43 protein-coding genes and 1 pseudogene (1 of these 44 running past the window's edge) are annotated in these 57,671 nt (G+C 41.1%); 14 read left to right on the forward strand and 30 right to left on the reverse strand.

Annotated features, from left to right (window positions below; translation table 11 throughout):
• Nucleotides 1-250: 250 nt before the first annotated feature.
• The 4 genes from ACKWB9_RS13555 to ACKWB9_RS13570 form a co-directional block, all read right to left on the reverse strand.
• Nucleotides 251-916, reverse strand: a complete 666-nt coding sequence (locus ACKWB9_RS13555; protein WP_414003561.1) for a hypothetical protein — start codon at nt 914-916, stop codon at nt 251-253.
• A 142-nt stretch (nt 917-1,058) separates the two neighbouring features.
• Nucleotides 1,059-1,874 (reverse strand): reverse transcriptase family protein, encoded by an 816-nt coding sequence (locus tag ACKWB9_RS13560; protein WP_414003562.1) that lies wholly within the window; start codon nt 1,872-1,874, stop codon nt 1,059-1,061.
• A gap of 26 nt (nt 1,875-1,900) precedes the next feature.
• On the reverse strand, nt 1,901-2,194 hold the full coding sequence (locus tag ACKWB9_RS13565) for a helix-turn-helix domain-containing protein (protein ID WP_414003563.1): 294 nt from the start codon (nt 2,192-2,194) through the stop codon (nt 1,901-1,903).
• A 37-nt stretch (nt 2,195-2,231) separates the two neighbouring features.
• A complete protein-coding gene (locus ACKWB9_RS13570; RefSeq protein ID WP_414003564.1) occupies nt 2,232-2,474 on the reverse strand; it encodes a hypothetical protein in 243 nt (80 codons plus the stop codon).
• A gap of 524 nt (nt 2,475-2,998) precedes the next feature.
• Between ACKWB9_RS13570 and xerA the strand changes: the two genes are divergently transcribed.
• The 3 genes from xerA (at nt 2,999) to fsa (ending at nt 6,997) form a co-directional block, all read left to right on the forward strand.
• The gene (xerA, locus tag ACKWB9_RS13575; protein WP_414003565.1) at nt 2,999-3,817 is read left to right on the forward strand and encodes a site-specific tyrosine recombinase/integron integrase; all 819 of its coding nucleotides are present in this window, start codon (nt 2,999-3,001) and stop codon (nt 3,815-3,817) included.
• 470 nt (nt 3,818-4,287) lie between these two features.
• Nucleotides 4,288-6,318 carry a transketolase family protein gene (locus ACKWB9_RS13580; protein WP_414003566.1) on the forward strand — a complete coding sequence of 677 codons (2,031 nt, stop codon included), beginning with the start codon at nt 4,288-4,290 and terminating at the stop codon, nt 6,316-6,318.
• A 25-nt stretch (nt 6,319-6,343) separates the two neighbouring features.
• On the forward strand, nt 6,344-6,997 hold the full coding sequence (gene fsa / locus ACKWB9_RS13585; protein WP_414003567.1) for a fructose-6-phosphate aldolase: 654 nt from the start codon (nt 6,344-6,346) through the stop codon (nt 6,995-6,997).
• 68 nt (nt 6,998-7,065) lie between these two features.
• On the opposite strand, the gene ACKWB9_RS13590 is transcribed toward fsa, so the two are convergent.
• On the reverse strand, nt 7,066-9,240 hold the full coding sequence (locus tag ACKWB9_RS13590; protein WP_414003568.1) for a thioredoxin domain-containing protein: 2,175 nt from the start codon (nt 9,238-9,240) through the stop codon (nt 7,066-7,068).
• 190 nt (nt 9,241-9,430) lie between these two features.
• Here ACKWB9_RS13590 and ACKWB9_RS13595 point away from each other — a divergent pair, with 190 nt between their 5' ends.
• Nucleotides 9,431-10,567 (forward strand): formylglycine-generating enzyme family protein, encoded by a 1,137-nt coding sequence (locus tag ACKWB9_RS13595; RefSeq protein WP_414003569.1) that lies wholly within the window; start codon nt 9,431-9,433, stop codon nt 10,565-10,567.
• 113 nt (nt 10,568-10,680) lie between these two features.
• A complete protein-coding gene (gene trxB, locus ACKWB9_RS13600; protein WP_414003570.1) occupies nt 10,681-11,649 on the forward strand; it encodes a thioredoxin-disulfide reductase in 969 nt (322 codons plus the stop codon).
• Between the two features lie 67 nt (nt 11,650-11,716).
• On the opposite strand, the gene ACKWB9_RS13605 is transcribed toward trxB, so the two are convergent.
• The 6 genes from ACKWB9_RS13605 to ACKWB9_RS13630 all read right to left on the reverse strand — a co-directional run bounded on the left by ACKWB9_RS13605 (nt 11,717) and on the right by ACKWB9_RS13630 (nt 17,283).
• Nucleotides 11,717-12,163, reverse strand: a complete 447-nt coding sequence (locus ACKWB9_RS13605; protein ID WP_414003571.1) for a hypothetical protein — start codon at nt 12,161-12,163, stop codon at nt 11,717-11,719.
• A 167-nt stretch (nt 12,164-12,330) separates the two neighbouring features.
• The gene (locus ACKWB9_RS13610) at nt 12,331-13,341 is read right to left on the reverse strand and encodes a dipeptide epimerase (RefSeq protein ID WP_414003572.1); all 1,011 of its coding nucleotides are present in this window, start codon (nt 13,339-13,341) and stop codon (nt 12,331-12,333) included.
• A gap of 100 nt (nt 13,342-13,441) precedes the next feature.
• Entirely contained in the window at nt 13,442-14,173 is a 732-nt protein-coding gene (locus ACKWB9_RS13615) for a head GIN domain-containing protein (protein ID WP_414003573.1), read from the reverse strand.
• Nucleotides 14,174-14,386: 213 nt separating this feature from the next.
• Complete coding sequence (locus tag ACKWB9_RS13620; protein WP_414003574.1) at nt 14,387-16,162, reverse strand: PspC domain-containing protein; 1,776 nt, start codon at nt 16,160-16,162, stop codon at nt 14,387-14,389.
• A 1-nt stretch (nt 16,163) separates the two neighbouring features.
• Nucleotides 16,164-16,499 (reverse strand): PadR family transcriptional regulator, encoded by a 336-nt coding sequence (locus ACKWB9_RS13625; RefSeq protein WP_414003575.1) that lies wholly within the window; start codon nt 16,497-16,499, stop codon nt 16,164-16,166.
• Between the two features lie 301 nt (nt 16,500-16,800).
• Nucleotides 16,801-17,283 carry a DUF4870 domain-containing protein gene (locus ACKWB9_RS13630; protein ID WP_414003576.1) on the reverse strand — a complete coding sequence of 161 codons (483 nt, stop codon included), beginning with the start codon at nt 17,281-17,283 and terminating at the stop codon, nt 16,801-16,803.
• Nucleotides 17,284-17,474: 191 nt separating this feature from the next.
• Between ACKWB9_RS13630 and ACKWB9_RS13635 the strand changes: the two genes are divergently transcribed.
• Entirely contained in the window at nt 17,475-17,930 is a 456-nt protein-coding gene (locus ACKWB9_RS13635) for a DUF4442 domain-containing protein (protein WP_414003577.1), read from the forward strand.
• 148 nt (nt 17,931-18,078) lie between these two features.
• Here the strand turns inward: ACKWB9_RS13635 and ACKWB9_RS13640 are convergent, their stop codons facing one another.
• The 5 genes from ACKWB9_RS13640 to ACKWB9_RS13660 all read right to left on the reverse strand — a co-directional run bounded on the left by ACKWB9_RS13640 (nt 18,079) and on the right by ACKWB9_RS13660 (nt 22,922).
• Nucleotides 18,079-18,633 carry a type 1 periplasmic binding fold superfamily protein gene (locus ACKWB9_RS13640; protein ID WP_414003578.1) on the reverse strand — a complete coding sequence of 185 codons (555 nt, stop codon included), beginning with the start codon at nt 18,631-18,633 and terminating at the stop codon, nt 18,079-18,081.
• A gap of 18 nt (nt 18,634-18,651) precedes the next feature.
• Nucleotides 18,652-21,054 (reverse strand): TonB-dependent receptor, encoded by a 2,403-nt coding sequence (locus ACKWB9_RS13645; protein ID WP_414003579.1) that lies wholly within the window; start codon nt 21,052-21,054, stop codon nt 18,652-18,654.
• Nucleotides 21,055-21,094: 40 nt separating this feature from the next.
• A complete protein-coding gene (locus ACKWB9_RS13650) occupies nt 21,095-21,424 on the reverse strand; it encodes a hypothetical protein (protein WP_414003580.1) in 330 nt (109 codons plus the stop codon).
• A gap of 283 nt (nt 21,425-21,707) precedes the next feature.
• Nucleotides 21,708-22,274: a hypothetical protein gene (locus ACKWB9_RS13655; protein ID WP_414003581.1), complete on the reverse strand. Its 567-nt coding sequence runs from the start codon at nt 22,272-22,274 to the stop codon at nt 21,708-21,710.
• 30 nt (nt 22,275-22,304) lie between these two features.
• A complete protein-coding gene (locus tag ACKWB9_RS13660; protein WP_414003582.1) occupies nt 22,305-22,922 on the reverse strand; it encodes a GrpB family protein in 618 nt (205 codons plus the stop codon).
• A gap of 560 nt (nt 22,923-23,482) precedes the next feature.
• On the opposite strand from ACKWB9_RS13660, the gene ACKWB9_RS13665 reads away from it, so the two are divergent.
• Together ACKWB9_RS13665 and tnpA are read left to right on the forward strand one after the other, a co-directional pair.
• Entirely contained in the window at nt 23,483-25,912 is a 2,430-nt protein-coding gene (locus ACKWB9_RS13665) for a TonB-dependent receptor plug domain-containing protein (RefSeq protein ID WP_414003583.1), read from the forward strand.
• Nucleotides 25,913-26,473: 561 nt separating this feature from the next.
• Nucleotides 26,474-26,915: pseudogene (gene tnpA / locus ACKWB9_RS13670) on the forward strand (IS200/IS605 family transposase).
• Between the two features lie 491 nt (nt 26,916-27,406).
• Here the strand turns inward: tnpA and acs are convergent.
• The 8 genes from acs to nagB form a co-directional block, all read right to left on the reverse strand.
• The gene (gene acs, locus ACKWB9_RS13675) at nt 27,407-29,314 is read right to left on the reverse strand and encodes an acetate--CoA ligase (protein ID WP_414003584.1); all 1,908 of its coding nucleotides are present in this window, start codon (nt 29,312-29,314) and stop codon (nt 27,407-27,409) included.
• 74 nt (nt 29,315-29,388) lie between these two features.
• Entirely contained in the window at nt 29,389-31,083 is a 1,695-nt protein-coding gene (locus ACKWB9_RS13680; protein ID WP_414003585.1) for a sodium:solute symporter family protein, read from the reverse strand.
• 138 nt (nt 31,084-31,221) lie between these two features.
• Nucleotides 31,222-31,482, reverse strand: coding sequence for a DUF4212 domain-containing protein (locus ACKWB9_RS13685; protein WP_414003586.1), 261 nt, complete (start codon nt 31,480-31,482; stop codon nt 31,222-31,224).
• Nucleotides 31,483-31,524: 42 nt separating this feature from the next.
• A complete protein-coding gene (locus ACKWB9_RS13690; RefSeq protein WP_414003587.1) occupies nt 31,525-32,601 on the reverse strand; it encodes an anhydro-N-acetylmuramic acid kinase in 1,077 nt (358 codons plus the stop codon).
• A gap of 57 nt (nt 32,602-32,658) precedes the next feature.
• A complete protein-coding gene (locus tag ACKWB9_RS13695) occupies nt 32,659-34,239 on the reverse strand; it encodes a glycoside hydrolase family 3 protein (RefSeq protein ID WP_414003588.1) in 1,581 nt (526 codons plus the stop codon).
• Complete coding sequence (locus ACKWB9_RS13700) at nt 34,232-35,506, reverse strand: MFS transporter (RefSeq protein WP_414003589.1); 1,275 nt, start codon at nt 35,504-35,506, stop codon at nt 34,232-34,234. Before ACKWB9_RS13700 ends, ACKWB9_RS13695 begins: the two co-directional genes overlap by 8 nt.
• Entirely contained in the window at nt 35,507-37,111 is a 1,605-nt protein-coding gene (locus tag ACKWB9_RS13705) for a glycoside hydrolase family 10 protein (protein WP_414003590.1), read from the reverse strand.
• Nucleotides 37,112-37,168: 57 nt separating this feature from the next.
• Nucleotides 37,169-39,082, reverse strand: coding sequence for a glucosamine-6-phosphate deaminase (gene nagB / locus ACKWB9_RS13710; protein ID WP_414003591.1), 1,914 nt, complete (start codon nt 39,080-39,082; stop codon nt 37,169-37,171).
• Nucleotides 39,083-39,315: 233 nt separating this feature from the next.
• Between nagB and ACKWB9_RS13715 the strand changes: the two genes are divergently transcribed.
• The gene (locus ACKWB9_RS13715; protein WP_414003592.1) at nt 39,316-40,065 is read left to right on the forward strand and encodes a DeoR/GlpR family DNA-binding transcription regulator; all 750 of its coding nucleotides are present in this window, start codon (nt 39,316-39,318) and stop codon (nt 40,063-40,065) included.
• Nucleotides 40,066-40,068: 3 nt separating this feature from the next.
• Nucleotides 40,069-40,887: an N-acetylmuramic acid 6-phosphate etherase gene (murQ, locus tag ACKWB9_RS13720; RefSeq protein ID WP_414003593.1), complete on the forward strand. Its 819-nt coding sequence runs from the start codon at nt 40,069-40,071 to the stop codon at nt 40,885-40,887.
• A gap of 5 nt (nt 40,888-40,892) precedes the next feature.
• Here the strand turns inward: murQ and ACKWB9_RS13725 are convergent, their stop codons facing one another.
• Entirely contained in the window at nt 40,893-42,014 is a 1,122-nt protein-coding gene (locus ACKWB9_RS13725; protein WP_414003594.1) for a PQQ-dependent sugar dehydrogenase, read from the reverse strand.
• A 134-nt stretch (nt 42,015-42,148) separates the two neighbouring features.
• Here ACKWB9_RS13725 and ACKWB9_RS13730 point away from each other — a divergent pair, with 134 nt between their 5' ends.
• Both ACKWB9_RS13730 and ACKWB9_RS13735 read left to right on the forward strand, forming a co-directional pair.
• The gene (locus tag ACKWB9_RS13730) at nt 42,149-50,833 is read left to right on the forward strand and encodes a T9SS type B sorting domain-containing protein (protein ID WP_414003595.1); all 8,685 of its coding nucleotides are present in this window, start codon (nt 42,149-42,151) and stop codon (nt 50,831-50,833) included.
• A 370-nt stretch (nt 50,834-51,203) separates the two neighbouring features.
• Nucleotides 51,204-51,932 (forward strand): carboxylesterase family protein, encoded by a 729-nt coding sequence (locus tag ACKWB9_RS13735; protein WP_414003596.1) that lies wholly within the window; start codon nt 51,204-51,206, stop codon nt 51,930-51,932.
• A gap of 33 nt (nt 51,933-51,965) precedes the next feature.
• Here ACKWB9_RS13735 and ACKWB9_RS13740 read toward each other — a convergent pair whose 3' ends face one another.
• From ACKWB9_RS13740 to ACKWB9_RS13750, 3 genes are read right to left on the reverse strand one after another with little or no spacing between them, the layout of a single operon-like run.
• The gene (locus ACKWB9_RS13740) at nt 51,966-53,147 is read right to left on the reverse strand and encodes a THUMP-like domain-containing protein (RefSeq protein ID WP_414003597.1); all 1,182 of its coding nucleotides are present in this window, start codon (nt 53,145-53,147) and stop codon (nt 51,966-51,968) included.
• Between the two features lie 8 nt (nt 53,148-53,155).
• Nucleotides 53,156-54,256, reverse strand: coding sequence for an AI-2E family transporter (locus ACKWB9_RS13745; RefSeq protein WP_414003598.1), 1,101 nt, complete (start codon nt 54,254-54,256; stop codon nt 53,156-53,158).
• Nucleotides 54,257-54,259: 3 nt separating this feature from the next.
• Nucleotides 54,260-54,910: a DUF4159 domain-containing protein gene (locus tag ACKWB9_RS13750; protein WP_414003599.1), complete on the reverse strand. Its 651-nt coding sequence runs from the start codon at nt 54,908-54,910 to the stop codon at nt 54,260-54,262.
• A 130-nt stretch (nt 54,911-55,040) separates the two neighbouring features.
• Between ACKWB9_RS13750 and ACKWB9_RS13755 the strand changes: the two genes are divergently transcribed.
• Nucleotides 55,041-55,811: a DUF1223 domain-containing protein gene (locus ACKWB9_RS13755; protein WP_414003600.1), complete on the forward strand. Its 771-nt coding sequence runs from the start codon at nt 55,041-55,043 to the stop codon at nt 55,809-55,811.
• Nucleotides 55,812-55,813: 2 nt separating this feature from the next.
• Here the strand turns inward: ACKWB9_RS13755 and ACKWB9_RS13760 are convergent, their stop codons facing one another.
• Together ACKWB9_RS13760 and tsaD are read right to left on the reverse strand one after the other, a co-directional pair.
• Nucleotides 55,814-56,521, reverse strand: a complete 708-nt coding sequence (locus ACKWB9_RS13760; RefSeq protein WP_414003601.1) for a 16S rRNA (uracil(1498)-N(3))-methyltransferase — start codon at nt 56,519-56,521, stop codon at nt 55,814-55,816.
• 16 nt (nt 56,522-56,537) lie between these two features.
• Nucleotides 56,538-57,602: a tRNA (adenosine(37)-N6)-threonylcarbamoyltransferase complex transferase subunit TsaD gene (gene tsaD, locus ACKWB9_RS13765; protein WP_414003602.1), complete on the reverse strand. Its 1,065-nt coding sequence runs from the start codon at nt 57,600-57,602 to the stop codon at nt 56,538-56,540.
• 50 nt (nt 57,603-57,652) lie between these two features.
• On the opposite strand from tsaD, the gene ACKWB9_RS13770 reads away from it, so the two are divergent.
• Nucleotides 57,653-57,671: the beginning of a translocation/assembly module TamB domain-containing protein gene (locus tag ACKWB9_RS13770; RefSeq protein ID WP_414003633.1), read on the forward strand. 4,412 nt of this gene lie beyond the right edge of the window; only the first 19 of its 4,431 coding nucleotides appear in the window; its start codon is at nt 57,653-57,655; its stop codon lies off the right edge, out of view.

Raw genomic sequence — 57,671 nt, forward strand, 5'->3', positions numbered from 1 at the left:
TTTCCGCCGTCATTTCATTTGTACTAACACGAGCTTCATTTTTAGCAAGCAGTTCTAAAATCCGTTGTAATATTTTATTTGTTTCTTTTGATTCGCTCATTTTCACAAATTGTAGCTAACGGTTTGTGTAAGGATAGTTGCGTGATTAAGCAACTAAATTAGCAAAAATGGAACGAACCAAAGGAAAATCCGCAGGATTTTCCGAGTAGGCAAGAACCAAGCAATTATTTTTACACGTTGTTAGCATTAGTTATTTGTTTTTGATAAGCAATGGGTATACTTCACCAGAGTCATGTTCATCAATTAAGAACATAAAATCATTCTTATAATTAAGGGATTCAAATGCATTATTTGAGTTAAGTTTTGATAGAACATCTTGAATAGCAATCATTCCTTCAAGTTTATGTAACTCAATCAGTTCATTATATCCTTCAATATCTTCTATATCATCAATATCAGAATAATTATCACTGTATTTTTCAGGCAGATTAGAGTGGTCCAAAGCCTCAAGACCGTCAAAGAAGTTTAATTTTATTCCAGGGCAAGCATAAAATTCTGTTGTGAAGTCATAATCAAATCCCATATCAAACTTGTCCGTTTGTACTTGATAATCTTTCCATTCCCCAATTCCGTATGCGGTAGCTTCTACATTTTTCTGAAAGAAATAGTCATACTCAAAAAGAATTGCAAATAACTGCTCTTCTTTTTTAATTCCTTTATTAGGGTTTGTCCACCATTCCTTTAAATTTTCAAGAATTTCATTTTCTAAATTCTGTTTGTAGTTTTCAAAATCGAATTCATTTAAATTCTTAAAAATGTCTTTTAGATAACTATCTAGGTTCAAAATAGAATTAAGAACAGACAAACAAGACTCTTTTCTTTTTGTCAAATTCTTTCTTATTAATTCATTGGTCATAGTTTTGGGTTAATTAATGCTAACGGTCTTGTATATGAAAAGTAGCGGGTTTTATGTACTAACTTTTCGGACTATACCTGACCTTTAATTTATTCATTTTGTTTCGATTAAGCGATTAAACCGCTATTTTTTATATACGTTGTTAGCCACTGGCTTTTTTTCCGTAATTCACTATTTCAATTTTCTCTTTGTATCTTAAAATTCCAGCTTTTTGCTCAGGCGTTTTTTCATCTCGTCCACGATATTTTTCCATAAAGGAATCCGGTAATTTTAGATGATTATTCATTGGGCGTAATCCGGTTATATTTGGGTTTCGAGAGTAGTTTGTTTTTTTATGACTAATCTTAAAATCAGCTGTAATGATATTTAAAATGTTAGGTACAATTTCTTTGAAATCGTTTGGGGAAGAAAATGTCATATCGTCTACGAAAGAAGTGAATGTCAATCCATTTTCTTTTGAAAAATTATCCAAGATGTTTCCAGTTTTTCTAAACACAAGATTTGCCAAAGTGGAAGAAGTTGGTGCTCCTTGTGGAATTTTACCGTTATATGTAGTTAGTTTGGTTAATAAACTTGAAACTTCGTGAGAGAATTTCTCTTCTACGAACATTTCATAAACCGATTTATTTGTAATCGAAGGGAAAAAGTCTTTTAAATCAGTTGTAAACTTATATTTTTTTCCTTGGTGTTTTTTGGCGTTAATTACATTGTCTCTACCTTTTACTGCTCCATACGCATAGTCAGGCATATGAAGTTTTAAAAGTATGTTTTTTTGAATTCTCTTTTGTATAACCTTTAATCGATTTATACTCGGGTTAATAATCCTTTGTTTTGGATTTCCTTTACTATCCAATTTAGGTTTGCCGAATTTGTCCGTTTTGACAATTATTTTCTCTCTATAGTACTTATCAATATCTTTTAAAATCGACTGTATTTCTTTTAGGTCAACTTTAAGCATAAATGCTAAATGTTTTGGTGTGTTTATCATTGGGCAACAAAGAACTGATTGACCAAAGACTTGACAGAAGGTGCTATCATTTTAAATGCTTCTGCCTTTTCTGGTTTCACATCTTTATTGTCAAGTGAAAGGAAAAAGAGGATTGGTAAAGGCGTTTCCAAATTGTTAGAAATAACCTTTAGAGTGGATAGATTTGGTTCCTTTAAATTGTTTTCTATTTGAGATAAGTACGCTTGGGTAATATCACATAACGCAGCAAATTGATTTTGTTTTAATCCTTTTTGCTTTCTTATTGATTTTATTGTTTGTCCTAAGTCCATACTGTTTTTGGTTTAAAAAAAATTAAGGGGTGTCGGGTCAGAAAATGTTCGTGAAGCCATCAGAATCAGAAAACACTTTTGCAAGTAATTCTAAGCCTTTCATAATTAAACTCCAGTCAATAGGTTTTTTACTACCTATTTTCTTAGACTTCTTTAGAAAACTGAGAGTCTCAGTTAACAGAACTTTCTCGTCATCCGAGAATGAACAACGATTCTCGGAAAGGATGGTCTCAATACCTTGTATCAAGCCATCAACGTTTTTGTAAACATTTTTTTTCATTGAAAATAAATTTAATTCAGGGCAATATCGCCCTGCCATATTTCCAATACGCCTGTAATTAAATTCATACGCGTTGTTCAAATGTTCACCCCAAAATTAATCCTGCCATTAGAAAGCTATTAATTATAACAATCAATAAGCAGTTATTGGTTTTAATCTTTTCAGATTATGACTTCTTAAAGTGTTCAGGGGATTAGCCCTAAACGGTATCAGTCTTATGACCGAATACGTGTTGTCGCCAATAGAACCATAAAGGTTGTGTAACTCAATACACTTCAATTGTTTTGAACTTAATTACATTAATTCACAAAAACTCTTTCAAAGAACTATGATGCAAATATATAAAATATAACTGAGAGTTAAAAATAAATTCAAATATTTTTTCTTAAATCTATAAATTTGTAGTGAAGATTGCTGTTTTCAGCTTGTGGCTAACTACTGGATATACGGCAAAAGCCACATAACCTTCTTTTATAGGTTGAAAATAATACTTTTTATTCGTAAATTGATATATTCACGGTATTATGTCAGTTCCCGATTTTGTGAAAATATTGGAAGTTAAACGGTATAGCAATAATACCATTGAGAGCTATACATCGATTGTAAGAATGGCCGGTTACTTTTTTCAAAAGCCCTTGGACAAAGTTGATGAAACGGAACTTCACAGATATTTTTATCACATGGTACATATCAAAAAGATATCTTATTCATACCAGAAACAGATAGCCATGGCACTAAAGCTTTATTATAAAGAGATGTTTGGGCAAAGCATTAACCTAGAGTTCTTGTTTCCAAGTAGAAAACCCAATAAACTTCCTGTGGTGATTGCCAAGAAAGATATAATGAAAATCGTGGAAAAAGCAAATAATATCAAGCATAAAAGTATGATAGCCCTAACCTATAGCGCAGGTTTAAGGGTGGGTGAACTGATTGACCTGAAAATTGGCGATATAGATTCCGCAAGAATGATAATCCATGTGAAATCGGGAAAGGGCAATAAGGATCGGATAGTTCCCTTGTCGGAAAGGATATTGTTGATGCTTCGGGAATATTACAAAGAATTTACACCTGTCCATTATTTGTTCGAGGGGCAAAAGAGAGGAAAGTATACCACCTCCAGTTTCAACAAGCTTCTTAAGGCAGCTGCTAAAAGGGCAAGAATCAATAAACCGATTACCGCACATACTTTACGGCATAGTTATGCGACCCACCTTTTGGAAAAAGGAACCGATATCCGGGTCATCCAGAAACTTTTAGGACATAATTCCATTAAGACTACGATGATATACACCCAAGTGACCGAACCTACTTTGTTGAATGTTGTAAGCCCTTTTGACGATTAGGATGTTCCCGTAAAACGGCCTGTTTGTGTATGTTTGAAACGGCAAAAGAAAAATTGCCAAAAAAGTCCGCAAACCATAAATAGTTGAAAACCTAAAGAACCACTTTGGATGTCCAAATAGGTGTCCTAAATTTGAGAATGTGAGATATAAGAGAATGATATTCATTATGTTTTGAGCTGAAGTTCCATCCTGTCATCCCGATCAGGCAAAAAAGTACCTAAAACACAATTTTAGTGGATCAAGAACAAAAGCTGTTCCTATGTCATAAATATATGACCTGAACAAAGCATGGGTTCAGAATCGTAAAAAAATGGTCGGTTTTCACTTTATCTTAAGGATAGTTTAAAAAAAGGTTTTTTTGAGAGGCATGATTTAATTTTTTTAACATTATAAATCAAGTATCTTTGAACCCGAATTTTAGTAATCTTCATTACTACATTATTTATGCTAAATAATCAATTTAAGAATAGATGAATAGGGAATTAGATCAATTAGCGGCCGATAATATCAGGGCACTGGCAATAGCAATGGTTGAAAAGGCAAAATCCGGACATCCGGGCGGACCTATGGGAGGTGCGGACTATATGCATATACTGTATTCCGAATTTTTTAATTATGACCCTTCGGATATGCATTGGCCGTTTAGAGATCGTTTCTTTATGGATGCAGGCCATTTATCGTCCTTGATGTATGCACAATATTATCTTTTGGGAAATTATGGGAAGGATGACGTTGCCAATTTTAGGCAATGGGGTTCAATTACCCCAGGACATCCAGAAGTCGATGTAAAAAGGGGGGTGGAGAATACTTCGGGTCCGTTAGGACAAGGGCATACCATGGGAATTGGAGCGGCCATAGCGGCAAAATTCCTCAAAGCGCGCTTTGGGGATTGGATGAACCATAAGATTTATGGGTTTATTTCGGATGGAGGGGTTCAAGAAGAGATTTCCCAAGGGGCAGGTAGGCTCGCGGGGCATTTGGGCCTTAATAACTTCATTATGTTCTATGATTCAAATGATGTACAATTGTCCTCTAAGACCGATGAAGTTACCTCGGAGGATACGGCCAAAAAATATGAGGCATGGGGATGGAAAGTAATCACGATCGATGGCCATGATCATGACCAAATTAGAAAAGCCCTTTCCGATGCCAATTCGGAAACCGAAAAGCCAACGTTGATCATTGGACGTACTATAATGGGAAAAGGCTGTGTTGCGGCAGATGGTTCCATATATGAAGGGTATACGGAACTCCACGGGAAGCCAATTGGTGACACCGGAGCAGATTATGCCAAGACATTGAAAAATCTGGGAGCCAATGTAGATGCCCCTTTTAATATCTACGATGAAGTAGAACGCTTTTATACGGACATCTTAGAAGGTAAGAAAAAAGCCGCTTCCTCAAAAAAGGCCGAAATAAAGGCTTGGGAGGATACAAATGAAGAATTGGCCAAAAAGCTTGATGGTTTTCTTTCAGGTTCATTACCAGAACTTGATTTCAGTTCCATTGAACACAAAGAAGGTTTGGCCACCAGGGCCGCATCTTCGGGAGTTTTGGGTTATTTGGCGGAGCATGTGGAAAATATGATCGTTTCTTCTGCCGATTTGTCCAATAGTGACAAAACCGATGGATTCTTAAAAAAGACGACCGTCCTTAAAAAAGATGATTTCTCCGGGGCTTTCTTACAAGCGGGGGTTGCCGAACTAACAATGGCATCCGTTGCCAATGGAATAGCGCTTCATGGGGGCGTAATACCTGTAGTAGCGACATTTTTTGTGTTTTCGGATTATATGAAACCTGCCATAAGATTAAGTGCCATACAAGAACTTCCTGTTAAATTTGTATGGACGCATGATGCTTTTAGGGTAGGGGAGGATGGCCCAACACACCAGCCTATTGAGCAGGAAGCCCAAATAAGATTACTGGAAAAAATTCAAAATCACAACCACGAACAGAGTTTTGTGGCCATTCGCCCGGCGGATTCCCAGGAAACCAGTGTAGCATGGAAAATGGCTATGGAGAATACCAAGACCCCAACGGGACTCATTTTGTCCAGGCAGGGTATTAAGGATGTTCCGGCAGTATCCGGTTCCAGATATGATATGGCCCTAAATGCGGAAAAGGGAGGATATTTGGTAAAAGAGACCCCAAATCCAGATGTGGTACTTATAGCCAATGGTTCGGAAGTAGCTACATTGGTGGCGGCCGCACAACTTTTAGAGGATAAGGAAGGGTTGAAAGTAAACATAGCCTCTATTCCGTCGGAAGGAATTTTTAGGCAACAAAGCCCGGAATATCAACATAAGGTCATTCCTTCGGACAAGCCTATTTTTGGACTTACCGCAGGCTTGCCGATTAATTTGGAAAGTCTTGCCGGTCCTAACGGAAGAGTCTTTGGGCTACAACACTTCGGTTATTCCGCTCCAGCTTCGGTATTGGATGAAAAATTTGGGTTTACGGGAGAAAAAGTGTACAAAGAGGTAATGGATTTTTTAAAATAAATACAAACGTATAAACAATTAAGACATGAAATTTTTTATAGATACAGCGAATTTAAACGATATTAAGGAAGCCCAGGATTTGGGAGTTCTTGATGGGGTTACGACAAACCCTTCCTTAATGGCCAAAGAAGGGATTACCGGTGCGGAGAATATCTTGGGCCACTATAAAAAAATCTGCGATGCGGTAGAGGGTCATGTAAGTGCCGAGGTAATCTCTACGGATTTTGATGGAATGGTAAAGGAAGGCGAAAAATTAGCCGCCCTAAACCCGCAAATAGTAGTTAAGCTTCCTATGATCGCAGATGGGGTCAAAGCCTGTAAGTATTTTTCCGATAAAGGAATAAAAACCAATGTAACCTTGGTTTTTTCGGTAGGTCAAGCATTATTGGCCGCTAAAGCGGGAGCCACTTACGTATCCCCTTTTATCGGTCGTTTAGACGATATCTCAACAGATGGTTTGGGGCTTATCTCGGACATCAGGCATATATATGATAACTATGGTTTTGAGACCGAAATATTGGCCGCTTCCGTGCGTCATGTCATGCATGTTATCGATTGTGCCAAAATAGGAGCGGATGTGATGACAGGCCCGTTAAGCGCTATAAAAGGATTGTTAAAACACCCGTTAACGGATAGCGGTTTGGCAAAGTTCCTGGAAGATTACAAAAAAGGAAATTAAGCATACACGTTAGAGGCAATAAGGAAACACCTGATGATATATCATTAGGTGTTTTTTTGTTTTATATATTAATCAATATTTTCCAGGCCCGATACCGGGCTTATGGCACTACTTTTCTTAGGCCTTAGAAGATCCAGGGCAGCGTTGACCGTATTTACGGGAAGCTTGCAGGTATTGTTCCGGCAGACATAGATAAAAGTGTCCTCATCATCATAACGCCCTTCAAATAATGGAAGGTTGCTTTCTGCGGTACTGCCCACCAAAAGTATATTGGGAATATATGTTTTGTTCAAACCCTTTAAAAGTGTTTGCGCTTTGGCCCCTACGACCGCAACTTCATAATATGGAAACGTAATATGGGAAAAAAGAGTGGCCCACATGGCATAGGAGTAGGCATTCTCTTTAAGCAATGGTACCATGGCCGATAACATTTGTTCGGATTTTTTTATTTTGTCCGTATCATAGTTAATATGGCCCAATTGAAAAAGATTGTGTGCCATAACGGCATTAGGGGAAGGTATTGTTCCATCATCCGTTTTTATTAGTTTGGAGATAAGCTCATTTCCCTGGTTGTAGGTGTACATATCGGAATCTTCATCGGAAAAATTATGCTGTGCCGTTTTTGTTAAATCATGGGCGAGCTCTAGATATTTTTGATCCGTGGTCGTACTATAGAGTTTTAACGCTGCATTGGCCAAAAAAGAATAATCCTCTAAAAAACCATCAATGTATTTGCTATTGGTCTTGTAGGAATGACCTAATTTTCCTCGATTATAGTTTTTGTCCATAATAAAATCCAATATAGAAATGCCTCTGTCCAAAAAATCTGCATTCCCAAATGCAGCATAAGCCTCCGTATAGCCATTGATGAGCAGTGCATTCCAGGAAGTAATGATCTTATCGTCCGTTCTAGGCCTGACCCTGTTTTTTCGGGCGTTCAATAATAATGTGGCCCATTGTTTTTTCTTTTTTCTCAATATTGATTTAGAAATAGCGGTTTCCGTGATGAAATCCGTATCGTTCTTTAATTGATGCAATACATATTTCCCTTCCTCCCAAACGGCATCTTCCCTAATCGTGAAATACTTGGAAAACAACTCGAATTCACTGCCCAAAACCGTTTTTAGTTCAGCTTGGGACCATACATAAAATTTTCCTTCTTCACCTTCACTGTCCGCATCCAGTGCGGCATAATACCCGCCTTCGGGATTTTTCATTTCACGCTCTAAAAATTCGATAATATCAAGGGCCACATCCTTATAACTTTCTTTCTTAAAAACCTTGTAAGCCTTGGAATAGAGACTCAAGGCCTGTGCATTATCGTACAACATCTTCTCAAAATGCGGCACTTTCCATACGGGGTCGGTACTGTATCTAAAGAATCCGCCTCCAATATGGTCCCGTAGGCCGCCCATGGCCATTTTATCCAAAGTAAGTTCCAGATGTCCCAGAATATCCGGCTCATTGGTTAATATGCCATAGTTCAATAAAAATTCGAGATTTACGGGGATCATAAATTTTTGTTCTCTCTTGTCCCCTCCCCAAACAGCGTCCCAATTGGTTTTCCAATTGTCCAGACTTTCCGCAAGAACTTCCTTTTTCAAAGACTCGACATCAGTAGATGGAGAAATAATATTGACCTCCTGTATCCCTTGGGCTACCCTATCGGAATATTGTTCCGCTTTTTCAGGATTTTCTTTGTAAAGCCTACTAATTTCCGCAAGTACCCTTTCCCATTGTCCCTTGGTATGATAGGTGCCGCCATATAAGGGCTTTCCATTGGGCAAGGTAATCACGTTCAATGGCCAACCCCCATTATTTCCGGTCATTAATTGTACAGCGGTCATGTACACCTGATCTACATCCGGCCGCTCCTCACGATCCACTTTTATATTGATGAAGTTTTCGTTCATCAATTTTGCAATGGAATCATTTTCGAACGTTTCTTCTTCCATTACATGGCACCAATGGCATGAAGAATAACCAATACTTACCAATATCAATTTGTTCTCTTCTTTTGCCTTGTCCAAAGCCTCCTGGCCCCAAGCCCTCCAATCTACGGGATTATGGGCATGCTGCAGTAAATAAGGGCTGGTTTCATGAATAAGGGAATTGGTGTATTTATGCTTGGTTTCTTTTGTAGAATCGGTTTTTATCTGACAGGAAATGGAAGATATGGCAATTGTGATCAAAAGAACATACTTTTTTAAAAAACTAAAAATCACCTTATTTATAGAATACATTTGGACACCGGTTTTAATTTGTTCGTACTGAGTATCAAGATTAATGGCTTCATTTGTCCTTACCACATTACATTTGCTTTTTAAGAAGCTAAGTACGTGGTTTTTTTATCATATTTATTATCTTTTAACTTGTAATTAATCTTCAATAAAAAAATAAAGTACATTTACCGCTTTTCAACCAGTAATGCTTATGAAAAAAGATAGAGCAATGGGCATTTTTATCATTTTGGTGTACTTTGCCTTTGGATGTCAGGAAAAAAAAATATCGAAAAGGACACCTGAAACCCCTATTGTACAAAATAGCCCTGTAAAAACCGAAATTGCACCTGAAGTAGTTATCGTAGAAAAGCCAACCGGTATGACCGTTCCGGACGGAATGGTCTGGGTTCCCGGAAGTGAATTTATACAGGGAGCCGTTCCTCAGGACAAAATGGCCATGGAGCATGAAAAACCGGGTATAAAGGTAGCGGTAGATGGCTTTTTTATGGATATAACGGAAGTCACCAATGCACAATTTTCCAAATTCATAGAAGAAACTGCTTATATAACGGTTGCGGAACGTGCCGTAGATTGGGAAGAACTGAAAAAACAGGTGCCGGAAGATACGGAAAAGCCCCATGATTCCGTTTTACGGCCCGGTGCGCTCACTTTTAAAAAAGTAAAAACAACCTTGTCCGATCTGTATGATTTTTCACAGTGGTGGCATTGGAAGATAGGTGCCGATTGGAAACATCCCAATGGACCTGAAAGTACTACCGAAGGAAAGGGAGGTCATCCCGTGGTGCAAATTGCATATGAGGATGCATTGGCCTATTGTAAATGGGCCGGAAGACGATTACCTACAGAGGCGGAATGGGAATTGGCCGCCAGGGGCGGTAATTACGGTACTACTTTCTTTTGGGGAGATGATGTTGAAAAACTGGCAGGTAAGGCCAACACATGGGAAGGGGAGTTTCCGGTAACCAATGCAAAAACGGACGGATATGAATTAAGGGCACCCGTTAAATCGTACGCTCCCAATGGTTATGGGCTTTATGATATGGCGGGCAATGTTTGGGAATGGACGAGCGACTGGTACAATACCAAGTACTATAGGGAGCAATCCCTTCGTAATACGTTACAAAAGAACCCCCAAGGTGCTGCATCTCCTTACACGCCCAATAATCCGTATGCTCGGGAAAAGGTTGTTAAAGGCGGTTCCTTTTTATGTAGTGCTTCGTACTGTGCCAGTTACAGGGTATCGGCCAGAATGGGATCGAGTATGGATTCTTCTTTAGAACATACAGGGTTTAGAACGGTTTTATCCGTTGATATGATTCAAGAATAACCGAGAGAAATGGACGAACAGACCGATGAACAACTTTTAATAACTTAGGTGTAAGGTTTTTGATTAAAAACCTACTTTTGTAGCATACCAAACATGAAATTTTAAATATTAAGATGGAGGAAAATATAGAACGAATAAAAACATTGATCATAGGTTCTGGACCAGCAGGATATACGGCTGCAATATATGCAGCAAGAGCAGATTTGAAACCGGTAATGTATACGGGTATGGAGCCGGGCGGTCAATTAACGACCACTACAGAGGTCGATAATTTTCCCGGTTATCCAGAAGGTATCGATGGACCTACCATGATGGTCCAGTTGCAGCAGCAGGCGGAACGCTTTGGTACGGATGTACGAATAGGAATGGTTACTGCCGTGGATTTGAGCAAAGAAATTGGAGGTATCCATAAAATTACGGTAGATAACAATAAGCAGATCGAGGCGGAGACCGTAATTATTTCTACCGGAGCCAGTGCAAAATATCTGAACATCCCTAGTGAACAGCGTTTACGTGGTGGTGGTGTTTCCGCATGTGCCGTTTGTGATGGTTTTTTCTACAAAGGACAGGATGTTGCCATAGTGGGTGCAGGAGATACGGCAGCGGAAGAGGCCTCTTATTTGGCGAACATCTGTAATAAAGTGACCATGTTGATACGAAAAGACTATATGAGGGCTTCCAAGGCCATGCAGCATAGGGTGAACAGTATTAAGAATATTGAGGTCAAATACAATACCGAAGTAGATGAGGTATTGGGCGATCAGGTGGTAGAAGGGCTACGTATGGTGAATAATCAAACGGGCGAGAAGGAAGAAATTGCCATCACCGGTTTGTTTATTGCCATCGGACATAAGCCGAATACCGATATTTTTAAAGGACAGTTAGATATGGATGAAACAGGTTATTTAATAACCAAAGGGAAATCCACCAAAACAAATCTGCCCGGGGTTTTCGCTTCGGGAGATGCACAGGATAAGGAATATAGACAGGCCGTAACTGCGGCCGGAACGGGATGTATGGCCGCCCTGGATGCCGAGCGCTATTTGGCGACCGTAGAGACTCCAGAGGAAGTGTCTAATTAAGGAGATAATGAACACTTATTAAAAATGCGGCATTTAGCCGCATTTTTATTTTTCATGTGATCGTTATTTAATCAATCCTGCGATAATTTTCCGCAAAGGTCCTGTGGCCTTCTTCGTCCAAAGAGATTTGACTGTAGTTGTTCTTATCTAAAATAAGTTCGAACCTAAAGACTTGAACAGTGTCTTGAATACCCATCATTACTGCCGAACCGAATTCCAGGCGCTCTTCCAGTTCGTGTTCCGTATTCGTATAGGAGCCATACCCGAACCATTCCGCAGGATCGTCAGGAGCGTAACGTGTCCACATGACCTTTCCTTTACTGTATATTTTAATTTGCCGATATCCGTTTACATTTTGTAACGTATCCGATACCCCGGATTCATCATAATTGTAACGGTTGATAAGTTCCCAAGTGCCCTCTAATGAGGATGCCGTTTGTAGCTTTGAAGAAGTGAAAGTGGTTGCAGAAACCAATAACAACATCAAAAAAAACAGTCCAAGTAATTTTTTCATGGCCGTGTGCTTTAAAAAAGTTATTTATATCATAAAAAGATACAAATTTTATTGATAATATAATAAAGTATTAAGTGAATAATAATGGATTTTATAATAAAAACCATTAAAAAATGATTTATTTGTATTTTAATGGATTTGTTGGTTTTCCAGCATCGGACCGGCCGTTAAAGTAGTGTAATGCCACTGCCCGGTAATCGAGGAAAAACGATTTTTCCATTGGATGTTATGCGGACCCCATTGGCAATATCCTGTTCAAGGAGCAATGCGCCATCCATATCCACATAATCCAATTGTGGAAGTAACTGTGCAATGGCCGAGATACCTACGGTAGATTCGGTCATACAGCCTACCATGACTTTTAACCCTAGTTTCCTTGCTTTTTTGATCATCTGTAAGGCCGGGGTAAGCCCACCACATTTTGTCAATTTTATATTGATGCCGTCAAAATACGGCGCACATTTATCAACATCGGATGCTACAATGCAACTCTCGTCCGCAATTACCGGTAGAATAGGGTATTGCATTATTTTTTCCATACCTTTCCAATCATCCGATTTTAAGGGCTGTTCTAAGAACTCAACGCCCAAGTCCTTTAATATGGGAGCATTTTGTATAGTCTCCTGTGCGGTCCATGCGCAATTGGCATCAATACGAAAAACGGCATCCGTATGCTTTCGTAGTTCCCGAATAATGGTGACATCGTCTTTAGTACCCAATTTTATTTTATAGATAGGCCATGGGAACTCTTTTATTTTTGCTATCATTTTATCCACAGAAGCTATTCCGATCGTGTAATTGGTAATGGGGTACCTATCTATGTTCGTTCCCCATAATTTGTACAACGGCTTTCCCTTTAGCTTGCCATAAAGATCATGGGCCGCCAAATCCAAGGCACAGATGGTAAAATTGCTCAACTTTTTCCGGACTAAAAAAGAATGGAATCCTTCCGGTCCGTTAAACTCAAAAGATTCGATTTCTAGACGAACGGACGCTATTTCCGCCATCATGCCCTCTACCGTTATTTTATAGTATGGATTGGAAGTAGCTTCGCCATAACCCATTTGCCCGTTCAAGGAAAGGCAGACCACCAAAGAATCCATAAAATCACGTGATTCCCGCGAAATACTAAATGTATGCTTTAATCGTAATACATATTTTTTAAGCTGTAGTTGCATCCTGGCAGAAGTTTATACTAAGATGCAAAAGACCTGTCAGGTTTCCAAAACCCGACAGGTCTAAATAGAAAGTTGGATGATTTGATCGATGAATAAAAACCTAATATTTATACACGCTTCCGGAAACGGATTTGTTTTTTGTTACCGCTGCATCCCCGGAATAACCAATATTTGCACCACTGCTTGCATCCGCCGTTAAGTATCCCGATACGTGCACGCTGATGTTGGCACCACTACTGCCATCAGCCCTGCATTCCTCTGCCGTTAAATTCCTTGCGCTAATGTTGGCACCACTGCTGCCATCAACATACATTTTGTTCGTTTTTCCGGATACTTCAATATTGGCACCGCTACTGGCATCAATATCCAATTCATTGACCGCCAATTCTACATTAAGTGCGGAACCGCTACTGGATTTGACCATTACCCGATCACCCTTGATTACGTTTTGTGTGGTTAAATGGGCACCACTGGAACTTTTTATGGCCTCAATATCCGGGAGGGAAACAAAAACTTTTTTTGTTGCCCGGCCTATATTCTCTACGGTGTGTATACGGAGCTTGCCGTTCTTGATATCCGTTCCGATCAAATCGATAATATTCTCATCGGCCTCTACGGCAATCTTGAACGCATCATCCTGGGTAATATACACATCCAACCCTTCCGAAGCGTGGATTGTGGTAAATTCCCGGGTAACCTTTCTGTTTTCCTCTACGACCACTCCATTTCCTTTTTTACCCGAACCAAAATCGCCCAAATTGATATCAAAGGCGCAAGATGATAAAAACAGCGATAGGGCCATGGCGATCGTAACTTTAACTAATGTTGTCATGATTGTTGTTTTTTATACTGAAACAAGTTCAGGATTCGATTAAATGATTGACTTTAATTTTATTTGATATTGAACGGGTGCTGTACGAATGTAAAATTATATTCCTATTCCCTTCTATACCAGTATTTATAACCAAAGTGTCGATTTTGTCCTTTCAATTGTCATAAACTTTTATGGTCAAATTTTTTATTAGTGTTTTTTAAAGGGAGTTGTCTATCCTTCTTCGGTCTTAATTTTCAGCCCATTTTCGTCCAATTTCATTTTAAAGGATTCCCCGTTGTCCTTAACATCAATGTCGATACCGTTTTCGTTTATCTTTATTTTGCCTTTTTCCCCATTGTCATTAATGTTGATATCAATACCATTTTCATTGATCCGGATTCTATTGTTATCATCTTCGTCCATCATATTTTCAGGGCAGTCCAGGCATTCCAATTCTGAACTTGCGGACATTTTCCAGATATGATTTTCCAAATCAGCGATATCCGTATTCGTATCCGCACGCATTACCCAACTTCTAACTTCACCGGGCTCATAGTTTAAAATCGTTCCAACAGGTACATATAGATTTACTTTGACCTCTTGGTCTTTAAATTTGTTGTTTGAATCGGTGGTGAGGAAACTATTTAAAATCAGGGTGTTTTCGGTCATTTGATAGTCATAGTCGATTTGTCCTGCCGTTTCTTTTGCTTTTGAAAAAGAAGGTCCATCGGCTTCTTTTCTTATTTCTAGACGAAAGATGGAATCTTTGGATTTTTCAATACGAAAACGGACATCGTGGGATGCCAATATTTTACGGCCGTCATCATCATAGGTCACGATGAAATCATTCATTTGCATATTTACCTGCCCGGTATGATAATCAGATGTTGCCAAACTTATGTTCAACGTATCGCTCGGGTTGGCCATAACAAGTTCCTGTTCTATGGTAGTACTCCCGGAATAGGCGTGTGCTGCCGCTTCCCTTATACCAAATACGATCAACAAGATGATGGAAATCAACCAAAGCCCCAATAATGAAAATTTTGCAACGTTCCCTATGGACTTTAAGTTGGTGACTAAAATTTTCAATCCTAAATACAGCAGAAAAAAGAACGGGATCCCTATGGCGAAAAAAGCCAATATAGAAACTAACCAAACCGGTATGTTGCTGGAATTGACGATATTGTAAAAATCCACCCCGGGAAGATGTATCATATCCAGCACACCAACGGAAACCAGCCCGATGAAAAGCCCTATTAAGGTAGAAGCTCCTATAATGATCAATAAAATACCAATGAATTTTGCAAAGACCTTAAAAAAGAACATGATGATATCACCTAAGGTGTCAAAAAAGGTTTTACCGCCATTTTTCACCTTATTTCCCATTTCTTCATAATCAACGCTCTTTACTTTATCGGTAACCTCTTCAAACCCTTCCTTTACTTTGCGTTCTATATTGCTAATATTGATGGCTTCGCCCCGCATATCCAATTTTTGCGAGGTGGTTTTGGCTTCGGGAATTAAAATCCATAGGAGTCCGTAGAGTAGGATAAAACCCCCGCCAGAACCCAGGGTAAGGATAATCCACAGGATACGTATCCATATAGGGTTGATACCCAAATAATGGGCCAGACCCGAGGAAACCCCTGCCACGTATTTTAGTTCCGTATCCCGGTACAGTTTTTTGGTCTTTGTGGCCGTTGTTTGGCTTTTTGCCCTTGGTTCGTCATCGAAGATGTCCTCATCTACCATATAATCTTCGGGCTGCCCCATGATGGCGATGACTTCATCTACTTGTTTTTGTGTAATGACCTGTCTTTCGTTTTCCAATTTTTCGTAGAAAAGCTCCGCAATCCTGGCTTCTATATCCATAAGGATTTCGTCGCTCCCCGGTGTATTCGCAAAAGATCGTTTTACGGATTCCAAATATTTTCGCATTTTATGATATGCATCTTCGTCTATATGGAAGAGCATATTCGCTAGATTTATATTAACTGTCTTGTTCATTTTAGCTGTTTTTTGTGTTGGTTACCAGGTTCGTGGCCTTTCTTAATTCGTCCCAAGTGGTATCCAGCTCTTTTAAGAACAGTTTACCGGTTTCCGTTAGCGTGTAGTACTTTCTTGGTGGCCCCGATGTGGACTCTTCCCAACGGTAGTTTAAAAGCCCTGCATTTTTCAATCGGGTAAGGAGTGGATAAATAGTGCCCTCCACGACCAGCATTTTAGCATCTTTTAACGTATTTAGGATTTCGGAAGCATACTTGTCATCTCCATTAAGGATGGACAGTATACAATACTCCAGAACCCCCTTCCGCATTTGCGCTTTTGTATTTTCTACGTTCATAATTTCTTTTTACTTTTTATGCAGTCCCGATCGCCCGGGAAACCGCCGCCCATGTTTTGGCAGGCTCTTTTTGTCTTATGGTAATCTGCATAGGTTAACTGTTCGTTTTTTGTCCCGATAACTATCGGGGAGATGAATAAACACCGTTTTTGTGATTACTGGGTTCCTGAAACAAGTTCAGGATACATTGATTGATGATTAAACTCCTGGGGGTGTGATGAATACCCCGATTGTATTCATATAGAGACCATACCGACAACAAAGGCAACAAGGATCGCTACTATGATTTTTATTAATATCATTATTTGATGAATTTAATGGTTATAGGGTATTGAAATGTTTGTCCTTCATTGGTTCGGATCGTAGCCAATATGGTGTAGGCAATATTAACAATGAACAATGCTCCATGTGCTAATCCTGCGAAACCTACGGGCCAAATCCAGGAACCAAAATTGAGATTATTGAAATTAAAATGAAAATCCAGGGTGTTGTATCGATTTAAATTGAAAAATTTAAAATGCTCAAAATCAAAAAGGTCGGGTAAAAAACCAATAAAGAACGGAATTGAGATAATGCCCAGGATAAAAGAATAGAGCAATAGGCTTATTTGAAAGTTCAGGGCCTGTTTCCCGTTATGATCCACAAACTTATATTCTTTTTTGTTTGCTGTCCATAAAACAAGCGGTAGAATAAAGTTCCCAAAAGGAATAAAGAATTTAGAAAATGTACTTGCATGTATGAGTGCGGATAAATTTCTTTGGTGTTTATCTATGGTTTCTGTCATGGCTCAATTGTTATATGACTTGGTTTTTATTACTTTGTTTGGATCAAATACATTCATAACCTAATAACTTACTATGCAAATATATGTTTAAAATAAGGTACTTTGCAAAACATAGTACTAAAATTTAACAAAAAATTAACTATGTTGTTCTTGATTTTAATTGATATATTTAAAGGAAATTAGGATGTAAAATGGTTGTAAACACGCGTAAATTCAATACGTTCACCTTTTTTAAACTTCCTTCTGCCTGGTGGTGTGGTGTGCGTTTGCGATATATAGATGAAAATAAGGCTGTTGTGACCGTAAAGCATGGATGGTTCAATCAGAATCCGTTTAAGTCCATGTTTTGGGCCGTACAGGGCATGGCGGCAGAACTTAGTACAGGTGCAATGGTGATGGCCCAGATCCGCTCCAGTGGTCAAAGAATATCCATGTTGGTGCAGAACAACAATGCCAATTTTTCCAAAAAAGCGACCGGGAAAATAACCTTTACTTGCCAGGATGGACATTTAATAAAAGAAGCTTTGGATAAAACTATTGCCAACGGGGAAGGGCAGACCATTTGGATGAAATCCGTTGGTGTAAATGAAGACGGGACAATAGTAAGCACATTTAATTTTGAATGGACACTGAAGTTAAAAGAGTAATACACTTATTTTTTTAACGATTTAAACGAAAATTTAACGGGAGGGAATCAATTCCGTTCGGCTTTTTTCTCGATAAAAAGTAAATCCCCTTTACGACAAAAAGACGTAAAGAGGATTTAAATTGGGACAAAAAAGTGATACTTAAACCTTATTGTACAGTTACATTAAAAGTGGCGGTAACATCTGTTTCTCCACCAGCATCGCTAAGACCAGAATTAGGTTTTGTTGGTTCGTGGCGCAATATAAACGTTAAAGCTCCGGCACTTGCTGTACCTGCAATAAGGGTAAACTCTGTTCCTAATGGATTTCCGTTTCTATCAAAATTGGCGTAAGCGGTCGTAACGTCAAGTCCATTACCAATAGTATAGAAAAATTGGTGTTCGTCATCTTCCTCTTCCACTTCCTCGGTAATATTTTCAGCCGGGTTTTCAGTTTCGTTCAGTAAAACGATATTACCATTATAGGTAGTACCATTTGCTAAATCTCCCGAAACCGTAATCACGGGTACATTGGGCCCATCACCATCCAGATCACGGGTCTGTAAGGTAATGGACGTTCCACCACCGTCAGGTGTAAGCGTTATGGTCATCGTAGTAATCACCTCTTCTTCATTTACCGGATCTGGCGTTTCATCATCATTTGAGCAGGATGCAAATAATAGTGTTGCAAAAAGTGCAGTAGATAAAAATTTCAATTTGTTCATTTGTTTAAGATTTAAAGATCAATAATTCATTTTGAGATGTAATAAAAAGTTCCTTCCCAAATCGTCTGCATAAAAGCGAAGGCGATTTAGGTAATCGCGATAAGAAGTGTTCAATATATTGGTAACACCAAGACCCACTGTGATTGTTGATTTTTGATTGACTTTAAAATCGATACTTGAATTAAAGTTGAGTAAATGGTATGCATCCGGTGGTGTGCTTACATCCACGATTTCGGTAGCTTCAGTTTCCGGAATAAAAACTTCAAAATTGTTATTGGGATATTCGTTCTGGCGAAATACGTATTGGCTCTGCAATGCCAACCGTAGATTATTGAATTCTGGATTTTGATAGACAATTTCGTTCTTTGTATTTACGGGAGGCATACTAATCAAGGGTTCATCCCTTGTGCGGTCATAGCCTTTAACCAGTGAAAATTGATGGTCCAAACGGAAATTTTTGATAAAGGCATAAGAAGCATCAATATCCACGCCCAATAGTTGTGCATTGGTCTGTCTGTATTCCCAAACTTGAAAATTGCCCCGAACCGTCTGCCGGATTTCTGTAGGTTCAATAACGATAAAATCATTAATGGTGTTTATAAACGGATTCACTGAAAAACTGAAATTTTTATTTTTGCGCTGAAGGGCCAAGGAAACTTTATGTCCCACTTCTGAATTGAAACGTAAATCTCCCAGCTCGATACGCGAAGCCGAATGGTGCAAGCCTTCACTGAATAACTCCGAAGCGTTTGGTGCTCGTGATGCCAATGAATAATTGAAAAACAGTTTATATTCTTCTTCAAAAGAATAAGTAGCACCTAAGGTTGCCGAAGCGTTATAAAAATTCAATTGCGGATTAGTTAAAACCTGATTGCTTACTTCCTCTTGTTCTATCACGATTTCAGGAAAGAGTGCATCATAATTTCGGGATTCCCAAAAAGAGGTGCGATAGAATTTAAAAACATCCATATAGGTGTAATCAAAACGCCATCCAGCCTCAAAAAGCCAGTTGTCCTTAAAGTGATAATCCGTTATGCCATAAATTCCCAAATCGTATTTGTCATAATCGGGGATCAATCTGCGTATTCCGGTATTAGCTGCAAAGTTATTTTGATACCTTGCCATTATGCCGGTCTTAAGGTATAGTGCATCAGTCAATTGGGAATCCAAATCGAGCATCAATGTATGTGTGTCCAATTCTAAATCAAGGGAGGCCTTGTCGGCATCGTCACCACGGCGTATATCGAATTCCAATCGGTTGTTCCGTTGAAAATCATATTGCAGGCTCATTTTCCCGAGACCATCAAATCTTTTGAAGCCTTTTATACGCGCCAAATGGTGCGTAACATCTTGTTTGGGCGCATCGATGTTGTACGTAAAATCCCTGACGATTAATGGCCTGTCGCTGTTTATGGCCCGAAATTGATCCTGTGCACCGCCCAGATGGGAGGTCCTTAAAATTCCTATGTCATTTCTAAAGAGTGAATAATACACTTCTATACCATAATTGAAACGATTGAGACCTACTAGAAAAGAGGCATTACGTTCAAAAATTCCGGTGTTGCTCAATACATAGTCCGGTGCTTCAAAATCGCCAAAACGTTTTAAAGTTCCCTGTACTGTTGCATACCAACCGTTTTGATAACTTTTGGTCAATTGGGAGGTCGTTGAAAAACCACGTCCATTTGATGCTGCCGTAAACAAGGTCTTTCCGTATAGGCTATCTTTTACCGGAACTTTTGAAGCTTCGGCTATAATAACGCCCCCTACGGCATCGCCACTGTACTGCAATGCGCCTGCACCTTTTATTAGGGTAAGATTGCCGGCGGAATTAATATCAACGTTCGGGGCGTGTTCCGCTCCCCATTCCTGATCTTCCATTCTAACGCCATTGTTTATGATCACGACACGACTGCTGTGCAGGCCATTGATCAGCGGTTTTACAACGGTATTCCCGGTATTGAGGGAAGAAACACCGCTCAAACTGTTTAGGGCATCACCGAGCGAACCACTGCTAAACCGTTCCAGGTCTTTTTTTGAGAGGGTGTTTTCGAGAATTGTTTTGGACTTATCGCTGTAGGTTTTCCCCTCGATAGTAACTTGGTTCAATTCTTCCAAATGGTGTTCCAGTTTAAAGGTCTTGGTCGTGTTGCCAGATACTTTGACTTTATAACCTTTTGTCAGGCAATAAGGATGCGAAACCTGTATGGAATAGGTGTTTTCACATAAGTTTGAAATAATGAATCTCCCGTCGATATCGGTCTGTACCGCTTGCTCGGTACCGGCAACAATAAGTGTTGCACCTGCAAGTAAAGTCCCATCGTGAAGGTCTGTTACCGTACCCGAAAGTGTGTTGTCACAATTTTGCGAAAATGCTGTTACACTGTATAATAACAGCATTAATAGTGTATATGTGCGCATATAAATTCTTAATTAACAAAATAATAAATGTGTTTGTTGATCAAGAAAAAATAGGAGGTGCGCGTAGCTGGGTATTGGTTATTTTAAATGAGTGGAACAGTAAAGATGAGAAGTCTTCGTTAATCTTTACCGGTATTGTTGGTTGTAATAAATTGGGGTATTCAATTATGTGGTAATTAAAAGATGCCATATGGTAATCACAGATATGGCAATCGGGTACATCTTGATGGATGTGCGTACTTACTTCTTTACAAGAGACATGTTCGTGACCTTCAAAAATATGAAAAAACCGAATGGCGGTAGGCATCATTATGGCTACAAAGAGCAATAATGCGGCTATATTCTTGCCAATCCGTTTTTTACGACCCATTATTTTCTTTTATAAAAGAGGAAAATGCAAAAATAAAGAAATATTGTGTAATTAGAATTATTTGGGAATATATATGAGATAGACTTAACTAGTACATTGAATTTTTTGTTGCGTGAGCTGGGTTATGATGATTTTCTTCTTTAACAATTTCAATGAAAGGGCTTTCGATCCATAGAAAGAAAAAACAGAACTGGTGCAACGTAATTATTTGCATACCGTTTTAATTGCAGCCTAACGTTAGTCTATCTAGATTGGATTAGGGATTTTCATAGGAACACCTTATTTATTCCCTTTTCAGGGGTATTGTAATTCCGAGTGCAAATGCTCCCGTATATTGTTCAACAGTTGGTTGGAAGTAATAGGCAAATCCCAGATCAATGTTATTATTTCGTCCTAATTCCACCCCTAAAGAGAAGGGTATATGATAAATTATCCCGTTTTTATCGATATTGTCAAAAGCGGTAAATGTCTCAAATTTTCCAATAGAAGTTCCTATTCCAAATTCTACATACGGTGCTACCCAAGGTATTGGTGCTCTAACCCTTGCTTTCCCACCCATTAAAAAAGCTTTGGATTCGGCTTTTTCATCAGTTGGATTATCTCTGAGGTCTTTTCCATTTGAATTTGTCAAAATTAAACCGGCGTACGGTCTAAGTTCAACCCAAGAAGCAACTTTTAAGACCAGTTCTCCTTGAGCAAAAAAGCCACTATCGGCAATTTCATCAACGCTGGTGTATGGTACGCTAATTCCGTATCCAATTTGAGCATTTATTGATTTTTCTTTTATAAACTGTGCTTCAATTAAATTGGAAGACAAAATTAGTAGTAGTGCTATTAGGATATTTTTCATAATGTGTTACGTAAGCCACTGCCTTTTGTATTAAACTTTTATTGGTTCTGTTTTAGAACACTGTTGTGTGCTGGTTTTTCTGCTGATTATGTCTAGAGTTTCGTTTATAAAATCGGTTTTTCCAAGTACATATGAACCTCTGTCATTTTTGAATTTGGAAGCTAATTCGAGTTTTAAATCCTCATATTCCTTTGCTCGTTTGTCATTCGCATTTAGATAATCCCGAAAGTCAATTTGTTTCCACATCACATTATCTTTTGGACACATATGGATATGAAAAACCTGTTCTTTTGTTCCATCAACATTGTATCCTTTTCCGAATGTTGAATATTCCGCTATATTTTCTCTCGCAGGTACTTTAAAATGAGAATATCCTAATTCCGTGAATTCGCCGATTAATTTTTCGTCAAACAATAAATCTTTGGGAATTTCAATCATTAAATCGATATAAGGTTTAGATTTGATCGTGGTGATTGATGAGCTACCAAAATGCTCAATCCGCAATATTTTTTCTTTCCCGACTTTATCCAGTATTCGATTTTTTTCATTTTCATAAATATTCCTCCATTCAGGATTATGGTCAACCAATTCAATTGGGAAAAGTGTATTCCAATCTTCTTTTGTTAAATCATTCAATGCCTTTTTCATTGTATCTCGGATTTTTTCAACTTTCGTACAACAATAAGTGTGTACATAGTGTCTATGGTGTGGCACCGACATTTAACTGCCATTGTGTATAACATCCATTAAAAAGCAGTAAATCGAAAAGATTCATAAAAAATGAAAGATATGAACACCTGATTTACCGCCTTGCCGAAGTTATACATTGGCATTGACATTCACAAATGGGGCTGGAAGGTCTATTGCTATATTGATTTGTTCTATGGCAAGTCCTTCAGTACATCCTCCGGCCCCGAACTGTTGTTAGTATACGTTTCCAACATTTTCTAGGGCGTGAGGTCAGCAGGGCCTGCGAGGCCGATTGTTGCCGGTTTTGACAGCCTTTATGGTTTCATAATATTTTGGCAAAAAACATGCTTATTTGTCAATTTCGTTTTGAAAACGGGATATTATGAAATGATTAAATACAGCATACGAACGTATAGAATTATGCAATTATATGTTAAGGATTTCATAAAAGTTAGGATATTTCCTATGTCTCAAGAAACAAATTTTATTTTCGTTCCGAAACAATTTATACTACATCAATGATCAAAAAACAGCAACCATGGATTTTACCCTTATTACTTATTATATCTCATTTCATAGTCAATTCCCAGTCCTCACCTCTGGAAAAGGAATCCAAAGACGCATCTGTTCCCACCATTGAAAAAGTATACCTCCATACCGATCGCACCCATTATACCTTGGGTGAAGATTTATGGTATAAAGCATATCTGGTCTATGGTTATGTACATGTTCCCTTTGATCATAGTAATATTCTCTATGTAGAACTTATCTCCCAGGAATCGAAAGTTGTGGCACGCAATATTACCCAGTTGGATCATGGTTTGGGACATGGTGATTTTTCACTTTCGGATTCAGCAGGCTTTAAACCGGGCAGATACCAGCTCAGGGCCTATACTAATTGGATGCGGAATTTTGGGGATGATTTTATCTTTAAAAAAGAAATTGAAATCGTAGATCTAAAGGACCGTGTTGTCCAAAACCTTCAAGAAGAGCCGACCGATCTTTCATTGGATACTACCAGTCCCAAAACCAATAAGACCATAGATTTTCAATTTTTTCCGGAAGGAGGTTCTTTAATTGAAGGGATTTCTACCAGAGTAGCCTTTAAAGCCGTTGATGTTCATGGGAATCCCATTGAAGTTTCCGGAAAAATTTTCGATCAGGAGGGAACGCTCATAACATCCTTTAAAAGCCAACATCATGGCATAGGTACATTCTCCCTGAATAATATCAAAGAGCAAATTTATACTGCGGAAATTCTAGCAACAGATTCCAAAACGTTTAAAATACCCCTTCCCAAAGTATTAAAACATGGATATGTGCTCAATGCACATCAAAGAAAAGGACAACATTTCATTACCATCAAAACCAATCAGGCCACATTGGACAAAGAGTCGGGAGCACCCTTAACATTAATGGCCACAACAAGGGGCATTACCTATTTTGAAGGCTCTCAAACCCTTGAAAAGAACACTTTAACTTTTGTGCTCCCTACCCAGGATTTTCCAGAAGGTATAGCCCAAATTACTTTATACGATAAAAATCAACGGCCACATAGCGAAAGGCTGATCTATATTGCCAAAGATCACGATGTTTCCGTCACCTTGTCGACCGATAAGGAAACATATTTGCCCAAGGAAAAGGTCAATATTAAAGTTTCTTCCAAAACTGCCCATGGCGATGCCCTTGCGGGTAGTTTTTCACTGGCATCTATAGAAAACCCAAAAAACAATGTGATGGGGAGCAATATATGCTCTTATTTCTTAATGGAATCGGACATTAGGGGAAAAGTACACGCCCCGTGGGAATATTTTGATATTGCCAACCCAAAGCGTATGCAGCAATTGGATCTATTATTGCTCACTCAGGGATGGCGTGATTTTTTATGGAAACAATTCCCCAGTTCCGAAACCGGAACAGATTATAGCGCGGAAAAAAGAATCAAAGTCTCTGGTCGGGTAAACGGAAAAAGAAAAAATGACAAGAACAAATACACCGTTACAATGACCTTGACGAAAGAGGGGAAAGTTGCTATTAGTGAAACTGTTGCCGATGCGGCCGGAAATTTTGAATTCAACGATATCATGTTCACCGGATACGCTTCTCTTCTTTTGAACAGTCAAAACGAAGAAGGGAAAAACAAAGGTAAGCTAGAATTAAATCCGATTTATCGAGAAGCTCCCGTTGCCGATTTTAAACAGCACTTTCTTCCTCGAAATGTTAAAAACAATGTTTCGTCCTTTGCCGAAAATATCTTAAAAAAGAACCTGATTTTTGGTGTCTCCAATGAAAATCGCTTGGATGAGGTTGTGGTCACGGGGAAAAAAGAACCGGAAAAAAAATCGACCTCCATTGGCAAAGCCGATTTTGTAAAGATTCTTGATGATAAGACCCCTTCGTTCTCCACTATGGCACAACTTATTCAGTTTTCGATTCCCGGCGTCATTGCTTCCAGGGGCTCGATCCGCTTTAGTAGGTATAATGGCCAAGCCTTGATACTTATGGACGGACTTGAAATAAGCCTGGATATTTTAAGTGGTATCACTCCGGACGATGTAGATCGGCTAGAAGCGATTACTTCTGCGGCTGCGGCCGTTTATGGGCAAAGAGGAGGCAATGGGGTAATCATGATATATACAAAAGAGGGAGCCGTAAATAAGGCCATTAGAACGGCCCCCTATACGGTTAGTAAAAGAGTCCAAGGGTTTTACGATGCCAGGGTTTTTTATGCCCCCGATCACAATGCGTTTGAAACATTGGATCCGACCGAACCCGATTTACGTAATACCTTACATTGGGAGCCTTATCTGCACCCGGATGAAAATGGCACCGTAGAACTATTTTATTACAATAGTGAAGCCAGTTATCCCGTGCAGATTACCTTGGAGGGCATAACCCATACCGGTATTCCTATAGTAATCCGTAAAAGTTATGATGTAAGTAAGTAACCTATTCCCTTTTTGTAGCCTTCCCTAAAAACAGGGAACTGCATTTCTCGGTGGTAGCTTACAACCTGAAAAATTATCTGAAAATCGTTCGAAAATGTGCAAAAAGTAGCGTGGGGGCACTTGCTTTGTACAAGTTCGTTAAAAATAGGTTCGTAATTGATCTCAAGCCCTTTTATGTCTTGTGGACGGACCTTCGGATACCGATGCAAAAAGGAAAAGGCCTCCTCGCAAAGGGGTTTATACCAAGTTGTCTTATAAAAATCATGGGCTTGTGTAACGGTTATCGTTGTTGGGTGTAGTTCTTATTCAATTATTTTCTTTATTCAAGTCATTTGTTCATGTAAAATTCTAATAACTTCAATTTTATTTTTAGAAGTCAATTTGTAGAATTATGATGTGCTTCCCAGACTTGAGTCCAAGCAAGTTCTTACTTATCCCGTCATATTCTTTTCCAATATCTGGATGCGTACCAATTCCGTTACACGCCATTTTAATTAACCTTGGAAATCCACCTGCAAAGCAGGTGGTGATGTTCCGATTGGCTATGCCTATATTTGGGATATGGGTAAATATAGGAAATTGAGCTATGTTGTTTACAAGTGCGACTACCATATAGTATGGGTTCCCAAGTATCGATTGCGCATACTCAAGGGCGATGTCAAGGGACTTTTGGAAAATGATATTCGAATGTTGTGCGAATGGAAAGGTTGTTTTGTCGAGGAACTGAACGTACAAGAAGACCACGTTCATCTTTTGGTCTCCCCGTTCCCCCGAAAGTTTCTGTTTCCAGACTGATGGGCACCTTGAAAGGGAAATTGGCATAAAGCTTTTCAAGGGTTACCCTGGATTGAAGAAGAGCCCCTATTGGGGAAACCGTTTCTGGGCACGGGGCTATTTTGTGGGCACCGTTGGTCTGGGCGAAGAAATGATAAGAAAATATGTGAAGCACCAAGAAAAGGAGGAACGTAGGTTGGAAGACCAACAACAACGGTTTGACCTCTAACCTTTCCTCCCTCTATGGGGGTAGCTTAAAAGCCACCTTCTTAGAAGGTGTGATTTTTACTTTGAATTCGTAATTTTTTTGTATTAATGCCAACAATTATAATAGTTACCGGCACCTATATTTCTATTTTGTCAAGACCGTTAATCTAATGGATTTTTAATGTTTTAAAAACTCGATCAAGGTTTTTATGTTGTTGATGCCCCATTACATATGAATGGAAAACATATTGAAATTGGCTTAAAAACAATGAACAAAAGTTACCTGTAGGAGAATGCCAGATCCAGGAAGGTTGCTTCCACATTCTCCCATAGTAATGCAGTACATGCTTATTTGGTCGATAAGCATACCAAAATTTTGAAATACCATAAATTACCACGAGGTTTTCAATCGGGTACGGCAAACAGCTTTGTCATCAAAGATATATCGTTCCTGATGACGTTTTATGACAAACGAACTATCCCTCCAATCGATTCTTAAAATTACAGGTTTCCCTACAGGGCGTTGTCCATAATTTCCTGAACCACCTCAGGGTTGAGCAATGTACTCGTATCGCCTAGATTCCCCGTGTCCTTACCGGCTATTTTCCTTAAGATCCTACGCATGATCTTTCCACTTCTGGTTTTAGGAAGCCCGGGTACGAACTGAATTTTATCCAATTTGGCAATAGGCCCGATCTGCTCCGTAATCTGCTGGTTGATCTCCTTTCTTAAATTGTCCCTGTCCCTGCTTTCACCAGTTTCCTTTAATATGACATAACCGTATAGGGCATTCCCTTTAACGTCATGGGGGAAACCGACAATGGCAGATTCGGCCACGGCAGGGTGCTCATTTATGGAATCTTCAATAGGGGCCGTACCCAGATTATGACCGGACACGATAATCACATCATCTACACGGCCCGTAATCCTGTAATAACCAACTGCGTCCCGTAGTGCACCGTCCCCGGTAAAATACATCTTGTCATAGGCCGAAAAATAAGTGTCCCTATAGCGTTTGTGATCGCCCCAAATGGTACGGGCCATGGATGGCCACGGGAATTTAATGCATAGCCTGCCACTTACCTGATTTCCTTCTATTTCATTGGCGTTCTCATCCATCAAGGCAGGTTGTATACCAATAAAAGGTAAGGTGGCATAGGTAGGTGTCGTGGGCGTTACATAAGGAATGGGAGTGATCATAATACCGCCCGTTTCCGTTTGCCACCAGGTATCCACAATGGGGCTGTTCTTTTTCCCTACATTATTGTTGTACCAGTGCCATGCCTCTTCATTTATAGGTTCCCCTACGGAACCCAGGACTTTTAAGCTGGAGAGATCATATTTTTCGACAAAATCCAGATTTTCCTTGGCCAGGGCACGAATGGCGGTGGGTGCCGTGTAAAACTGAGTTACCTTGTGTTTTTGTACCACTTCCCAAAACCGCCCAAAGTCCGGATAGGAGGGAACCCCTTCGAACATTACCGTTGTGGCTCCGTTCGCCAAAGGACCATAAACAATATAGGAATGGCCGGTTATCCATCCAATGTCCGCCGTACACCAATAAATATCGTCTTCCTTATATTGGAATACATTTTTAAACGTATAGGCGGTATAGACCATGTATCCACCCGTGGTGTGTACCATGCCTTTTGGTTTTCCGGTAGAACCGGAAGTGTACAGGATGAACAAGGGGTCTTCCGCATCCATTATTTCCGCTACATGGTCCGCATAGGCATCGTCCAGCAAAGGCTGTAGCCAATAATCGCGACCTACAACCATTTCGATATCACTTTTTATTCTCTGGGCCACCAATACGGAATTTACTCCCGGACATTCTTCCAAGGCTTTATCCACGATACTTTTTAAATCGATGGTCTTGCCCCCGCGGTAAGAACCGTCCGAAGTAATGACCATTTTACAATCGGAATCATTGATCCGGGTAGCCAGGGCATTTGCCGAAAACCCCGCAAAGACGACCGAATGGATTGCCCCGATCCTGGCACAGGCCAAAACAGAAATGGCCAGTTCTGGAATCATAGGAAGATAGATACATACACGATCTCCTTTTTTAACTCCCTGTTCCAACAGCACATTGGCCATTTTACACACCCGTTCGTACAATTGCCGATAGGTGATATGTTCTGCCTCTTCCTTGGGGTCATTGGGTTCAAAAAGAATGGCCGTCTTGTTTCCACGTGTGGGCAGATGCCTATCCAGGCAATTTTCCGTAATGTTGAGTTTAGCCCCTTCAAACCATTTTATTTCGGGTTTGGAAAAATCCCAGCTTAGAACATTGTCCCATCGCTTTCTCCAAACAAAGTGCTCCTCCGCCATTTCTTCCCAAAAAGCTGCCGGGTTTCTAACGGATTTGCGATAAACTTGATAGTATTCCTCCAAATGTTTGATGTGGTAATTGCTCATATCGTGTTAACAGTCTCTTTTAAGGGTTTTTATGTGTATTCTTTGATAAAATTAGTTTCTAAAAATAAGAAAAATTAATGGTCCAACGCTTCTCCCGCACCACTGGGGATCCGAATATCCTCTACAATTTCCTGAACGTCTTTTGGTGGATCCGGGGTGAATCGCATGATGGAAAGGGATACTATAAAATTCACCAACATAGCAATACTGCCAAAACCTTCCGGGGAGATGCCAAACCACCAATCTGCCCGGGTACCTCCTCCAAACCAGCCGAACTTGAACTTGGTCATGTAAAATAGCATTAACAGAATACCTATTACCATTCCCGCAATAGCCCCTTCTTTGTTCATTTTTTTGTAAAAAATACCGAGAACTATGGCCGGAAAGAAAGATGCCGCGGCCAGTCCGAAGGCCAGGGCGACCACGGCCGCTACAAATCCGGGCGGGTTTATACCAAAATACCCCGCTACGATAACGGCCAGGGTAGCGGAGATCCTTGCGGCCCATAGCTCACCTTTTTCCGAAATCCCCGGTTTAAAGACTTTTTTGATCAGGTCATGTGAAACCGATGCGGATATGACCAATAATAACCCTGCTGCCGTAGACAGTGCCGCTGCCAGGCCTCCTGCTGCGACCAATGCAATGACCCATGCCGGTAAATCCGCAATCTCGGGATTGGCCAAAACCATGATATCATTGTCTATCTTAAGTTCGTTTATTTCATTGTCCGCCACATATTGGATCTTACCGTCCTTATTTTTATCGTTAAAGGTCAAAAGCCCCGTTTTTTCCCAATTTTTGAACCAAACAGGCATCCCATCGTATTCTTGATCGCTGACCGTATGTAGTAAATTGGTCTTTGCAAAAACCGAGACCGCCGGAGCCGTTGTGTATAATATAGCGATAAGAAGTAATGCCAAACCGGCTGATTTACGGGCATCCCTGACCTTTTTAACCGTAAAAAAACGGACAATAACGTGGGGGAGGCCCGCAGTACCTACCATCAATGCCAAGGTAATGGCAAAAATATCGATCATAGATTTAGAACCGTTCGTGTATTCGGTAAACCCCAATTCTGTGGAAAGACCGTCTAATTTGTCCAAAAGATAAGTTCCGGAACCATCTGCCATTGTTGACCCCATCCCCAATTGCGGTATGGGGTTTCCGGTCATTTGAATAGAAATAAAGATAGCGGGAACCATAAAAGCGAAGATCAATACGCAATATTGGGCCACCTGGGTATAGGTAATCCCCTTCATACCGCCCAGCACGGCATAAAAAAGTACAATGACCATCCCTATGACCACCCCGGTATTGATATCCACTTCCAAAAACCGGGAAAAGACCACGCCTACACCACGCATTTGCCCGGCCACATAGGTAAAGGAAACGATCAGGGCACAAAGTACCGCTACAATACGGGCCACCTTGGAGTAATAACGATCTCCGATAAAATCCGGTACGGTAAACTTTCCAAATTTCCGGAGGTAAGGCGCAAGTAATAATGCGAGCAGTACATAACCACCAGTCCATCCCATTAAATAGACAGAACCGTCATAACCCGCAAAGGCAATGATACCGGCCATGGAAATGAAGGAGGCGGCGGACATCCAATCCGCTGCCGTGGCCATACCATTGGCCAAGGGGGAAACACTACCCCCTGCAACATAAAATTCTTTGGTAGATTCTGCTTTGGACCAAATAGCGATTCCGATATACAGGGCGAACGTAAGCCCCACTAAAATATAGGTCCATGTCTGAACTGTCATAATTGGTTGGTTTTTAGTATCATTTTTGTGAGAATGAGAAATCTGGTCCAAATTGCGATCGGGTGATTCTATGACACCTGAAAGCATCCCTGATTTTAATGTCGATGCAATATTCGGGGGATAATGATCTGCTTGGCATCATTCGTCGTATCCGTATTTTTTATCCAACTTGTTCATCAATCTGACATAAATAAAAATAAGGAGGACAAATACATAAATAGACCCTTGCTGTGCAAACCAAAACCCCAGTTTAAAGCCCCCGACCTTAATAGTGTTCAAAGCATCCTTAAAAAGGATTCCCGCTCCGTAGGAGATCATAAACCATATAGTTAAGAGGATGAAAAGGTATTTTACATTTTCTTTCCAGTAGGCCGTGGCCTTTTTTTGTTTTTCGGACATTTTCTCGATTTTGGTTTCGTTTAGAAATTTAAGTAAAATACTTTAATTGGGCAGAAATAATATCCCGCTGGAAGAATTTCTTTTAGCCCCTGTAACAGAGCTCAGTACATTGGTTCGTTTTTCCATCCTAAGCACTCCCATTAAGGCGAATATAAGCGCTTCCTTATATGCTATGATGGTTTTATCGGGAACGATTACCTGAGTATGGGAACCTAATTTTTGCCCTAAGGTCTCGATCAGGAATCCATTGAACGCTCCTCCACCGGTAACTAACATACGTTGTTTTTCTTTTATAGGGTTTAGGGCGATTTGTTGTGCAATTTTTTCGCAAATATGATGTATCGATGTATGTAATAAATTTTCAATAGTATCATTGGTGCGCTCCACAATAGGGATCACTTTTTCCCTAAACCACTCATACCCTGTGGATTTTGGATGGGGAAGGAGGTAATACTCCAGATCGTTCAGTTGTTGTAACATTTTTGGGTTTAATTTTCCCGAACTGGCTTTTTTACCGTTTTCGTCATAATCCAGCCCAATTTTACGGGTGATGTAATTTAATAGCATATTGGCCATTCCAATATCGTATGCAATGCGTTTGCCCTTTATCTCAAAAGAAATATTGCTTATACCCCCCAGGTTGAGGCAAAAATCATAAGTATTAAAAAACAAGCTGTCGCCAATGGGAACAAGAGGGGCGCCCTGGCCACCAAGGGCAACATCATTGGTCCTGAAATCACAAATGACCTTGTGACCGGAAGCATTTGCCAAGTGTTGGCCCGAACCAATTTGAAATGTAAGGCCCAATTCCGGGCGATGGTGCGTAGTATGGCCATGACTGGCTATATAATCTACGTTTAACCGATTTTCCGAGATAAAGCTTTTGGCCTGTTCTCCTAACCATGTTCCATAGGTATTATGAAATTGCAATAGATTTTCCGCGGATAGGTGAATGGCCCCATTTAATCTGTTCTGCATTTCCGATGTATATGGAATGCTGGCCTTTTCTACAATTTCAAATGCCCAGTTCCCTTCGTTTTCCCAAATGTGGCAGCAGGCCAAATCCAGCCCGTCCAAAGCGGTGCCGGACATTAGCCCCAACATTTTATACTTCTCCATCGATCTTGTTGGTTAGTTGAAACATGATTTACTTTTTCTTTTGGTTAAATTAAAATGCTATCGTTCGTTTTGTTTTAAGCTTACGGGCAATTTGCCAATAGCTTGTACATGGCCCATAAAATGCTGTTCGGCAACTTCATGAAATTCTGGAAAACCTTGATAGGCTATTACCGTGGCCCATGTGTTTTCTATTTTGAAAAGTTGTAAGGCATAAGGATTGCCAAAATGATAGAGGACCACTTTTTTCTTTGAAATGATCTCATTTATAAAATCGATTTCCGCTTTTAAAAATCCAAAATTATTGGCGGGTTTTACCCGGGGCGGGGTCAATAATAAACGTATATTTTCTTGATCGATGACTTCTGATCTTATCCGCTTTAAAGTTTTTAAAATATGGGGGACGGGCTCATTTTTATCCTGTCTTTTGATGCTCAACGTATAATGATCGGTATTTCTGAACTTTGTTATTTTGGTTTCGGTTCCTTTGAACAAGGTCAGACTGTGTTCCGCCAGTTTTCTGTTGAGTCCGTTCACACTGCTTAAACCGGAGTTTGGGTTAAATTCCGGGACTTGGGCTTTCATCGCTTTTTCCTTCAATTGCCAGATACGCTCAAAGCTTTCTTCGACCTGGTGGGGAGTCGCCCTGGAAAGAATGGTCTTAACTCCTTCCGGAATATGTTCCGCAAAGCATAATATGTCATTGCCCGCATCAAAAGCCAACCATTCCAGTTCTCCGGGACCGGGGTAGTTTTTAGAAACGGCATGCATGTTCAGGGCATCCGAAATCACAACACCGGTAAATCCCATTTCTTGTCGTAATACCCCTTTTATAATATTTTTATTGATGCTTGATGGTCTGGTGGCATTGGAAGTGAGCGAAGGAACCGATAAATGTCCTATCATAACGGAATCGACCCCGGAATCGATTAATTTTTGAAAGGGATACAGTTCATTTTGAAACAATTCGTCCTTTGATTTATCAATTAACGGTAATCCCAAATGGGAATCCGTGGCCGTATCGCCATGACCCGGAAAATGTTTGATGCTGGACAGCACTCCTTCGCTTTCCATTCCCCTTATATAGGCATCGGCCTTTTCAAATACCTTTAATTTATCGTCCCCAAAGGAACGATACCCGATTACCGGATTGTTGGGATCGCTGTTTAGGTCCACGACCGGTGAAAGATTCCAGTGCAGCCCGGCCGCTTTACAATCTTGCGCAATGTGTTGCCCTACCTCAAAAATAAGTTCATCATTGCCCTGTATGGCTCCCAGGGTTATTGCATAAGGATATTGCGGTGTCCTTTCCACACGCATGGCCAGGCCCCATTCGGCATCTATGGCCATAAGTAACGGATGCTTGGCCGCTTTTTGATAGCGAATGATTAGATTTTGAAGGGTTCGGAAACTCTCTTCGTTTTTGATCACTTCCTTTTTACCTTCAAAATTGGTAGCGGCACTGGCTCGGCTATGAAAAAAGCAGAGTCCGCCTATGCCTTGTTCCCGAATTAATTGTTCCAGTTGTTGGATTTCTTCTTCGGAATCATTGATGAAAGCCGCAGGCATGAACAATTGTCCCACTTTTTCTTTGACGGTCAGTGATTTTTTAGCCTCTGCCAATGTTGTTGATCTATGCATCGGAACTGTTTGTTTTCTTGCCAAAATCGGGCGGATAGCTAATGAATCTCAATAATAAAAATGCAGGTAACGCGGCGATGACCACCCATATAAAGAAACCGCTATACCCCAACCATTCCTGTACATAGCCGCTTATCATCCCCGGTAACATCATTCCCAATGCCATAAAACCTGTAGCAATGGCATAGTGCGATGTTTTTGATTTTCCCTCGGCAATATAAATGAGGTACATTAGAAAAGCGGTAAATCCAAATCCATAACCAAATTTTTCAAAAATCACCGTTGCCGTTACGGCGATGATATTCGTGGTTTTGGTCAATGCCAATAGTGCATAGAGGATATTGGGAACGTTCAAGGAAAGGACCATGGGCAACATCCACTTTTTTAACCCATCCTTGGAAATGAGTATGCCCCCTAAAATACCCCCTATAGAAAGCATTATCACACCGACTGTACCGAAAATGGTTCCGATTTGTTCCGTGGAATAGCCCAGTCCTCCTTTATCCATAGTGTCCAGCATGAACGGTGCCGCCATTTTTACAAGTTGGGACTCGCCCAGCCGATAAGTAAGGATAAAGGCCAGTGCAATCCCGATTCCCGGTTTCTTAAAAAAAGATGTAAAAACTTCCCAAAATCCTTGAGGCTTTTCCTTGATCAGGGTTTCCGAACCTTCATATTTTGGAGTGGTGAAAAAATTGGATAGGGTAAGTATGAGCATGAGCACGGCCGCTGCGATCATGGTTATGCTCCAGGCCTTGGAGTTGTCTCCATATTTGGTTTCCAAAAATCCGGCCAATATAACGATCAGCCCCTCTCCCGTAACCATGGCCAGACGATAGAAAGTACTTCGCATCCCAACAAAAAATGATTGTTTTTTTTCGGTCAACCCGATCATATAATAACCATCCGAGGCTATATCATTGGTCGCGGAAGCAAAGGCCGCCATCCAAAAACAGGCCAAGGTGGTCAAAAAGAACATATTTGTAGGAATGGAGATCCCTACGCCCAACAGAGCCAGGGCAATCAGCAATTGCATGCCCAAAAACCAATTCCTTTTGGTACTCTTCAAATCAATGAAAGGACTCCATAACGGTTTTAATACCCATGGCAAATACAACCAACTGGTGTACAGTCCGATATCGGAATTGCTGATGCCCAATTTTTTGTACATGATAACGGAAACCGTTACCACCATAACATAGGGCAATCCTTGAGTAAAATACAATATAGGTACCCAAACCCAGGCTCCTTTATCTTTTTGAATCATTTATGGTATTTTGTTTAAATGTAAAACTATTGGTTGGGTTTCCCTTCCGTAGTTGTCCAAAAAGGTAATGGCAAAGCGTTTTCCCCGAATGATAGCCGTTGGAATCGTAATTATATCCGAAGACTTTTCAATAGCTATTTTTGCCAACATTTTTTTATTGGAATATTCCGCTTTTACTTTTTTGCCGGATTTATAGACAAGCATATTTTTTAGGTTTGTCAACCCTCTTGCTTTTAGTTGGATGCTGTCATTGTTTTTTGTGATTGGGACTACTTGGACCAAATTTGGGATTTCCTTTTCAATATGGGGAGATACGGGGGGCAAAGCGGGAAATTTATAATATTTCCTTTTTAGGTAGCTGGCCACATCCGGATTTTTATCCATCAAGGATTTTGCACTGAACAAAATATTTCCGGATACTTCTCGGGTCTGGCGAGCCAGTTTTATCTGATCGGGCAGTTCCTTTTTGCGCTCCCATGCAACATCGCTGTTGTTCCGTATTTTATATGCACCGTTTCCGATATAGAGATGGGTGTTTTTAGAGTTGTTGGACCACCAGTCCATAATTTTATGGTGAGAGGCAACGGGCAGGTCCATGCTCCAATACACTTGTGGCGCTATATAATCTACCCATCCTTTTTCCATCCATAAGAGCGGATCGGCATACAGATCCTCATAGGTGGTTTGGCCCGCTTTGGTGTCCGAACCCCTCGGATCCGTAGTCTTATTTTTCCAGACCCCGAAAGGACTTATGCCAAACCGGACCCAGGGCTTAATGGTCTTAATGGTTTTACTGACATTCTTTACCAAAGAATCTATATTGCTTCTTCTCCAATCTTCCAGGGATTGCCCTTCCAATCGATAATCGGAATAGGCAGGAGTATCTTTGAGCGTTTCGCCTTTTATTTTATAGGGATAAAAATAATCGTCAAAATGAACGGCGTCTATATCGTATCTGGAAACTACTTCCGCTATTATGATGGAAAATTTATCCCTGACCTCTGGTAGGCCAGGATTGTAATAATACTTCTTGCCGTATTTTAACATCCATTCCGGATGCGTAAAATAATCATGTGCAGGGCTTAGAATGTCCGTTCTTAAATCGAACGTAGCCCTGTACGGATTGAACCAGGCATGAAACTCCATGCCATTTTTATGGGCTTCCCGTATCATCCAGGTCAATGTATCCTCTTCCCAATCCGGTCTTTTGCCTTCGGTACCCGATAGAAATCTTGACCAAGGAACATATTCAGAGGGATAAAAGGCATCACCCGCGGCCCTGACCTGAACGATTACGGCATTGTAGTTAAGATCTTTGTAAAACTTTAAAATTTCTAAATAATCGGCTTTTTGTTTTTCACTGGAATCGTTTCCATTTTTAGGCCAATCGATATTTACTACCGTTGCGATCCAAACTCCCCTAAATTCTCTTTTGGGTTGTGGTGTTCCCGTACTTAGAATACGGCAAGAATTTAAGGAGATTAGTGTGAGAAAGAGAACAATGTATCTGATCATAGCATAAGAAAGGCCTATCTTATTACTAAAATAGGCCTTTTTGGATAAGAACTCATCATGACTTTTTTCATTCCCTGAAAAATGGCTCAAATTCCATCTTTTGATTTTGGATTATTTCAATACAACATTTCGTATTGTTATGAACGATTAAAATTTATAGCGTACAAAAGCCTCCATAGCCGAGTAAGAGGCCATTCCCAAGGCTTTATACCTATTGGCCGTGTCCTTATTGCGTTCTTCGGCACGCATCCAGAATTCGCGTGCGTCATCGCCCTGGAACATGACCCCGTCCTTTTGGGACTGGTGGCAAAAAATGGCATTTCTCTTTTTAAGTACTTGGCTGGGACTCATGGGTACCGCCATTTCAATCTCGTTGATATCCCACTCGTGCCAGGCTCCTCTATAAAGCCATAACCAACAGTCTTTCATAAATGCTTCCGATGATAGTCTTTTCATCGATTCAAAAACGGCATCCAGACAAACCTTATGCGTGCCATGTGGATCGGCCAAATCTCCGGCGGCATACACTTGATGCGGTTTGATTTGTTTGATGATATCCATCATGATATTGATATCGGCATCGGAGAGGTTATTCTTTTTGATCGTTCCAGTCTCGTAAAAAGGAAGGTCCAAAAAGTGGACGTTGGTATCTTCCAACCCCATGTATCGGGTAGCTGCATAAGATTCACTTCGTCTTATATCACCCTTTAACTTTCTTACTTCGGGAGAGTCTATGCGATTTTCGGTCTTTTGTGCAATGGTATCGATTAAATTTTGCGTTTCCGTAGATGGGTGGATCTGCATGGCGATTTCCGCATATTTACGGGCATCGGTATCGGATACCGCAATATTGCCCGAGGTTTGGTAGGCAATATGTACCTCATGCCCCTGTTCTACGAGACGGTCAAAAGTACCCCCCATGGAGATGACATCGTCATCTGGGTGGGGACTGAAAATAATGACCCGTTTTTTTTCCGGTGCGGCCCTTTCGGGCCTGTTGGAGTCGTCCGCATTGGGTTTCCCTCCCGGCCAGCCTGTAATGGTATGTTGCAGGCGGTTGAACATTTTTATATTAAGATCGTAAGAATCCTCTAGGGTCAGTAAATCGGCCATACCATTATCATTATAATCTTTATCGGTAAGATTAAGAATGGTCTTGTTGGTTACACAGCATAACCAAACAATGGCCTTGGCCGTAAGTTCCTCGGTCCACTCACAGGTATCTACCAGCCACGGGGTCTTATTTCTGGTCAGCTCGCTCCCCGCACCGTTATCCAGGACAAATGTGCAGTTAAGGTGTTCCTGCAAATAAGTTGCCGGTACCTGGGACGAAATTTCCCCTTCTATAGTTTTCTTTATGATATCCGCTTTGTTTTGGCCCCACCCGAGTAATACGATTCTCTTTGCTTTTCTAACCGTGGAAATTCCCATAGTAATGGCCTTTCTTGGAACGTTGTCAATTCCCAAAAAAGCGGGAGCGGCATCTACCCTTGTAATATGATCCAAAGTAATGACCCGTGTTCCTGAATTGAAATGGGAACCCGGTTCATTAAATCCTATATGCCCCGTTCGTCCAATTCCAAGCAGTTGAAAGTCCAACCCACCATGTTCTTTGATCTTTTTTTCATAGGACAGGCAATACTCGACCGTTTGATCACTTGGTACGGTGCCATCCGGTATGTGGATATTTTCTGAAGGGATATCCACATGGCTGAACAAATGTTCGTGCATGAAGTAAAAGTAACTCTGAATATTGCTCCGTTCCATGGGGAGGTATTCATCCAGGTTAAAAGTGACCACATTGGAAAAGCTGAGACCTTCTTCCTTGTGCATACGTACCAATTCTTCATAGACCCTAATGGGAGAAGAACCGGTAGCCAGGCCCAGCACGCATTTTTCATTTTGAGCCTGCTTCTTTCTGATGAGTTCCGCAATCTCCTCGGCTACACGAATAGAGGCTTCATTGGAATCGGAGAAAATGACATTGTGGATTTTTTCAAAACGTGTTTCCTCAAATTGACCTACAGGTTTGTAACCGATGTTGATTTTCTTTTTTGACATTACTGTTTTCATACTGGATCGAACTGCGATTTTGTAAAAGGTTATTACTGGACTTTCAAAATTAAATCAGGCAAATATAGACAATAAAATGATTATATGCCGTTTTATGCAATATTATATGCCGTTTTATGCAATTAACAACAATTAAATAATATTCAAATCTTGTTAAACAGTATAAAATGGCAAGTGATTTATTTGATTATCTTTGAGGTGATAAAAAGGAAATTCAATAAATGTTAAAGGAAGAACGCCAACAGACCATTCTAAATGAGGTAGAGTTGCACAACCGTATATTGCTAACGGACATTGCAGAGACTTTGGATGTTTCCATAGATACGGTCCGCAGGGACGTTAAGGAATTGGACGGGGAGAATAAATTAAGAAAGGTTCACGGTGGGGCGATTTCCCTTGGCTTTACGACCAACAGTGCCAGAAATACGAATGTATATGCCCTGGATGAAAAAACGGCCATAGCCAAAAAAGCGATTGATATCTTAAAAGACGGTGCCGTTATTTTTATAGATGGTGGCACGACCTGTTTGGAGTTGGCCAGATTGATTCCGGATCATTTACACCTTACCTGTTTTACCATCAGCCTTCCCGTAGCCATGGAGTTATCGGGCAAACCAAATGTTACGGTTATTTCGGTAGGAGGGCGGATAACCAAAGAGGCACAGATCGCCATAGGTGCCAATGCCATTCACGCATTATCGGAAATCAAGGTAGACTACAGTTTTATAGGCACGGGGTATGTTGATGCCCAGTATGGATTAACGGAGTTTGATTGGGACATCGTACAAATGAAAAAAGCGGTCATAAAGGCATCCAAAAAGACCGTTTTATTGTCCATCTCCGAAAAATTAAATTCCCAGCACCGTTACAAAACGTGCGACATCAATACGATCAATACCATGGTCACCGAACTGGATCCGGAAGATGGTTTATTGAAAGCCTTTAAAAACCTTGATATTAAACTTTTATAGCCCATGGATTACGTAAAGATTACCGAGACCCCTTCTTACCATAACGATCTGGAACTTATGGATACCCGCACTATTTTGATCAATATGAACAAGGAAGATCAAAAAGTTGCGGAGGCGGTAGAACAGGTAATTCCACAAATAACGAAACTTGTAGATGCGTTAAGTGAACGATTTCAATCCGGTGGCCGGCTATTTTATATTGGAGCGGGTACGAGCGGTAGATTGGGAATTTTAGATGCTTCCGAAATTCCACCAACTTATGGTATGCCCCATGAACGGGTAGTGGGACTTATTGCCGGAGGGGATATGGCCATACGGAAATCGGTAGAAAAAGCGGAAGACGATACCGAACAGGCCTGGCTGGATTTGGAAATGCATGATATAGATAGGAACGATGTTGTGGTCGGGATTGCGGCATCGGGCACTACGCCCTATGTTATCGGTGGTTTGCGCAGCGCAGGGAAAAAAGGTATCCTGACCGCCTGTATTACCAATAATCCCCGTTCCCCTATAACCCAGGTCTCGGACATTCCCATTGAAGTGAACGTGGGGCCGGAATTTGTTACCGGGAGCACACGGATGAAAAGCGGGACTTCCCAAAAACTGGTACTAAACATGATTTCCACAGCACTGATGATACGTATAGGAAGAGTCAAAGGCAACAAAATGGTAAACATGCAACTCAGTAACGATAAACTTGTTGACCGTGGTACCCGTTATATTGTTGAAGGTTTGGGAATATCCTATGAAGAGGCGGAAGAATTACTGAAAAAACACGGTTCCGTAAAAGAGGTCTTGGATGCTGCCGGTAAGGATATTTAATCGTGTTATCCTTTGGGGATCAATTTATAAATACCTTTTCCTTCAATAGCTACGTAAATCAACCCATCTGGACCCTGCTTAACAGCACGTACACGTCCTTTTCCCGGCAATAATTTTTCCCGATGTGTGACTTTTGTACCGTTAAGTTGTAATCGTTCCAAATATTGAAACGCTAGGGATCCTACCAATAAACTACCTTTCCAGTCGGCGTATTTATCGGATGTAACAAATGCCATACCGCATGGTGCTATGGAAGGTACCCAGTAGTGTATAGGTTGTTCCATACCGCCCATTTCGGTTTTATCCGTTATAGAGGTGCCACTATAGTTAATACCGTAGGTAACCAAGGGCCACCCATAATTTGCACCCTTCTTTATAATATTTATTTCATCCCCGCCCCTGGGACCATGTTCGTTATTCCAGATTTCCCCGGTTTCGGGATGTTTGGCGAGACCTTGGGGGTTTCTATGCCCATAACTATAGATTGCGGTTTTGGCCCCTCCTTTACTTATGAACGGATTGTCTTGGGGAATGCGGCCATCGTCATAAAATCTATAAATTTTACCACCGTCGCGTGAAACATCCTGTGGATTGACATCCCTTGCACCACGTTCTCCTATGGAAAGGTATAAATAACCGTCATTATCAAATACGATCCTGGAACCAAAATGCTGTGACTTTGTAGTGTTGGGAGAGGCCTTGTATAGTAATTCCCCATCAACTAAAGCGTTGTTTTTTAGCCTGGCCCTCATCAGTGCGGTATGTCCGCCTTTTTTAGTTCCTTCCGGTGAGGCGTAGGAAAGATAGATCCATCCGTTTTTGGTATAATCAGGGTGTAGTTCAATGTCCAAAAGGCCACCTTGTCCCCTGTAGTAAACTTCTGGAACGTTTGAAATTTTAGTTTTTTTACCCTTCGAAAAGTGAATTAATTCACCTGATTTTTCGGTAATGAGCATACTTCCATCGGGAAGGAACGCGAAGCCCCATGGAATCTGTAGGTCATCGACGAACAACTCTGCTGTAAAAGGAACGACTTCAGGTGTAATTACTTTATTTTCAGACTTTTGTCCGCATGAAAAATTGAGTATTACAACGAAAAAACAAAGAGAAAGGATACTTTTTTCCATCTAGGAACGTTAGAAATATATTATGGTAATATTATAAATCAAAGATAAACAGAAATTATAAGTTTAAACAATTACGCTAGAGGATATTAAAGACCCCAAATCTCTACTATTCTTGCAAAAACACTACTTAACCTATGCTCCCAAAAAAACTGCGGTATACGCTGTATACCCTGTTACTGATAACTTTATCGGTGGTCGGTTCTACAGCAATAGCGAATTCCAAGGTTCGCGTTCTGTTTGACGAAGTTGCCCTCGTCATGGAAAAGGTGGTGGAAAATACCATTTCTAAAAACACCCCAACATCCAAAGATCCAAAAGGTTTTTCAAGGTTTACAAAATCCAAAGAATCAAAGATTAAGGTTTTAGCGGCCCCTATGTTCATGACCATTATTCAAGGGGCAGATGAAGAGGTGGGGTGTAGCGTTCAGGGATTTACGGTGGCCCGTTTTAACTTGTGTGGGGATTCTGATGACAGGGCCATAAGCCTTTCGGGCGGCCCCTACGGCTCTGTCTCCTGGCAGATTTTAGGCGGTTCCTGTAGCCCCGATATCAATGAGGACTGCCCAAATACAGGTTCTTGTTACAGTCAGGTGGCCACGGGCCAGACTTTTTCATTGGATGCCAGTAGTATTCCCGCTACTACGGGTGCGGAATATAGGGTAGTGGCAGACGGGCAAATTTATTATTTCAAGGTCAAGAAAAGCACCATTACACAGACCTATGTAAAACAGGATAATGTCTGTGGAGTTCCGGGACGTATCCAAATTACCAACCTTTCGAGTGCCTATGAATTTAGTCTGGATGATGGCAGTGGTTTTGGACCATGGCAGGGCCCTATATTTTCAAGTTTGGGTCCCGGTACTTATAACGTAAAGGCCAGACTCAGAAATACGCCCAATACCTGTGAGTATCCCTATGAACCCATAGTCATTGATCAATTGGATATTGATATCGAGGCCACTTTTATAGATGCACAATGTAGCGGGGATACGGGTAGTATTACCGTTACGGCCAATAATGTGCCGGGTCCGTTTAAATATACCCTGTTGAATTCCAGTGGAGTAGCACAGGAATTTACCGCATTTATACCGGATAATCCCTATACATTTTCCGCAGTAGGTTTTGGTACATATACGGTTCAGGTAGAGACACAACAATGTACGGGAGATCCCCTGAACGGTATAGATCCCCCAAGGCAAAATCTGGACACATCGGGCAACCCTATTGTGATCGGGGCCGGATTGAACGCATTGGATGCTTCCACGGAGGTGAACAGCAGTTTTGGATGTGCTACAATTTCAAGTGTGGATATTACCTTGAACGCCAATGGTGGCTCCGCTCCATATACCTATACGGTGAATGGGGGAGGGGCACAGCCCGCATTTGGGGATTCCGCTACCAATACGGGAACTACGACACATACCGTAACTTCTTCCGGAACCTATGATTTTGTTATTACCGATAGTAACGGTTGTACCATAACGGCTTCTTCCAATGTGGAGGAATTATTACCTCCGGACATTACCGTTACAGGCGTGGACGGTACATGTAGTAATGGTGGGGCCCAAATAGAATTTACCGTAATCGATGCAAGGGGATATAATCTTTCCTACCGGGTGAATTCCGGAGATCCTTGGGTGAACACCCCTCAAATATCCGTTACGGCCGCACCTGCGGGAACGTTATACGATGAGATCGAAGTGCGCTACCAACAAGGAGGTTTTGAATGTACCGTAGATTTACCGGACGTTACGGTAAGTAACGTTGGAAGCATAACGGGTTCCGCCGGTAAGGTTTCGGATGTAACCTGTGATGGTAGTGGTGGAACAAATGGCGGACAAATAGATTTTACGGGGCCTTTTTCGGGAGGTTTGGGAAGTGGCTATGTTTTCAGTATAGATGGAGTAAATTTTAGTACGGTTACGAGTTATCCAAACCTACCTGCAGGTACGTACACCCCTATTATTAGGGATGGTGGTGGCTGCCGCTTATCATTGGCCCCCATTGATATAATCGATGTTGATCCACCGACCGATCTGGACTTTGCCCAGAGCAATGTGAATTGTGCTGCTGGCACCTCGGATGTGCAATTGACCCCGACCAGCAATGCCGCTATCGTAAACTATTCCGTAATCAGTCCGGTGGTCATAGACAACGGAGGTAGCGATACTTTTATTGGGTTGAGTACCTCTCAATCCTATATATTTCAGATTACCGACGCCAATAACTGTACCTATACCGAAGGATTTAGTCCGGCGATAATCAGTTCTATTCGGGCAAGGGTAAAATCGGGAGGTGATCTGCGGGTATGTAATGGTGCTACGGACGGTACGGGAACCTTTATTATAGACGGTTTTGCCAATAATTATACCTATGAGATCAATGGTGGATTGTTTACGGGCGGTCCACAAAACAATACTGAGGTGGATTTACCACTCTCAGGGGACGGCACCTATACCATTATCGTAACCGATGTCGATACAGGTTGTACGGACACTGCCTCTTTTGATATTCAGGAAGCTCCGGTCTTGGATTTGAGCGGAAGTACGGTAACCCCCATGAGTTGCGACAACAATAATATTGGCCGGGTAGTGGCCAACGCCAGTGGCGGTTGGGGCGGATACCGATACACCTTGGAATTCCCTTCCGGTTTGACCATAGGGCCTAAATCGGGTCGCTTTTTTGGAAACCTTACGGAAACCAGTGATCCGCTAAACCCAACAGATGTATACACACTTACCGTTGAAGATTCCGAAGGCTGTACGGATACTTTCACATTTGATTTGGAAGAAAGAATACCCCCGACCATTTCAATTGCCAGTGCCGACCTTTGCTATACCCCAACAAATAATGGATCTGTTACCGTTTCCTCATCAGGAGGTGGACCAGGCCATGAATATCGAATAAATAACGGTGCTTTTCAAGCGAGTCCTACGTTTAACAACTTGGTTCCGGGAACCTATATTATTGAAGTTGAGGACGATAATAATTGTAACGATCAGATTTCTATTACCGTACCTCCCCAATTAAACGTTACATTGGATATTATTGATGAAATACCCTGTGCCGGGAACGGTACTATGGAGGTTGATATTTCCGGGGGTAGTATCGGTAATTTGGTAGCTACCTCCTATACCATTTTTAAGGACGGTGTTGCCGTGCCTGGGTTTACCGGAATACCGGTTCCTTCCGATCCCTTCAATTACACGATACCATTTGGGGAACATGGGGATTATACGGTATCCGTAACGGATAACAACGGATGTACCGATGTTTCCGAACCTATTACCTTTGATGAGCCTACCAATATTGTAGCCGTGCATACAGTTACAGGTCCCGGTTGTGGAGATGCCAATAGTGGGTTTATAGAAATAATACCGGATGCTACCGGAGGTATTCCACCATTTGAAATTAAGTTTGGCCCCGATGGAAGTTTAACCTATAGCGTAGGTGACGATGGAGCTTTTACTTATTCGTCCCAGACCGTTTATTCTGGATTATCGGCCGGAACGTACGAGTATTTGGTCAAAGATAGCCGAGGGTGTTTAATACCCGGAATCGTGGATGTAGTGGTGAGTCCGGATCCCAATGCCGCCCCGAATGCTACCGTAGCTCCTTTGGATGCGACATGTAGTGCGGGCGTAGTATCCGGGGGAATACGAATTACAAGCATAGCGGACGGTATTCCGGAATATATCTATATCATAGAGGATTTATTCGGAAATGAAATTACAAGAACCGTTACGACCGGAGCTACAACATATCCTTTGGATATTTTTGATGCAAATATAATTCCCGGAGATTACCAAATAATTACATTGGATTCCAGAGGTTGTAGCGATCTGGATACCGTTACCGTTGGTAGTGCAACAGTGGATATAGTGCCGGATAATACAACATTGCCCCCTACTTGTTCTCCGGGAGGATTTACCTATTGTGTGGATATTGTGGGCGGAACAGGGCCTTTTGACATCCGTTTAGTAGATGGTTCCACACCACCATATACCTATATTTCCCTGGGAGGAACACCTCCAACACCAGTAAGGAACCATTGTTTTAGCAACATTCAGTTTGGGCAGACATTTACCGTTGAAGTAGTTGATACCGCAACGGGTTGTAGCTATGAGGAAGTAATAGAAGTACCACAGGGCCCCTCTGTTTTAGATGTTTCCTTGGCTATAGACAACGCTACTTGTATTCCGGGAAATTTAGTAAATCTGGACTATACCGTTACAGGTTCTACGGGTTTATTGGACATCGTGATTAGAAATACGGATACGGGAGCGGTATTTACAACGGAAACAACAACGAACACCACGGGATCTTATCAGGTACCCGAGGGAGCTTACAGTATTTTGGTCTATGACAATGGAACGACCTGTTCGGACGGTGCTCGGGCAAATGCGGTTTTGGATGCCCCAAGGGTGGATATTATAGAAAATATAAATGCCAATTGTAATGCCGATGGGCAACTAACGGTCCGCGGAAGTGGAGGCACACCTTTTGTAGTGGGCAGCCCTTACCAATATGCCTATGTACCTGCCGGAACACCGGTAGACGAGGATGGCACATTGACCCCTGGAGATACTTCCGATGATTTTACGGACGCTTCTACGATTACCTTACCGGGGTCGCCTGCACCCGGAACCGATTATGATATATGGGTAAGGGATTCCAGAAATTGTGCCTATCGGATTTCAGCAGCGGTAATAACAGAAGACCCGCCATTGCCGCCACCAACGTATGATGTAAGTAACCAGTGTGATGTAACCGCGGCAACGTTTACCATTGAGGTTCATATACCGGCCAATATCAATACCCCTAATTTTACACTGGGAGGGGTAAGTCAGTTTGGTGTTTTTGATGCGGTCGATAATCGTTGGGAAACAACATTTACCGTTAACAATATAGGTGTTTACCGTGTGGACGTAATCGATGCCAACGGTTGTACGGGCTTTTCGGAACCCGAGGTGTTTCAAGTGTTATCCGCTTCGGGAGGATTTACCACTGAGCCTAATTGTACAGATGCGGACGGTACCATTACCGTTACGGCCAATGGAGGTAGTGGCGATTTTGATTTTGAACTTCAGGATAACATAGGAACTGCGATTGCCAACAATGCTACAGGAATTTTCAATGGAATAGCTGCCGGGGTATATCAGGTATTGGTGACCGATAATCAGGTAACCGATGGCACCAATAACTGTACATTTTTAATAGATAATATTATAAGCACCGTTCCGACCGTTCCCCTTATCGTGGATGATGGAAAGAGTGATATAAGTTGTAATGGAACCAATGATGGCAGCATTAATCTTACATTATCGCCCGGTACGGATGTGGATGGTATCTTGGCCTATAACCTATATACCGGTACATTGCCTTTGCCACCGTCTCCGACGCCGATAGTCACGAATACATCAGGGTCGTTTAATAACCTGGCGCAAGGGCCATATATTGCACAAGTGGTCACCAATAAAGGTTGTACGGATGAGGTGGACGTTACCATTGTTGAACCTGCGGCATTTTCTATTTCAGCTTCCGCTCCGGATTTTACCTGTGAACCGGGTGCCAACAGATTTAGTTCTACCATGATTACCGTAAATGTGATCGATCCCGGAACATTGGGTTCGGGATACCAATATAGTATTACCGGTTTTTCCAATTACCAAAGTGGAAACACCTTCGAAATAATAGATAACGGATCACCACAGGATATTACGGTATATGCCATAGATGGAAACGGTTGCCAGGCAACTTTTGATCTACCCACCATAAACCCGCCTACAGATGTGGTGCCTGCTATTATTAATGTTACACCGTTGAACTGTAGGGATGATGAAATAGTCCGTATTCAAGTTACGGGTACGAATAATTTTACGGTAAATACGGTTTCGGCCACTGCCGTAGCCCCGGTAACCAATACCCCGGGGAATGATTATGCAGATGTTCCTTTGCCGGCTTCCGGGGATTACCTTTTTGAGATTACGGATAATATTGGCGGTTGTACCTACCCATTACCTACGCATACCGTAGCGGAGCCTATAGTACCTGTGGTTACAATAACAGAAGCCAAACCGGTAAGCTGTTTTAGTACGGATGACGGGGAACTTTTTATTGAAGTAACCGATTATACGGGAGTTTACGACTATAACGTTTATGAGGTCTCGGACTTGACAAAATCCACTTCTTTGGCCAATGGAAGTTTTGATACCAATAATTTCCCCGATATTAACGGAGACCAAGCAAGAATTACAGGACTACCGGGCGGAAATTTAATTGTAGAGGTGGTTTCACAGGATACACCCTTTTGTTCCAATGATAGTAATGCGACGAACATTAGAACACCTAACGGGCCTTTATTGGTGAACGCCCTTCCTGTTGGGAATGTAGGTTGTACTAATAATACGGGTGAAATTGAGGCTACCGGACAAGGTGGTTGGGATTCCTTCCCTTATGAATATCGACTTTTGTTCAGTACCGATAACGGAACCAGTTATACTACTGAAATTGAACCGTTCTCCAACAACAGTGAATTCACGGGACTTGCATTCGGTTTTTACCAAGTGGAAATAAGAGATGTGGAAGGTTGTACCGATACGTTTGATATAGAACTGGAAGAAGTACCACAGATCGATGCGGGTATTCGTGAACCCCAGGGGCTGGATTGCCCCAATGGGAACAATGCGGTGCTGGAAGCCTATGATCCTACTACAGGTGATGCCGTTACGGCTACGCCCGGTGCTACAGGTGGTTTTGCAGGTGCCGGATACAATTATAGGTTATTGTATCTAAATAGTAACGATAACACCGATGTGGTTTCGGCCAGTGGACTTCAAAATTCGCCCACGTTTATAGGGGCCAGCGGAGGTTTTATAAGCGCCGGATGGTATGCTATAGAGGTTTCCTCAAGTTTTGATTGCCTCTTTGTGACCACACCTTATTACGTAGATCCGCCACCTCCGGTAGAACCGCTACTGGTACAGACCAGGGTTCCGGGCTGTGGAGGAATCGGTGAAATGCGCCTTTCCATTGAGAACCCCGATCCGTTGTTTACTTACGAGTATGCACCGGTAGAAAATGGCGTGGTGGTAGGACCGTACCAAACAATGACCGGTACCTCGGAATTAATTCCGGGGGTTCAGGGAATTACCTATCAGTTTGACGTGCGAAAGGTGAACGCCTTAAGTACCTGTTTGGCCGTAAGGTCCAATGGTATTACCATGACCAATGCCACGGGTATTACCTTGTTGCCGAATTTACCGGATGATATTTCCTGTGCATCGGAACTGGATGGTAGGATAGAATCCTTTGTCAACGGTGGTGTTGGAGATGATTTGTTTTACCTGTATAACGGTGATCCGGGAGATGCCTTTAACCCGGCCGCTACGGCGACCTTGTTCAGGGGCCCACAGCCAAATGGTACATTTGAGGGCTTGCCCGCGGGAACGGATTACTATATTGCAGTGACCAGTGGTGCTACTTGTATGGACATAGCAGGCCCGTTTGAAATCATTAGACCTGCACCCATTGTCTTTGATGCCGTTCCGACCCCTGTAACCTGCAACGGCGAAGAAGACGGAACGATTACGGTGGAGGTGCAATCCGGTGGAATAGGTCTGATACAGTTCGCTATAGCACCGAATTTTACGGAATTCTTTAGCGATCCGTCCACGCCGGGTGTTTATACTTTTGATGAACTGGCCGCAGGCACCTATGAAATCCTGATTCAGGATGAAAATGGGTGTTTTGAAAAAGACTTTATAACGGTTACAGAACCTGAAGTTTTACAGGTTGTAAACATTCAGACCACCCCGGAACTATGTATCGGTGCCAATGACGGTACCGTAAGGTTTGATATTATGGGAGGTACACCGTTTAACGATCCGTTGGTGAGTCCATCACCTTATTTCGAATATAAAATAGAAATGATAGATCCCGTAGATGAAACGGGTACGGCAACATTCGCCCCATATACCGGCCAGGTTGTTCAGGACCTGCAAGGTGGTGCCTCGTATGCCATTCATATACAGGATGTCAATCTTTGTTCCAATACGGAAGTATTTACTATTGGTATCGGTGTGGACCTAACGGCGGAACCTATAGTGGAATATGGGTGTGAGGGTATTTTCCCCAATAGCACGGCTACCGTTCAAGTGCAGGATACCAGTTTATTGCCCAATTTGATGTTCGCCTTGGATCCGATAGATCCAACCGACGCCATTACGGCCCTGGCCGATGTAACATATACTTGGGGAGATTTAACGCCCGGTGACCACAGGGTCTATGTGTACCATGAAAATGGATGTACCAATTTTGTGGATTTTACCATAGATGCCTATGACCCATTGACATTGTCCGCCATTAAAACGGGACCAAATGAATTGACCGCTGCGGCCGAAGGCGGTTATGGAGGGTATGAGTATTTCTTTAACGGGGAGTCTTATGGTACGGAAACCATTTTTACCACTAATGAAAGCGGAACGGTAAATGTTAGGGTCGTAGACCAGAGAGGTTGTGTTGCGGAACTGAACGTATCTTTTGAATTTACCGGAATGTTGGAGCTTCCTAATTTCTTTACCCCGGACGGCGATAATCTAAATGATGTCTGGTCTCCCAATAATAGAGAGTTCTTTCCCAATATTGAAGTGAAGATCTATGACCGTTACGGTAGGGTAGTGGCTGTTTTGGACGAAATAAGTGGTTGGGACGGAACCTATGAAGGAAAAGAAGTACCTACCGGGGATTATTGGTATGTGGTCAACGCCAATGACAAGAGCAAACAACGTTATGTAGGCCATTTTACGTTGTATAGATAGAACACCGAATAGCATATATTGAAAGGAGCCGATTTCCGGCTCCTTTTTTATTATCTGGTTTAAAGGTTAAAACCCTGCTCCTGATTACTATTGGTATTTATTGCAGTTACTTTGGTTTCCATAAATTTTGAAGGGTATCCAGTCATTTCGATGGAACGAGGAACGAGCGACGAGAAATCCTGATCATAACAGGATTCCTTTTCGTATCTCGTTCGGAATGATGGATTGTGCTTAAAAGGAATTTCATTCTTTGTTAAAAACTATGGATTTCTAATCCATAGTGGTTTATTCAATTTATATGACCTAAATTCATGCTTATTTTTCTAACGGATTCGAGTAGATGGGGCATAAGGGTAAAAATCGGAAGGGGTTGATCGGAAAAGCTTTAATAGGAATGGTGCTACTGATTTTTCAAGGTTGTGCCTCCCAACCACCGATTAATCTGATAGACAGTGAAATAAAGACCATTGTCCGGGAAGATTTAAAATACTATCTCTATTTCCCCAAAGATTACGAAACCAGTAAGAATTCGACCTTTGGGCTTTTATTGTTTCTTCACGGGGGCGGGGATTCCGGTACTGCATTGGACTCGCTTAAAAGTAGTGGCCCTCCCAAACTTATTGCCGAGGGTAAGGATTTTCCATTTTTAATTTTGGCCCCACAAAATCCTTTTCCCAAAAAATGGTGGAATACCCGTGCTGTAAAACAATTGCTGGACTCCGTTGTATCCACGAATAGGATAGCTACTGATCGAATTTACCTGACCGGATTGAGCAGGGGAGGTGGGGCCGCCTGGGAAATGGCCGTACAATACCCCGATACCTTTGCGGCCTTGGCGGTCGTATGTGGTATGGCACCTTTACCCTATGCTTCCTGGATAAATAAAAGCATGCCTATTTGGGTCTTTCACGGCGAAAAAGATGAATCCATTCCTTTTTCAGAATCGGAGACCATGGTGAAAAAATTAAAGCGAATGGGATATCAAGTAAGGTTTACCAGCTATCCTGATACCGGACACAATTCATGGGGCAAAGCCTATGCGACCGATGAACTTTATGAATGGCTAAATTCACAAAGATTAAAACATTCCGTAAAGTAACGTTGGCAATTGATCGAAGTATTTAATCGATAGTTAATCCACCTTAATCGTGTTAAGAACTATTAATTCCTTTTTTAGGTTTGTGGTAAAAAACAGATACCGCGTACCGCCATCGGTCAGCTTGGTTTTCTTTCTGATCGCTGCTACGGAATAAGGAAAATTTCTAGTGGTGATATTGGCTTTTTTTACCCCGATGGATTTCATTGTTTTTTTGTTATAAGGACCAAGGGTGCCGATTTTGAACCTTCTTCCTGGAAAACTAATTAACTCGTTGGAAGTATATAGATGTGAATGTTGATGCAGTTTTTTGAGTCCGAACCGTTCCCCGATCAAACGGTATGCTCCCGCTTTTAATATACTTGAATTGGGTTCGTAAAGGTAGGTTAAAGGTTCGGAACAATGCACCTGTGCGTTTTTTTCCTCTTCCATCTTAAAATCAAAAGTTTCTGTGGCCTCCTTTTTTATATTGATTGTTTTTAAAGCTACCGTATCCTTATAATTTCTTTGCAGTATCCATAAAACTTCCTTGACCTCATTGTTAAGGGCAACAATATGGATTTCACGTGTATGCTTAAGTTGTTTCAGGCCGGTCGAGATATCCAATAAAGGTCCCGTTTTGATTAGGATATTCGGGCTTTTTGATAAAAACAGCTCTAAGTGTTCTATAACATTAGGTTCGCAATCTTCTAAAAAATATACTTTTTCATTGTTTTTTGCCCTTCTTGATGGGTCTATATATAACCAATCAAAGTGCTGATCGGCCATGGATAAGAACTTGATTCCGTCTTCTGCAAATGTTTCAATTGTATTTGCATCGAGTATTGAAAAATTGTGTTTTGCAATAGCCGATAACGATTCGTTCTTTTCGAGATGAAAAACACGTTTGACTTTTTTGCTAAATGCATAGCTATCTACGCCAAAACCTCCCGTAAGATCGGCAAGCGTTTCTCCATTAACAAGTTTGGATTTATATTCCGCAGTCGTTTCGGACGATGTCTGGGAAATATTCAATTTATTGGGGTAATAAATACCTTCCCGCGAAAACCAAGTGGGGAGTTTTTTTTTACTCCTGGCTTTGGATTCTATCTGTTCTACCAGTTCCTTCTGTAAAATGTGGGGGAAAATGGTTTTTTTGAACAGTAGTTTTAAAGGGTCCATCTGTAGGTTATCGGAAATATAGCCCTGAACCTCTTTTTTTAGAATATACGTATTCACGATACCGGTCAAAGGTTTTCGGTCAGGGATTTCACAATTTTATTTTCTGCAAGAAATTCCTTTAGAATTACCTTGATAGCGGTATATCCGGGAACGGCCACGATCATGCCCACAACACCGAACAAAAGGCCAGCGATGATGATGACCAAAAATATTTCCAATGGATGGGACTTTACACTATTGGAAAAAATAAAGGGTTGCGAGAAAAAATTGTCCACTAATTGCCCAATGGCCAGACCGATCAATACATAACCTGCCTTTGGCAGAATAATTGAACTAAAATCCGAACCGAGGTTACTGGTCATGGTGAGCGTTATCATAAGCACGCCCCCTATAATGGGGCCAACATATGGAATAATATTGAATAACGCACAGAGAAAGGCGATAACTATGGCATTTTCTATACCTATGATCAAAAGTACGATCGTGTAGATAACGAATAGGATAAAAATCTGCAGCAATAGCCCCACGAAATAACGCGATAGCAACGTATTGATTTTTTCAATGGAGTTCATTGTTCCCTTTTCCTTTGTTCGCGGAACAAAGGTCAATAACCCATTTTGAAAAAGTTTACTGTCCTTTAAAAAGAAGAAAGAAATGAACAATACGGAAAAGAGACCGATACTTGCTGAGCTCAAAACGTCCAAAAATGAATTTAAAAAATCCGGAATAAAGCCAAGGTCCAGGCCCTGTAGGATATTTTTTTCTATTTCCGAACCTTCAATGACGTTTTCGACGACCTGGTCTGATAGCCCCAGATAATCCATTATCTGGGCGTATAAGGTGTTGACGTTGTCCTGCAGTTCATTAATATTCAATAGGGATAAATTCTTTCCTTGCTCCGAGATCAGGGGAATGAACAGAGCGATTATCCCTGCGAGCAAACCTACCATTAAGACCATGGTCAATATTACGGCCAGTATATTCGGTAGTTTTAATTTCCTTCTTAGGAATAAAACGATGGGCCTGCCAATTAATGCGATAACCGCTGCAAAGGTCAGGTAGGCCAGTACGGAGCGAATCAAGTATAAAAAATATAACAATAGTACAATGCCGATAACAATACCGATCGCCCTTAAAATACCTTTGGATATAATTTTGGATGTCATAAATCAATTTTTAAAAACATAGGAAACAATATTGGCACCCATTTTTAATGCCCTTTGCCGAATTTCCTCCGGATCGTTATGAACTGTAGGGTCTTCCCAGCCATCGCCTAGATCACTTTCCAAAGTAAGTAAAAGAACCAATCTGTTTTCATGGAACAAGCCCATGGCCTGTGGTCTTTTACCATCATGTTCATGTATTTTAGGGAGTCCTTCTGGAAAATCATAGACCGTTGAAAAAATAGGATGGTCAATAGCTAGTTCCTTCAAATTTTTATTAGGAAATAGTTTGGTTATTTCTCTAATGATATAGGGCTTCATCCCATAATTATCATCAATATGTAAGAATCCGCCAGACCGTAAATAAGTTTTTAGATTTTTTAATTCATCTGGTGAGAAAACTACGTTTCCATGGCCGGTCATGTACAGGAATGGATATTGGAACAATAGAGAGCTACCTGCTTCCACTGTTTTTGGCTTAACCTTCAAATTAGTGTTGACATTGGTATTGCAAAACCGGATCAAATTTGGTACCGCGGTAGGATTGGAATACCAATCACCACCTCCTTGATATTTTAAAATAGCGATTTCTTGCCCATTACCCATGGTAATCATAAAAAAAACACAAAGTGGGAATAGTACTGTAAGTTGTTTCATGCAACTGCGAATAATTCAATATCAAATGTACATAATATCAAGATGAAAGAAATGACAATAAATTTTTATATGGCGCAATGCCGATGTGCTTTCTTGATCTATTTGCTTTTGTTCAATTAAAAATAAACCTATGAAAAAAATTATAATCCCGGCCTTGCTCGGCCTTGTACTTTGCCTTATGGCATTTAAGGAGTTTCAAAATGGCAAGGAGACAGTACCTGCTGTGGACGTACTGGGTGAAACCAAAAACGGAACCATTGTCTTAGAGCTCTTTACTTCCCAGGGATGTTCCAGTTGCCCTCCGGCCGATGTGCTATTGGAGGAGTTAAAGAAGAAAAATCCCGAAAACGTTTTGGCGTTGTCCTACCATGTAGATTATTGGAACTATATTGGGTGGAAAGACCCATTTAGCAATCCGGCATATACCGTTAAACAAAGGAACTACAACCTAAAATTTAGAAACAGGAGCAACTATACGCCGCAACTGGTAATTAATGGAAAAGAGCATTTGGTCGGATCACACAGAGCTAAAGTTTTAAGTAAGTTAAAACAATACAATCTTCTGGATAACAAAAATAGGATAACGTTAACAGGTGATAAGATTAGGGGAAAAGTAAATTTTAATTATGAAATAAGTGGCGATATCGCGGATAAGGAATTAAGGGCGGTACTTGTCTTAAATGAGAGAACAACATCTGTTAAGCGTGGTGAGAACAGGAATAGAATATTAAGGAATTCGAATATCGTAGTTGCGGAGAAGTATTTGAAGACTGTTACCAACAATGGAAGAGGTTCTATAGAAATTCCACCTATTGTCTCTGATAATGAAAAGATTTCTTTAATGCTAATTTCCCAAAGCACTGATTTGGAAGTTACGGGAGCCGCAAAAGTAGATTTGTAGCATTAGATGGTATTGATCAAAGCTACGGTATGGCAGGCTACTATAGCCGCAGTTTCAGTCCGGAGTCTATTGTCCCCCATAGATACCGGTATATAACCGGTCTGATGGCCTGCCTTTATTTCCTTTTCGGAAAAATCGCCCTCCGGTCCAATTAAAATGGTGATGGGTTTATTGGGCAATATGCTTTTCTTTAATTCAAATCGTTGGGAAGAATCGCAATGGGCCATAAAAAAGAGTCCCTGATCTTGGTTTTGAAGAAAATCTTTTAAGGTTATCGCTTTATTTACCTTGGGGAGAAAGGTCTGAAAAGATTGTTTCATAGCGGACTGTACTATTCTTTCCATACGCTCTAATTTTATCGTTTTCCGTTCAGACCTTTCGCATATAATGGGCGTTATTTCATGAATGCCTATTTCCGTTGCTTTTTCCAAAAACCATTCAAAGCGATCATTGCTCTTGGTGGGGGCCACGGCCATGTGTAAATGATGGTTGTCCGGATGCTTTTTGGTAACGGAAACAATTTGGACCGAACAACTTTTTGGGCTTTCATCCGTAATCTTGCCTTGCACCAATATCCCTTTTCCGTTGGTGACCCATAAATCGTCCCCGGAACGTTTTCGCAATACTTTTATAATATGTTTGCTCTCGTCACGATCAAATGTAAAAGTAGTATCCGTGTCCTTGATTTGTGGGCTGTAAAAAAGTTGCATAGAAAAAGTTTAAAAACTAAGGAATGACATACCTGGCCTTGGCTGTAATATCCTGCCCGGTGAAATCTTCTTTTTTGAATTTTAAGTAGCCCACGATACCTATCATGCCGGCATTGTCCGTACAGTATTCAAACTTAGGTATATATACGTTCCAACCTAATGTTTTACTGGCTTCCTGCATGGCATTTCTAATGCCCGAGTTGGCCGAAACGCCTCCTCCTATAGCCACTTCTTTTATACCGGTAATCTTGACCGCTTTTTTGATCTTATCCATCAAAATATTTACAATGGTATATTGGATAGAAGCACAAATATCCTCTAGGTTTTCTTCAATAAAATCGGGGTTCTCTTTTGTCTGCTTCTGTATAAAATAGAGGATACTCGTTTTTAAGCCGCTAAAACTAAAATCCAGTTCTTTCATTTTAGGCTTGGGGAACTCAAAACGTAAGGGATCGCCTATTTTGGCATATTTATCTATTAAGGGTCCTCCGGGATAGGGCAGCCCCAATATTTTTGCACTTTTGTCAAATGCCTCTCCCACGGCATCATCCAGGGTTTGCCCTAAGATTTCCATTTCAAAATAATCCGTCACTTTCACGATTTGGGTATGCCCACCACTAATGGTCAATGCCAAAAACGGAAAGCCGGGCCTGGTCATGGTTTCATCGGTTATAAAATGTGCCAAAATATGGGCTTGCATGTGGTTTACCTCGATCAGGGGAATATCCAGACCCAACGCTAAGGATTTTGCAAATGAAGTACCCACCAAAAGCGAACCCATTAAACCTGGACCACGTGTAAATGCTATGGCGGATAACTGTTTTTTATCGATATTTGCCTTAGCCAAAGCCTGATTTACCACGGGAACAATATTTTGCTGATGTGCACGGGATGCCAATTCCGGTACAACACCTCCATATTCCTCGTGAATTTTTTGACTGGCCACCACATTGCTCAGCACGATATCGTTTTTGAGCACAGCGGCAGAAGTGTCGTCACAGGACGATTCAATAGCTAAGATGTAAATAGTTTCTTTTTCCAAGGTGTTTGGAATAAAAATTGAAATACAAAGGTAAAACATAAAGCCCTATCAGAAAATTAAGGAAAATACTGCTCAGGATCGTTCTGGTCATTTTACTGATATGTGTTT

Source organism: Maribacter spongiae (genome assembly GCF_047345125.1).
GTDB lineage: Bacteria > Bacteroidota > Bacteroidia > Flavobacteriales > Flavobacteriaceae > Maribacter.

Excerpts from the sequence above, each read along its gene's own strand:
- ACKWB9_RS13755 (WP_414003600.1), top strand. The coding sequence starts at position 55,041 with ATGAAAAAAATTATAATCCCGGCCTTGCTCGGCCTTGTACTTTGCCTT.
- ACKWB9_RS13725 (WP_414003594.1), bottom strand. The coding sequence starts at position 42,014 with ATGGAAAAAAGTATCCTTTCTCTTTGTTTTTTCGTTGTAATACTCAAT.
- ACKWB9_RS13730 (WP_414003595.1), top strand. The coding sequence starts at position 42,149 with ATGCTCCCAAAAAAACTGCGGTATACGCTGTATACCCTGTTACTGATA.
- ACKWB9_RS13685 (WP_414003586.1), bottom strand. The coding sequence starts at position 31,482 with ATGTCCGAAAAACAAAAAAAGGCCACGGCCTACTGGAAAGAAAATGTA.
- ACKWB9_RS13565 (WP_414003563.1), bottom strand. The coding sequence starts at position 2,194 with ATGGACTTAGGACAAACAATAAAATCAATAAGAAAGCAAAAAGGATTA.
- ACKWB9_RS13595 (WP_414003569.1), top strand. The coding sequence starts at position 9,431 with ATGAAAAAAGATAGAGCAATGGGCATTTTTATCATTTTGGTGTACTTT.
- ACKWB9_RS13555 (WP_414003561.1), bottom strand. The coding sequence starts at position 916 with ATGACCAATGAATTAATAAGAAAGAATTTGACAAAAAGAAAAGAGTCT.
- ACKWB9_RS13750 (WP_414003599.1), bottom strand. The coding sequence starts at position 54,910 with ATGAAACAACTTACAGTACTATTCCCACTTTGTGTTTTTTTTATGATT.
- ACKWB9_RS13745 (WP_414003598.1), bottom strand. The coding sequence starts at position 54,256 with ATGACATCCAAAATTATATCCAAAGGTATTTTAAGGGCGATCGGTATT.
- trxB (WP_414003570.1), top strand. The coding sequence starts at position 10,681 with ATGGAGGAAAATATAGAACGAATAAAAACATTGATCATAGGTTCTGGA.
- ACKWB9_RS13650 (WP_414003580.1), bottom strand. The coding sequence starts at position 21,424 with ATGGGTCGTAAAAAACGGATTGGCAAGAATATAGCCGCATTATTGCTC.
- ACKWB9_RS13715 (WP_414003592.1), top strand. The coding sequence starts at position 39,316 with ATGTTAAAGGAAGAACGCCAACAGACCATTCTAAATGAGGTAGAGTTG.
- ACKWB9_RS13620 (WP_414003574.1), bottom strand. The coding sequence starts at position 16,162 with ATGAACAAGACAGTTAATATAAATCTAGCGAATATGCTCTTCCATATA.
- ACKWB9_RS13760 (WP_414003601.1), bottom strand. The coding sequence starts at position 56,521 with ATGCAACTTTTTTACAGCCCACAAATCAAGGACACGGATACTACTTTT.
- ACKWB9_RS13660 (WP_414003582.1), bottom strand. The coding sequence starts at position 22,922 with ATGAAAAAGGCATTGAATGATTTAACAAAAGAAGATTGGAATACACTT.
- xerA (WP_414003565.1), top strand. The coding sequence starts at position 2,999 with ATGTCAGTTCCCGATTTTGTGAAAATATTGGAAGTTAAACGGTATAGC.
- ACKWB9_RS13635 (WP_414003577.1), top strand. The coding sequence starts at position 17,475 with ATGGTTGTAAACACGCGTAAATTCAATACGTTCACCTTTTTTAAACTT.
- ACKWB9_RS13560 (WP_414003562.1), bottom strand. The coding sequence starts at position 1,874 with ATGCTTAAAGTTGACCTAAAAGAAATACAGTCGATTTTAAAAGATATT.
- ACKWB9_RS13580 (WP_414003566.1), top strand. The coding sequence starts at position 4,288 with ATGAATAGGGAATTAGATCAATTAGCGGCCGATAATATCAGGGCACTG.
- ACKWB9_RS13680 (WP_414003585.1), bottom strand. The coding sequence starts at position 31,083 with ATGACAGTTCAGACATGGACCTATATTTTAGTGGGGCTTACGTTCGCC.
- acs (WP_414003584.1), bottom strand. The coding sequence starts at position 29,314 with ATGAGCAATTACCACATCAAACATTTGGAGGAATACTATCAAGTTTAT.
- ACKWB9_RS13665 (WP_414003583.1), top strand. The coding sequence starts at position 23,483 with ATGATCAAAAAACAGCAACCATGGATTTTACCCTTATTACTTATTATA.
- ACKWB9_RS13655 (WP_414003581.1), bottom strand. The coding sequence starts at position 22,274 with ATGAAAAATATCCTAATAGCACTACTACTAATTTTGTCTTCCAATTTA.
- ACKWB9_RS13605 (WP_414003571.1), bottom strand. The coding sequence starts at position 12,163 with ATGAAAAAATTACTTGGACTGTTTTTTTTGATGTTGTTATTGGTTTCT.
- ACKWB9_RS13695 (WP_414003588.1), bottom strand. The coding sequence starts at position 34,239 with ATGCATAGATCAACAACATTGGCAGAGGCTAAAAAATCACTGACCGTC.
- murQ (WP_414003593.1), top strand. The coding sequence starts at position 40,069 with ATGGATTACGTAAAGATTACCGAGACCCCTTCTTACCATAACGATCTG.
- ACKWB9_RS13610 (WP_414003572.1), bottom strand. The coding sequence starts at position 13,341 with ATGCAACTACAGCTTAAAAAATATGTATTACGATTAAAGCATACATTT.
- ACKWB9_RS13700 (WP_414003589.1), bottom strand. The coding sequence starts at position 35,506 with ATGATTCAAAAAGATAAAGGAGCCTGGGTTTGGGTACCTATATTGTAT.
- ACKWB9_RS13625 (WP_414003575.1), bottom strand. The coding sequence starts at position 16,499 with ATGAACGTAGAAAATACAAAAGCGCAAATGCGGAAGGGGGTTCTGGAG.
- nagB (WP_414003591.1), bottom strand. The coding sequence starts at position 39,082 with ATGTCAAAAAAGAAAATCAACATCGGTTACAAACCTGTAGGTCAATTT.
- tsaD (WP_414003602.1), bottom strand. The coding sequence starts at position 57,602 with ATGTTTTACCTTTGTATTTCAATTTTTATTCCAAACACCTTGGAAAAA.
- ACKWB9_RS13690 (WP_414003587.1), bottom strand. The coding sequence starts at position 32,601 with ATGGAGAAGTATAAAATGTTGGGGCTAATGTCCGGCACCGCTTTGGAC.
- ACKWB9_RS13570 (WP_414003564.1), bottom strand. The coding sequence starts at position 2,474 with ATGAAAAAAAATGTTTACAAAAACGTTGATGGCTTGATACAAGGTATT.
- fsa (WP_414003567.1), top strand. The coding sequence starts at position 6,344 with ATGAAATTTTTTATAGATACAGCGAATTTAAACGATATTAAGGAAGCC.
- ACKWB9_RS13590 (WP_414003568.1), bottom strand. The coding sequence starts at position 9,240 with ATGTATTCTATAAATAAGGTGATTTTTAGTTTTTTAAAAAAGTATGTT.
- ACKWB9_RS13615 (WP_414003573.1), bottom strand. The coding sequence starts at position 14,173 with ATGACAACATTAGTTAAAGTTACGATCGCCATGGCCCTATCGCTGTTT.
- ACKWB9_RS13640 (WP_414003578.1), bottom strand. The coding sequence starts at position 18,633 with ATGAACAAATTGAAATTTTTATCTACTGCACTTTTTGCAACACTATTA.
- ACKWB9_RS13630 (WP_414003576.1), bottom strand. The coding sequence starts at position 17,283 with ATGACAGAAACCATAGATAAACACCAAAGAAATTTATCCGCACTCATA.
- ACKWB9_RS13645 (WP_414003579.1), bottom strand. The coding sequence starts at position 21,054 with ATGCGCACATATACACTATTAATGCTGTTATTATACAGTGTAACAGCA.